Annotated in this window: 47 protein-coding genes and 11 pseudogenes (1 of these 58 cut by a window edge); 32 read left to right on the forward strand and 26 right to left on the reverse strand. The window is 70.5% G+C overall.

Going from position 1 to position 56,368, the window contains the following annotated elements; translation table 11 throughout:
* Positions 1-93 precede the first annotated feature (93 nt).
* The 7 genes and pseudogenes from ACFV9M_RS34515 to ACFV9M_RS34545 form a co-directional block, all read left to right on the forward strand.
* Positions 94-706, forward strand: a pseudogene (locus tag ACFV9M_RS34515) (IS5 family transposase); the annotation flags it as partial.
* Positions 707-1,032: 326 nt separating this feature from the next.
* A complete protein-coding gene (locus ACFV9M_RS34520) occupies positions 1,033-1,599 on the forward strand; it encodes a Chromate resistance protein ChrB (RefSeq protein ID WP_385072066.1) in 567 nt (188 codons plus the stop codon).
* A gap of 38 nt (positions 1,600-1,637) precedes the next feature.
* Positions 1,638-2,804, forward strand: a complete 1,167-nt coding sequence (locus tag ACFV9M_RS34525; RefSeq protein ID WP_385072183.1) for an MFS transporter — start codon at positions 1,638-1,640, stop codon at positions 2,802-2,804.
* A gap of 44 nt (positions 2,805-2,848) precedes the next feature.
* Entirely contained in the window at positions 2,849-3,265 is a 417-nt protein-coding gene (locus tag ACFV9M_RS34530) for a MerR family transcriptional regulator (RefSeq protein ID WP_385072185.1), read from the forward strand.
* Positions 3,266-3,533: 268 nt separating this feature from the next.
* On the forward strand, positions 3,534-4,265 hold the full coding sequence (locus ACFV9M_RS34535; protein WP_385072069.1) for an SDR family oxidoreductase: 732 nt from the start codon (positions 3,534-3,536) through the stop codon (positions 4,263-4,265).
* Between the two features lie 33 nt (positions 4,266-4,298).
* Positions 4,299-4,760, forward strand: coding sequence for a cupin domain-containing protein (locus ACFV9M_RS34540; protein ID WP_385072072.1), 462 nt, complete (start codon positions 4,299-4,301; stop codon positions 4,758-4,760).
* 13 nt (positions 4,761-4,773) lie between these two features.
* A pseudogene (locus tag ACFV9M_RS34545) lies at positions 4,774-4,986 on the forward strand (helix-turn-helix domain-containing protein); the annotation flags it as partial.
* 20 nt (positions 4,987-5,006) lie between these two features.
* Here ACFV9M_RS34545 and ACFV9M_RS34550 read toward each other — a convergent pair.
* Positions 5,007-5,462, reverse strand: a pseudogene (locus ACFV9M_RS34550) (GPP34 family phosphoprotein); the annotation flags it as partial.
* Between the two features lie 469 nt (positions 5,463-5,931).
* The gene (locus ACFV9M_RS34555; RefSeq protein ID WP_385072074.1) at positions 5,932-6,354 is read right to left on the reverse strand and encodes a hypothetical protein; all 423 of its coding nucleotides are present in this window, start codon (positions 6,352-6,354) and stop codon (positions 5,932-5,934) included.
* 318 nt (positions 6,355-6,672) lie between these two features.
* Here ACFV9M_RS34555 and ACFV9M_RS34560 point away from each other — a divergent pair, with 318 nt between their 5' ends.
* Positions 6,673-7,314, forward strand: coding sequence for a hypothetical protein (locus tag ACFV9M_RS34560; protein ID WP_385072076.1), 642 nt, complete (start codon positions 6,673-6,675; stop codon positions 7,312-7,314).
* Positions 7,314-7,781 carry a hypothetical protein gene (locus ACFV9M_RS34565; protein WP_385072079.1) on the forward strand — a complete coding sequence of 156 codons (468 nt, stop codon included), beginning with the start codon at positions 7,314-7,316 and terminating at the stop codon, positions 7,779-7,781. The genes ACFV9M_RS34560 and ACFV9M_RS34565 overlap by 1 nt, the downstream gene beginning before the upstream one ends.
* Before the next feature lie 368 nt (positions 7,782-8,149).
* On the opposite strand, the gene ACFV9M_RS34570 is transcribed toward ACFV9M_RS34565, so the two are convergent.
* Positions 8,150-8,671 (reverse strand): DUF6328 family protein, encoded by a 522-nt coding sequence (locus ACFV9M_RS34570; RefSeq protein WP_385072082.1) that lies wholly within the window; start codon positions 8,669-8,671, stop codon positions 8,150-8,152.
* A 327-nt stretch (positions 8,672-8,998) separates the two neighbouring features.
* Here ACFV9M_RS34570 and ACFV9M_RS34575 point away from each other — a divergent pair, with 327 nt between their 5' ends.
* Positions 8,999-9,526 (forward strand): transposase, encoded by a 528-nt coding sequence (locus tag ACFV9M_RS34575; protein ID WP_385072085.1) that lies wholly within the window; start codon positions 8,999-9,001, stop codon positions 9,524-9,526.
* A 13-nt stretch (positions 9,527-9,539) separates the two neighbouring features.
* Here ACFV9M_RS34575 and ACFV9M_RS34580 read toward each other — a convergent pair whose 3' ends face one another.
* From ACFV9M_RS34580 to ACFV9M_RS34605, 6 genes are all read right to left on the reverse strand, one after another.
* The gene (locus ACFV9M_RS34580; RefSeq protein WP_385072088.1) at positions 9,540-10,046 is read right to left on the reverse strand and encodes a GNAT family N-acetyltransferase; all 507 of its coding nucleotides are present in this window, start codon (positions 10,044-10,046) and stop codon (positions 9,540-9,542) included.
* A gap of 740 nt (positions 10,047-10,786) precedes the next feature.
* Complete coding sequence (locus tag ACFV9M_RS34585; protein WP_385072188.1) at positions 10,787-11,092, reverse strand: YybH family protein; 306 nt, start codon at positions 11,090-11,092, stop codon at positions 10,787-10,789.
* A 117-nt stretch (positions 11,093-11,209) separates the two neighbouring features.
* Entirely contained in the window at positions 11,210-12,460 is a 1,251-nt protein-coding gene (locus ACFV9M_RS34590; protein WP_385072090.1) for an IS256 family transposase, read from the reverse strand.
* Between the two features lie 471 nt (positions 12,461-12,931).
* Positions 12,932-14,641 (reverse strand): thiamine pyrophosphate-binding protein, encoded by a 1,710-nt coding sequence (locus tag ACFV9M_RS34595; protein WP_385072093.1) that lies wholly within the window; start codon positions 14,639-14,641, stop codon positions 12,932-12,934.
* A gap of 47 nt (positions 14,642-14,688) precedes the next feature.
* Positions 14,689-16,062, reverse strand: coding sequence for a hypothetical protein (locus ACFV9M_RS34600; RefSeq protein WP_385072096.1), 1,374 nt, complete (start codon positions 16,060-16,062; stop codon positions 14,689-14,691).
* Between the two features lie 13 nt (positions 16,063-16,075).
* Positions 16,076-18,934 carry a peroxidase family protein gene (locus ACFV9M_RS34605; protein WP_385072099.1) on the reverse strand — a complete coding sequence of 953 codons (2,859 nt, stop codon included), beginning with the start codon at positions 18,932-18,934 and terminating at the stop codon, positions 16,076-16,078.
* A gap of 543 nt (positions 18,935-19,477) precedes the next feature.
* Between ACFV9M_RS34605 and ACFV9M_RS34610 the strand changes: the two genes are divergently transcribed.
* Entirely contained in the window at positions 19,478-20,608 is a 1,131-nt protein-coding gene (locus tag ACFV9M_RS34610; RefSeq protein WP_385072101.1) for a sulfite oxidase, read from the forward strand.
* Between the two features lie 567 nt (positions 20,609-21,175).
* On the opposite strand, the pseudogene ACFV9M_RS34615 reads toward ACFV9M_RS34610, so the two are convergent.
* A pseudogene (locus ACFV9M_RS34615) lies at positions 21,176-21,648 on the reverse strand (GNAT family N-acetyltransferase).
* Positions 21,649-21,678: 30 nt separating this feature from the next.
* Here ACFV9M_RS34615 and ACFV9M_RS34620 point away from each other — a divergent pair.
* The 4 genes and pseudogenes from ACFV9M_RS34620 to ACFV9M_RS34635 all read left to right on the forward strand — a co-directional run.
* A pseudogene (locus tag ACFV9M_RS34620) lies at positions 21,679-21,836 on the forward strand (AraC family transcriptional regulator); the annotation flags it as partial.
* Between the two features lie 10 nt (positions 21,837-21,846).
* Entirely contained in the window at positions 21,847-22,098 is a 252-nt protein-coding gene (locus ACFV9M_RS34625) for a hypothetical protein (RefSeq protein WP_385072194.1), read from the forward strand.
* Complete coding sequence (locus ACFV9M_RS34630; protein ID WP_385072191.1) at positions 21,986-22,228, forward strand: relaxase domain-containing protein; 243 nt, start codon at positions 21,986-21,988, stop codon at positions 22,226-22,228. The genes ACFV9M_RS34625 and ACFV9M_RS34630 overlap by 113 nt, the downstream gene beginning before the upstream one ends.
* Positions 22,229-22,506: 278 nt before the next feature.
* The gene (locus ACFV9M_RS34635) at positions 22,507-23,925 is read left to right on the forward strand and encodes an erythromycin esterase family protein (protein WP_385072104.1); all 1,419 of its coding nucleotides are present in this window, start codon (positions 22,507-22,509) and stop codon (positions 23,923-23,925) included.
* A gap of 245 nt (positions 23,926-24,170) precedes the next feature.
* On the opposite strand, the pseudogene ACFV9M_RS34640 reads toward ACFV9M_RS34635, so the two are convergent.
* Positions 24,171-25,085: pseudogene (locus tag ACFV9M_RS34640) on the reverse strand (IS982 family transposase).
* A gap of 70 nt (positions 25,086-25,155) precedes the next feature.
* Between ACFV9M_RS34640 and ACFV9M_RS34645 the strand changes: the two are divergent.
* Positions 25,156-25,545 (forward strand): hypothetical protein, encoded by a 390-nt coding sequence (locus ACFV9M_RS34645; RefSeq protein ID WP_385072107.1) that lies wholly within the window; start codon positions 25,156-25,158, stop codon positions 25,543-25,545.
* A gap of 111 nt (positions 25,546-25,656) precedes the next feature.
* On the opposite strand, the gene ACFV9M_RS34650 is transcribed toward ACFV9M_RS34645, so the two are convergent.
* A complete protein-coding gene (locus ACFV9M_RS34650; protein ID WP_385072110.1) occupies positions 25,657-26,253 on the reverse strand; it encodes a S8 family serine peptidase in 597 nt (198 codons plus the stop codon).
* Between the two features lie 736 nt (positions 26,254-26,989).
* Between ACFV9M_RS34650 and ACFV9M_RS34655 the strand changes: the two genes are divergently transcribed.
* From ACFV9M_RS34655 to ACFV9M_RS34665, 3 genes and pseudogenes are all read left to right on the forward strand, one after another.
* Positions 26,990-27,418 carry an organic hydroperoxide resistance protein gene (locus ACFV9M_RS34655; RefSeq protein WP_385072113.1) on the forward strand — a complete coding sequence of 143 codons (429 nt, stop codon included), beginning with the start codon at positions 26,990-26,992 and terminating at the stop codon, positions 27,416-27,418.
* Between the two features lie 89 nt (positions 27,419-27,507).
* Positions 27,508-27,708, forward strand: coding sequence for a hypothetical protein (locus ACFV9M_RS34660; RefSeq protein WP_385072116.1), 201 nt, complete (start codon positions 27,508-27,510; stop codon positions 27,706-27,708).
* Between the two features lie 112 nt (positions 27,709-27,820).
* Positions 27,821-28,356 (forward strand): annotated as a pseudogene (locus tag ACFV9M_RS34665) (pyridine nucleotide-disulfide oxidoreductase); the annotation flags it as partial.
* Positions 28,357-28,719: 363 nt separating this feature from the next.
* Here ACFV9M_RS34665 and ACFV9M_RS34670 read toward each other — a convergent pair.
* Positions 28,720-29,286, reverse strand: coding sequence for a hypothetical protein (locus tag ACFV9M_RS34670; protein ID WP_385072119.1), 567 nt, complete (start codon positions 29,284-29,286; stop codon positions 28,720-28,722).
* 413 nt (positions 29,287-29,699) lie between these two features.
* Between ACFV9M_RS34670 and ACFV9M_RS34675 the strand changes: the two genes are divergently transcribed.
* Positions 29,700-30,095 carry a 6-pyruvoyl tetrahydropterin synthase family protein gene (locus ACFV9M_RS34675; protein ID WP_385072122.1) on the forward strand — a complete coding sequence of 132 codons (396 nt, stop codon included), beginning with the start codon at positions 29,700-29,702 and terminating at the stop codon, positions 30,093-30,095.
* A 13-nt stretch (positions 30,096-30,108) separates the two neighbouring features.
* Here ACFV9M_RS34675 and ACFV9M_RS34680 read toward each other — a convergent pair.
* Positions 30,109-30,614 (reverse strand): annotated as a pseudogene (locus ACFV9M_RS34680) (discoidin domain-containing protein); the annotation flags it as partial.
* Between the two features lie 590 nt (positions 30,615-31,204).
* Between ACFV9M_RS34680 and ACFV9M_RS34685 the strand changes: the two are divergent.
* Positions 31,205-31,633 (forward strand): hypothetical protein, encoded by a 429-nt coding sequence (locus ACFV9M_RS34685; RefSeq protein WP_385072125.1) that lies wholly within the window; start codon positions 31,205-31,207, stop codon positions 31,631-31,633.
* A 114-nt stretch (positions 31,634-31,747) separates the two neighbouring features.
* On the opposite strand, the gene ACFV9M_RS34690 is transcribed toward ACFV9M_RS34685, so the two are convergent.
* The 3 genes from ACFV9M_RS34690 to ACFV9M_RS34700 all read right to left on the reverse strand — a co-directional run bounded on the left by ACFV9M_RS34690 (position 31,748) and on the right by ACFV9M_RS34700 (position 35,732).
* Positions 31,748-32,311 carry a CGNR zinc finger domain-containing protein gene (locus ACFV9M_RS34690; protein ID WP_385072128.1) on the reverse strand — a complete coding sequence of 188 codons (564 nt, stop codon included), beginning with the start codon at positions 32,309-32,311 and terminating at the stop codon, positions 31,748-31,750.
* A 42-nt stretch (positions 32,312-32,353) separates the two neighbouring features.
* A complete protein-coding gene (locus ACFV9M_RS34695) occupies positions 32,354-34,018 on the reverse strand; it encodes an ABC-F family ATP-binding cassette domain-containing protein (RefSeq protein ID WP_385072131.1) in 1,665 nt (554 codons plus the stop codon).
* Between the two features lie 79 nt (positions 34,019-34,097).
* Positions 34,098-35,732 (reverse strand): ABC-F family ATP-binding cassette domain-containing protein, encoded by a 1,635-nt coding sequence (locus ACFV9M_RS34700; RefSeq protein ID WP_385072134.1) that lies wholly within the window; start codon positions 35,730-35,732, stop codon positions 34,098-34,100.
* A gap of 388 nt (positions 35,733-36,120) precedes the next feature.
* On the opposite strand from ACFV9M_RS34700, the gene ACFV9M_RS34705 reads away from it, so the two are divergent.
* From ACFV9M_RS34705 to ACFV9M_RS34720, 4 genes and pseudogenes are all read left to right on the forward strand, one after another.
* Entirely contained in the window at positions 36,121-36,843 is a 723-nt protein-coding gene (locus ACFV9M_RS34705; protein WP_385072137.1) for a molybdopterin-dependent oxidoreductase, read from the forward strand.
* Positions 36,791-37,156 (forward strand): hypothetical protein, encoded by a 366-nt coding sequence (locus tag ACFV9M_RS34710; RefSeq protein ID WP_385072139.1) that lies wholly within the window; start codon positions 36,791-36,793, stop codon positions 37,154-37,156. The genes ACFV9M_RS34705 and ACFV9M_RS34710 overlap by 53 nt, the downstream gene beginning before the upstream one ends.
* 204 nt (positions 37,157-37,360) lie before the next feature.
* A complete protein-coding gene (locus ACFV9M_RS34715; RefSeq protein WP_385072141.1) occupies positions 37,361-38,962 on the forward strand; it encodes a tannase/feruloyl esterase family alpha/beta hydrolase in 1,602 nt (533 codons plus the stop codon).
* Between the two features lie 8 nt (positions 38,963-38,970).
* Positions 38,971-39,307, forward strand: a pseudogene (locus tag ACFV9M_RS34720) (DUF308 domain-containing protein); the annotation flags it as partial.
* A 94-nt stretch (positions 39,308-39,401) separates the two neighbouring features.
* Here the strand turns inward: ACFV9M_RS34720 and ACFV9M_RS34725 are convergent.
* The 3 genes from ACFV9M_RS34725 to ACFV9M_RS34735 form a co-directional block, all read right to left on the reverse strand.
* On the reverse strand, positions 39,402-40,634 hold the full coding sequence (locus ACFV9M_RS34725; RefSeq protein ID WP_385072144.1) for a cytochrome P450: 1,233 nt from the start codon (positions 40,632-40,634) through the stop codon (positions 39,402-39,404).
* A gap of 149 nt (positions 40,635-40,783) precedes the next feature.
* Positions 40,784-41,656 (reverse strand): Bax inhibitor-1/YccA family protein, encoded by an 873-nt coding sequence (locus ACFV9M_RS34730; protein WP_385072147.1) that lies wholly within the window; start codon positions 41,654-41,656, stop codon positions 40,784-40,786.
* A 181-nt stretch (positions 41,657-41,837) separates the two neighbouring features.
* Positions 41,838-42,305 (reverse strand): SsgA family sporulation/cell division regulator, encoded by a 468-nt coding sequence (locus ACFV9M_RS34735; protein WP_385072150.1) that lies wholly within the window; start codon positions 42,303-42,305, stop codon positions 41,838-41,840.
* 365 nt (positions 42,306-42,670) lie between these two features.
* Between ACFV9M_RS34735 and ACFV9M_RS34740 the strand changes: the two genes are divergently transcribed.
* From ACFV9M_RS34740 to ACFV9M_RS34750, 3 genes are all read left to right on the forward strand, one after another.
* The gene (locus ACFV9M_RS34740) at positions 42,671-44,080 is read left to right on the forward strand and encodes a hypothetical protein (protein WP_385072152.1); all 1,410 of its coding nucleotides are present in this window, start codon (positions 42,671-42,673) and stop codon (positions 44,078-44,080) included.
* Positions 44,081-44,338: 258 nt separating this feature from the next.
* Positions 44,339-44,494 carry a hypothetical protein gene (locus ACFV9M_RS34745; protein ID WP_385072154.1) on the forward strand — a complete coding sequence of 52 codons (156 nt, stop codon included), beginning with the start codon at positions 44,339-44,341 and terminating at the stop codon, positions 44,492-44,494.
* A 64-nt stretch (positions 44,495-44,558) separates the two neighbouring features.
* Positions 44,559-44,987, forward strand: coding sequence for a hypothetical protein (locus ACFV9M_RS34750; protein ID WP_385072157.1), 429 nt, complete (start codon positions 44,559-44,561; stop codon positions 44,985-44,987).
* 22 nt (positions 44,988-45,009) lie between these two features.
* Here ACFV9M_RS34750 and ACFV9M_RS34755 read toward each other — a convergent pair.
* A pseudogene (locus ACFV9M_RS34755) lies at positions 45,010-45,114 on the reverse strand (alpha/beta hydrolase); the annotation flags it as partial.
* 266 nt (positions 45,115-45,380) lie between these two features.
* On the reverse strand, positions 45,381-45,716 hold the full coding sequence (locus tag ACFV9M_RS34760) for a hypothetical protein (RefSeq protein WP_385072160.1): 336 nt from the start codon (positions 45,714-45,716) through the stop codon (positions 45,381-45,383).
* 790 nt (positions 45,717-46,506) lie between these two features.
* On the opposite strand from ACFV9M_RS34760, the pseudogene ACFV9M_RS34765 reads away from it, so the two are divergent.
* The 3 genes and pseudogenes from ACFV9M_RS34765 to ACFV9M_RS34775 all read left to right on the forward strand — a co-directional run.
* Positions 46,507-46,869, forward strand: a pseudogene (locus ACFV9M_RS34765) (right-handed parallel beta-helix repeat-containing protein); the annotation flags it as partial.
* Positions 46,870-47,090: 221 nt separating this feature from the next.
* The gene (locus tag ACFV9M_RS34770; protein ID WP_385072163.1) at positions 47,091-47,798 is read left to right on the forward strand and encodes a right-handed parallel beta-helix repeat-containing protein; all 708 of its coding nucleotides are present in this window, start codon (positions 47,091-47,093) and stop codon (positions 47,796-47,798) included.
* Positions 47,687-48,502, forward strand: a complete 816-nt coding sequence (locus ACFV9M_RS34775) for an AAA family ATPase (protein ID WP_385072165.1) — start codon at positions 47,687-47,689, stop codon at positions 48,500-48,502. The genes ACFV9M_RS34770 and ACFV9M_RS34775 overlap by 112 nt, the downstream gene beginning before the upstream one ends.
* A 58-nt stretch (positions 48,503-48,560) precedes the next feature.
* Here ACFV9M_RS34775 and ACFV9M_RS34780 read toward each other — a convergent pair whose 3' ends face one another.
* From ACFV9M_RS34780 to ACFV9M_RS34795, 4 genes are all read right to left on the reverse strand, one after another.
* A complete protein-coding gene (locus tag ACFV9M_RS34780) occupies positions 48,561-51,350 on the reverse strand; it encodes an AAA family ATPase (protein WP_385072168.1) in 2,790 nt (929 codons plus the stop codon).
* 154 nt (positions 51,351-51,504) lie between these two features.
* On the reverse strand, positions 51,505-52,431 hold the full coding sequence (locus tag ACFV9M_RS34785) for a ricin-type beta-trefoil lectin domain protein (RefSeq protein WP_385072170.1): 927 nt from the start codon (positions 52,429-52,431) through the stop codon (positions 51,505-51,507).
* A gap of 1,147 nt (positions 52,432-53,578) precedes the next feature.
* A complete protein-coding gene (locus ACFV9M_RS34790) occupies positions 53,579-54,481 on the reverse strand; it encodes an alpha/beta fold hydrolase (RefSeq protein WP_385072173.1) in 903 nt (300 codons plus the stop codon).
* An 88-nt stretch (positions 54,482-54,569) separates the two neighbouring features.
* Positions 54,570-55,577 carry an RNA polymerase sigma factor gene (locus tag ACFV9M_RS34795; RefSeq protein WP_385072176.1) on the reverse strand — a complete coding sequence of 336 codons (1,008 nt, stop codon included), beginning with the start codon at positions 55,575-55,577 and terminating at the stop codon, positions 54,570-54,572.
* Between the two features lie 310 nt (positions 55,578-55,887).
* Between ACFV9M_RS34795 and ACFV9M_RS34800 the strand changes: the two genes are divergently transcribed.
* Positions 55,888-56,368: the 5' portion of a hypothetical protein gene (locus ACFV9M_RS34800; RefSeq protein ID WP_385072177.1), read on the forward strand. The gene runs 92 nt beyond the window's last position; 481 of the gene's 573 nt are visible here — the first part of the coding sequence; its start codon is at positions 55,888-55,890; its stop codon lies off the right edge, out of view.

Below are 56,368 nucleotides of genomic sequence, written 5' to 3' on the forward strand. Positions count from 1 at the left end.
GCACCAACCCCCTACGGCCGGGGCAGACAGAACGACCGCACCAACGATCATGCCGGGCCACCCCGCACCCCTGCAGGCAATTCAGCAACAGAGTCTTGGCGGGCCGAGCGGAGAGGTAAGGGCCTGGACATCGGGCGGCCACCGGGGCATAACCTGCGCCAGATCATGGACGCGGTCCTCCATGTCGACCGCACGGGGATCCCCTGGCGATATCTGCCGCACGACTTCGCGCCGTGGGAGACGGTCTACGGGTACTTCGCCGCCTGGCAGAGAGGCGGCGTGTTCGACCAGCTCAACGGCCTCCTCCGCCGGCTCGTGAGAGAGGCGGATGGCCGGGATGCCAAACCGAGTGCCTGGGTGCTCGACGCACAAGGCGTCAAGACCTCCGCCAACGTTCCGGCAGATGGCCAGGGCATCGACGCGGGCAAGAAGATCGCCGGCCTCGAGCGCCACATCGGCGTTGACACCCTCGCTTCTGGCCGTCTGGGTCACCGCGGCCAGCGTCTCCGACAACGTCGGCGGCATCCGACTGCTCTCGAACATCGCCGCCGCCCACCCTCGCGTCACGAAGGCCTGGGCCGACACCGGCTACCGCACCAAGGCCATCGACCACGGCGCCCGCCTGGGCATCGACGTCGAGATCGCCCGGCGTGACCCTGGGCGGTGCGGAATGCGGAGGGGACTCCGCCGGGGTGACGTCGCTCGGCCGGCAGTGATCCCGACACCCAGCGCCAGACTGCCAGTAGCAGGAGCAGGCCGAAGAGGGCCAGAACCACGAAGACGGCACGTCAGGAGGCGTAGTTGAGCGGCGACGGATTCCGGCGCCTGTGAGTCTTCGGCCCCTATCCGCTGGGCAGTACGACTGTGCGGAGCGGGCCCGTGATCTTGACTCCCGAGCTGCGCGACACGGTGGAACGTCAACTGCACGCCTCATTCAGCAGAAACGCCGGTGGATGAAGGCCGCGCGCTGCTGCGACGCCAACTTAACCGTGCAAACTCGGGCGGGATGTAACGCCTGCTACATTTTTTGCCGTGACGAATGAAGAGCAGGCTTTCCGGTGGCTGATCCTGGTGATCAAGCTGCCCGCCGACCCGTCCCGGCACCGTGTGGCGGTGTGGCGGGAGCTGCGCAAGATCGGCGCCCTCTCCTTGGGACAGGGCATCTGGGCGGTGCCGGAGGTGCCGGTCTTCGCCGACGGGGTCCGGCGCGCCCTCGAGCTCACCGACAGTGCCGGCGGCCAGGGCGTGACGCTCCAGGCGTCCGGCCGCTCCGACCAGGACGCGGTCCGCTTCCGGGAGATGTTCACCGCCGCCCGCTCCGCGGACTGGGCGGAGTTCCTTGCCGACTGCGCCAAGTTCGAAGAGGAGATCGCCAAGGAGATCCGGATCGCCAAGTTCACCCTGGCCGAGCTGGAGGAAGAGGAGCAGAGCCTGGAGCGGCTGCGCCGCTGGCACCGCGACCTGACCGCCCGGGACGTATTCGGCGCCCCCGAGGCAGCCGAGGCCGGCCGCCGGCTCAAGCAGTGTGCCGCCGTCTGCGAGGACTACTCCGAGCGCGTCTTCGACGCGCTGCACACCACCGACGAGGAGCCGTCGTGACCGCCGAGCCCATAGCCCCGGCCACCCCGAGACGGGCCATGCGGCCCCTGTACGCGGCAGGGTTCACGACCGCCTTCGGAGCCCACGGCATCGCCGCCAACCTCGGCGGCCTCTCCAAGGACGCTGTCACCTCCCTGCTCGTCCTGGGCGGCCTGCTCGCCCTCTACGACGGCGCCGAGGTCCTCCTGAAACCCGTCTTCGGCTCGCTCGCCGACCGTGTCGGCGGCAAGCCGGTGCTCCTCGGTGGCCTCATCGCTTTCGCCGGTGCCTCCGCGCTGTACGCGATTGCCGACAGCCCCGGCTGGCTGTGGGCCGCCCGCCTCGGCCAGGGCGCCGCCGCCTCCGCCTTCTCCCCCTCGGCCTCCGCGATGGTCGCTCGCCTCAACCCGGCCGCCAAGCGCGGGCGCGCCTTTGGCTCTTACGGCTTCTACAAGTCCATCGGCTACACCCTCGGCCCGCTCCTCGGCGGGCTCCTGGTCTGGGCCGGCGGCCTGCGCCTGCTGTTCACGGTCATGGCCCTGTGCGCGGCCGCCGTCGCCCTGTGGGCCGCTCTCGCCGTACCCGCCGTGCCACCGCTGCCCCGCAAGCGGCAGACCGTCGCCGACCTCGCGCGCCGCCTGGCCGACCGCTCCTTCCTCGCACCCACCGCTGCTCTCGCCGCCGCCACCGCCGCGCTCTCCGTCGGCGTGGGCTTCCTGCCTGTCTCCGGAGCCGCGGCCGGACTCGGCACGGTCGCCACCGGCGCTGCCGTCTCCGTCCTCGCCGCCACAGCCGCCGTCGTCCAGCCGAAGGCCGGCCGCGCCCTGGACGCCGGACGCCTGACCACCCGAACCGGGCTGCTCAGCGGACTGCTCATCACCGCCGCCGGCCTCGCAGCCGCCATGCTGCCCGGCCTGGCCGGCGTCCTGCTCGCCGCCGCTCTCATCGGAACCGGCACCGGGCTGATCACCCCGCTCGGCTTCGCCGCCCTGGCCGCCTCCACCCCCGAGGAGCGCATGGGCCAGACCATGGGATCAGCCGAACTCGGCCGCGAACTCGGCGACGCCGGCGGCCCCCTGCTCGTCGCTGGTGTCGCCACCGTCTCGACACTCACCACCGGCTACGCGGCCCTCGCCGCCCTGCTGGCGGTCGGTCCGCTGCTCGCCCTGGCACGTCGCCAGGGCCCGCCACACGCCCCGGGCGGGCGGCTGAAGCCATCGTCTTGACCTTCAAGTCGGGTCGAAGGTGCACCCTCGGTGAGGTGAGCACCATGCGGATCTCCCAGCTGGCCGAACGCTCCGGCGTTCCGGCCACCACGCTGCGGTTCTACGAGAGCGCCGGGCTTCTGCCCGCCGACCGGTCACCCGCCGGCTACCGCCTGCACGACGAGGACGCCGTCGAACGCCTCGCGTTCATCGGCGCGGCCAAGCACCTCGGGCTGCCGCTGGAGGAGGTTGCGGAGCTGCTGGCGGTGTGGGAGCCCGGCGCGTGCACGGAGGTGAAAGCCGATCTGCGGCCGCGGACCACCGCGAGAATCGCGGACGCCCAGGCTCGCGCCGCCGAGCTGCCGGCGTTCATCGCCACCCTGCACCAGGCGCTGGAGCAACTCGACATGCTGCCAGACCGGCCCGGCGGCTGCGACCCGGAGTATCGAGGTCACCCTGGCCCGCTGACCCGGGTGCCGTAGTCCAGGCGGGCCTCGGGCCGGCAGTGTGTACAGGCGCGCAGTCCGCCGGCCAGGAGGCGGCGCGGCCGGGGTCGTAGGCAGGGCGTGGACCTTGAAGGTGCCGTCGAGGCTCCCGGTGTTTCGGGCTCAGTCGGAAGCCGGGGAAGGAACGGGAGCAGGTGTGCTGGATGCAGCCCGAATCGTGTTCGAATCCCTCTGGGAGTGCCAGCGGCACGGTGACCGCGCAAGCTGGACGCATGACCTATCGGTGTGCGACGAGAGGTGGCCCATGACATTCGCAGTCGTCGGTGGTACCGGCCTGATCGGGTCGAAGGTCGTGAAAAAGCTCAAGGCGGACGGGCACGAGGCCGTGCCGCACTCGCAGTCCACAGGTGTCGACGTGATCACAGGGCAGGGCCTGGCGGAGGCGGTGGCCGACGCCGACGTCCTCGTCAACCTGACGAATTCTCCGACCTTCGACGACGCCTCACCGGCTTTCTTCCAGACCTCGATGGACAACCTTCTGGCCGCCGCCCATAAGGGCGGGGTGGGCCACGTCGTCATTCTCTCGATCGTCGGCGCGGACCAGGTACCCGGCCTCGACTACTACCGAGCCAAGGTCCTGCAGGAAGACATTCTCAAGGCCGGGCCGGTCCCCTACTCGATCGTCCGCGCCACCCAGTTCATGGAGTTCATGGACGCCATCCTGTCCTGGACGACCGAGGGCGACACCGTCCGCCTGCCCACCACCCCGCTCCAGCTGATCGCCGCCCAGGACGTCTCCGACACGGTCGCCGAAGTCGCTGTCGGCGCCCCTTTGAACGGCACCCTCGACATCGCCGGGCCCGACGTCCTCCCCCTCGACGAACTCGGCCGCATCACCCTCAGTACCCATCCCGACGGCCGCACGGTCGTCACCGACGACACCGCCGGCATGTTCGCCGCCGTTCAGGGCGATGCTCTGATCGCCAAGGGTGACGCCCGCATCGCCCCCACTCATTACAGCGACTGGCTCTCCTGAGCCAACCGGCCCACCACTGGAGGAGGCCTCACCATGTCGACGAACGACGAGCCGGCAGCAGACAGTACTGAGAGCCAGACTGAGAGCCAACCGCGCTCGGAAGCATGGAAGACGGCGCTCACTGTGCTGCAGTCGGTGAGACCGCCGTCCGTTCCGGAGGGGGCAGAGGCGATGACGGTGCTCATCGAGTTCCCTCCCGGCGACCCCGGCACCCCTCCGCACCGGCACTCGGGACCCGCTTTCGGCTGCATGCTGGAGGGGGAGATGCTCTTCGAGCTGGAAGGCGAGCCTGAGCGTGTGATCAAGGTCGGGGAGACGTTCTGGGAGCCGGGCGGCGATGTCATCCACTACCAGGACGGGAACAACCGGACGGACTCTTGGAGCCGCTTCCTCGTCACCATGATGTGTGCGCCGGGTCAGCCCATGCTCACCCTGGTCGACGACGAAGAGCTGGCAGAGCGTCAGCACCTGCGAGCTCCCCGTCCAGGCGCCTGATCCGCCACTGATGGTGCGCCGCTGGCGGGCTGAGGGCGAGGCCGGCCTCGCCGACCGCTCCAGCCGCTCCGGCACGACACCACACCGCGCTCCGGCGACCCTGGAGGCCCAGGTCTGCCGAGTGCGGCAGGCCCGCAAACTCGGCCCGGCCCGCATCGGCCCGGTCCTGGGGCTGCCCGCCTCCACCGTCCACCGGATCCTGACCCGCCACGGTCTGAACCGCCTTGCGGTCTGAACCGCCTTGCCTCGCTCGTCGTCGATGCCCACGACCGAGGCGAGGGCGGTCAGGACGGGTTCCTTCTCTTTCCAGCGGTCGGCTGCGTGGCGGCGCGCGAACGTATCGACCGGTTCCACGCGTTCCGAGCCGAAGGACAACCGGCCGCTTCGCTGCGGCTTCAGCTCACCGTTCTCCTCCAGGGCGGCCTGGTACGCGGCCGAGAGGTCTCGGCCCCGGCGCCACAGCCAGTCCTCGATCCGCTCGTAGGGCGCCTGCCGGGTGAGGCCTGCCGCGGCCTCGCCCAGGAATCGGTCATCCAGCGGCGGCGGTCCGCCCGGCACGATGCGGTCGCCGTCCACGGCGACCGCCCCCGCACCGATGAGATCGATCAGCTCGGCTCCCGCGAGCGCGAGGGACAGGTCACCCTGTCCCACGGAATGCTTCAGGTCCATGGCGATGATGAACAGGTCTTTCGCCGTGGTCATGAACGGCTCCTCTCGGAGACATCGACAAACGGTGCGTCCCCCGCCGACCACGCACGCGTCCGAGGCAGCCCGGCGGCGGGGCGACTGTCACGATCAGTATCGCCCCGGCCGCGCGGCCGAAGCCCTCTCGCAGGGCGGCGGGCGTTTCTGCCGGCGAGGTTCGCGTCGCCCAAGGCGACGTCGTGGTGGCGCTCGGCCCAATGCCATATCACCCGGCTCGCCCCCGACGGAATCCGTCTCGGCAGGTCAACCTCAGCGTCCGAGGTGCATGCCCAGGTGGTGCCGCGCTGGTCGACTGCATGCTGGGCAGGGGATTCGAGGGCTCGGCTTCGCCACACCTGGCGAATGCGGCCGTCCGGTCGTGCGGTTGGGGTTCGGCAGGCAGGCGTCGCCTGGTCTCAGCTCCTCCCGCTGTCGGACGCGGCACCTGCGCCTCTTGCTGACGTGGCCTTGTGCATGAGTGGCGCGACTACGTGGTGTGCAGGGGTTCCTTGAAGGACTTGCGGAACACCGGCCCGGCGAAGGGAATGATCGAGGACATTATCTTTGACTTGAACGAGGTGGGGTGCCGTTCGAGTCTGACGTCGACGCGGGTGCCGTTGTCCGTGGGAGTCATCTGGAACTGCCAGCCCCCCGAGCCGAAGGGAACCGAGTCACGAGTGGTGACGGTGACCCTGTTCGTCGCGGGGTCCCATTCGTAGCGTGCACGCTCCCACGACTTGTCGTTCCCCTCGGTCACCTCCGCCCAGGTATCGCCCCGCTCGTGGACCTGGAAGTGCTCGGCATCGATGGATGACCACTCCTCGACACGAGAGGGGCTGAAGTTCGTCAGCACACCCATCACCTCCTCTGGGCTCATCGAGGAGTTCACGTGGAAGTGCAGGGATGGCATGACCTGCTCCCTGGTCGAGATAACCGTTGTCTGTCGGCGGCCTTCGGTGCGTATCTCTCGGGTGCCTGGCTCGCGTCGCCGACGCTGGTCCGCAGACCCAGCCCTGGTGAGGTGCAGCGCCTTGTCCTCGTAACAGACCTCAGACCAGAACCTCCCACAACCAGAATGCGCCTCCGCCCAGCACTGTGCACCAGCAGGTTCCTGGCCCGCACCTGTGATCGTGTCCGGGACCGGAGGTGTTCTCGCGGAGTGAAGAAGGGTGGCATCGCCGCAGGTGAACTGATTACCGCAGACTGGCAGCGAAGCCCGGTCGGGATCGTGGAAGTCGGCATCGTCTCGGACAGCCACCGCGCCGGCCGCCAGGCCGCCGACCGGGCCCACGGCATCGACCCCCGCCCCGTCGTCCCCCGCGCCCTGCCCGCCACCGCAACCGTCCGGCACACCTTCGGCCGGTACGTCCTGGACGGCGCCGGCGTCCGCGCCGCTCTCCTCGAGCTCGTGGTCCAGCTCGCCCTGCTGCTGCGCCGGCGCGGCCAGGCGGCCCGCGTGCTGACACTGACGGTGGACTTCGCCGGCACCGGCAGCTGGGAGAAGACCCGCCGCCTGAAGGAGCCGTCCGCGTACGACGAGACCTTGCACATCCTGGCGCACCAGCTGATGGACGCCGTCGGCCTGCAGCGCGGCCGCCTCACACGGATCACCCCGAAGGCCGAGGACCTCATGGGCGCCGGCCAGGTCGCCCAGCAGATCAGCCTCGACGACGCCCGCGAGGCGCGACTGGTCGCCGAAGCGGCCGTCGACCGCGTCCGCGACAAGTTCGGCCCGCACGTCATCGGCCCGGCGACCGTCTTCCGGCACGCCTCCCGACGTCGGCAAGCAGTGGGCTGCCAGGCCGGTAGCCGTAGCAGCCCCTGTCATCTGCCGAGTCCCGGAACGGGCGGTCCCCACCATCGGGAATGATGACCGATCAGTCCGGAAAAATGCCTTCGGTCTGGCTTGCCCGTGTCGCCCGCGCACCATGGGACAGCGGTGGCCCGGGGACGGGACTGATCATCTGGCAGCAAAAGATCATGATGCGGCTGGTATCCGACCACGGTCCGGGCACCCGGGAGCACCGCGCACCGTCCCATGGCCCCGATCCCGCCGACGCGCTCCACAGCTACCTGCTGAAAAAGGTCCGTGGCGTTGCTGCCGGGGCATATATGGGCATCAGAGCCGTCACAAAAATCCTCAGTGAACGTGAGAACCGATCTGGCAACGATTGCGTGGTTATCGGCGCCGATATCCGCCTGCCGCCCAAGAATTTCCTGTTCTTCGAAGCCGTGATCAACGCCGTTCACCGGTCCGCACCACACAGCGCCATCGGGTTCAACACCCGCCCCGAGGAGACCGCCGAAGCCGCAGCACGACTGCTCAACCTCGGGTGACACCCACCACGCCGATACGCCCCCGGCGACCACCAGCGATGAAGCGCGGTACTCAGGCTGGGTCCGCTGAACCTCGTCTGTCCTCAACGTGGACGACGTGGAGCTCGGTGCCGTCCCGGTGGCGCTTGGAACGTCCGAACAGCCCGACAGCGATCTCCGTCTGATCCTGAGGCTGAGGCTCATCAGGGCCGACATAGGTAAGAACGTCGTTGTGATGCCCGGTGACGACCCATCCCTCGACGTCCTTGAGGCTCGGGGTTCACGCCGGTCATCATGCCGCAGAGCACCGGCACAGGGGGACGATCGACCGACGCTACGGCGAATACGCGACTGCTGAACATGCGGGGCTACCAGTCGCAGGCCCGGGCTTAGGTGCGGCTGGTGTAGTGGTGCCGGGCCCAGGCCGGGAGAACGAGCCAGACCGTGATCAGCCAGGCGCTGATGGCAGCGGTCAGCCAGGCGGCGAGCGTGTCGTCGACAGCCACCCGCAGCAACAGGAGCAGGGCCAGGACGGTAGTCACGGCGAGCAACGCCAGGCCGGTCTTGGCCATCCGGGCGGCGAGGGTCACGGCCTGAGGCTTTATGCGGTGGCCGGCGACGATCCGGTGTAGGGACACCGGGCCGATGAGGGCCCCGGCGGCGGCCGCCCCCAGGGCGACCGCGGCGACGTAGAGGGCGAGGTCGGTGCCGCCGAGGTCGGTGAAAGCAGGCTGGAACGCGGCGATGATCAAGACACCGAGAAGGATCTGCACCCCGGTCTGGGCCACGCGCAACTCTTGCAGGAGGTCGGCCCACATGCGGTCCGCGCGCTCTTCGGCGCTCTCGTCACGACCCCGCCGATGGCCGAGAAGATCGCGGGTGGCGTCCCAGGGGCCTTCGGACTTCCTCACCAGGGATCACTTCCTCGCCGGAGATCCCCCTGTACCGGTACTTCCCACGATTTCGAAGAATAGCCGGTTCCAGTCGATACGAGCCCCACCCTTTCGTGAATTCCCTTCCGCTTCTGAGCTGCGAATCAAGCTCAGAAACATGACTGACGAGGCCCGGCAGGACATCCTGAGCGGCGAGGTGCGGGTCTGGCTGTGTCGGCTTCTTCGGGCTCTGGTCCACTTCATGTGGTCGCGTACGCAGGGTGACTGTTGATCTTCGCGTGATGGCGGTTGAGTTCGCCCTAAAATCGCTCGGCTGGATGGTGGTGTGGTCGACAGTCCTTCGCCGTGAACGAAGTGCTGCCGCAGTTGGACGAGCTGCTGTTCTCCTCGGCCGAGGGCGTGTTGGTGGAATCGGTCGAGGTGACCGACTACGTCAGCAGGACTCTTCGCGGCAAGCCCCAGCCGGTCGGCCCCCGCCCGCCGTCGGCCCGCGCCGTCACGCGCTGGATCCTCACCCACCCCGACGCTCTGCCCGAAGGCGACCGGCTCCAGCTCAAAGCCGTCCTGGTCAACTGCCCCGAACTGACGGAACTCTCCAAGCACGTGCGCTCCTTCGGGCACATGGTCGCTCACCTCCAGGGCGACCAGCTGTCGGCCTGGATCGAAGCGGCCACCTCGACTACGGATCTGCCCAGCCTCCGGAGCTTCGCCCAGCACCTCGAACGCGACCTCGATGCCGTCACCGCTGGCCTCACACTGCCCTGGAACTCCGGTGTCGTCGAAGGCCACGTAAATCGGATCAAGATGCTCAAGCGTCAGATGTTCGGCCGCGCCGGCTTCGCCCTGTTGAGGAAGAGAGTTCTGCTGTCGTGACTCATGTGGAACATCAGCAAGCGGGCAGGGTAGTCGGACGGTCCACGGCATAGACCGTGACTGGGCGGCCCTGCAGATGGTCCTCTCGACGCGGCGTGAATCCCAGGCGCTCGGCAACCCTCACTGATGCCTCGTTGCCCGGCCGCATGAGAGCCGTGAAGTAGTCGTCGTCGAGGGTGGCAAAGCCCCAGTCCAGACATGCTTGAGCGGCCTCGGTCGCATAGCCGTGCCCCCAGTGATCTGCTCGAAGGGTCCACCCCAGTTCCACCTCGTCGAACTGTTCCCAGTACTGCAGACCGCTTCGACCGATGAACTCTCCACTCGACTTCAGTTCGATCGCGCACAGGCCGTGGCCTCGATCAGCCCACTGCCGCTCGATCGAAGTGAGGCGTTCCAGTGCTTGTTGACGCGAGTAGGACCCGACGAAGCGGTTGACCTGCGGGTCGGCATGGAGCTCGACGAAAACGTCGACGTCGGACACATGCAGAGGTCGCAGGAGTAGCCGCTCAGTCTCGATCATGTGTCCGAGCATAGATCTCGCCGCCTACCGAGCTTAGGTAGTCGCCGCGACATCACTCAGCGTTGCGCACACCACAAGAAGTGGACCAGAGCCCTTCTTCGGGAGTCGTTTCGAGGTGACTTCGGGAGCCGCTTCCTAGCAAGCGACAAGATCAGTGTCAGTGACTTTTGAGGATGAACGAAGCCACGCCTCGACGTCGACCACTTCGTTCCGCTCGTCGAGTTCTACGACTCCGAGCGAACCCCGTGGGGCGCCGCCCAGCGCGAGGCGTATGCGAACGACCAGCACAGCCCGGACACGCTGATCGCCGCCACTGCCGCTTTCAACCGCTCCAAGAGCGACGAAGGCCCGGCCGAGTGGCTGCCCTCGGACGGCTCCTGCCACTACGCCTACGCCGCGACCTGGGTCGGCACGAAACTGCACTGGGACCTCGCCGCCGACGACGCTGAGCGCCAGGCCCTCCTCGGACTCGCCGAGGACTGCCCCATGACCACCGTCACCTATGCACCGGCCCAGTAGGCCCGGCGACACTGCTGGTCACCTGGCGGGCGAGCGCGCTCCAGGCCGTGGTCGACGCCATCGCCGCGCCGCGCCGCCGAGGAGGATGAGGCCAGGAACTGCGGGGCGCGCACGTGATTACGGCTGTGTGCCCGTGAGGCACACCAGGGCACTGACGGTCGGGTCAGCGTCTCCGGTCTTTGAGTAATTGTCAATTCCTGTGGATCGGTGCTGCCGCCTGGTTATGCGCTGAGGTGTTCGTGGAGCATCTGCCAGGTTCCGGCGTTGTTGATGAGCACGTTGGTGCCGCGGCCGCTTCCTGACCGCGGCTGGCCGTCGACGGTTCCGGTCCAGGTGAACCGGTAGCGGCATACCGCGTGGTCATCGCTGTGGGCGATCCACTCCAGGTCGTCGATCTGGTAGATCTCGTCGTGGATGGTGGCGAAGGTCTTGGCGATGGCGGCGAGGACGGCTTCGCGGCCGCGATGCGATCCGTCGGAGAACCAGTAGACGGCATCGAGAGCGATCAGCGGGACGAGCTGGGTGATGTCGTGGCTGTTGCTGGCCTGCTCCTAGGAGCGGATGAACTCGGTGGGCGGGGCAGTGAGTTCGGACATGGGCTGGTCCCTTTCTCCCTTTTGCGGTGCGACAAGTGACAGGGGCTGTCAGGCCGCCGTGGCCTGCTCCCGCTCGACGAGGACACCGTTTTCGAACGTGGCACCGGCTCGGACGAGGGCGACGAGGTGTGGTGCGGTGACCGCTCGCCAGCGGGCCTGGGCGGACTCAACGAGTTTGAAGACCATCGCGAGGGCCGCGGCGGGGCTGCCGGCGCCGCGGGTGACCTTGGTCCGAAGCTTCACGGTGGAGAAGGTCGACTCGATCGGATTCGTCGTCCTGAGATGGACCCAGTGCTCGGCGGGGAAGGCGTAGAACGCCAGCAGCTCGTCGACCTCGCCGGTGATCTTCTTGACGGCCTTGGGGAACTTCGCCCCGTACGCCTTCTCGAACGCGGTGACCGCCTTCTCGGCGTGCGCCCGGTCCTCGGCGTTGTAGATCTCCTGCAGAGCCTTCTTCGCGCCGGGCTGCGCGGACTTCGGCAGCGCGTTCGAGACGTTCCTTGTTTTGTGAACCCAGCACCTCTGGTGCCTGGCCTGCGGAAACACCTCCGCCAGCGCCCTCCACAGGCCCATCGCACCGTCGCCGACCACGAGCATCGGGTCGCGCATCCCGCGCCGCCGACAGTCGCGCAACAGGTCCGCCCAGGACTCGGTGGACTCGCGCATACCCTCGGTGATCGCGATGAGTTCCTTGGTGCCGTCGACGCGGACGCCCATCAGGACCAGGAGGCAGGAGTGCGTCTGGGACAAGCGGATCTTGGGATGGACGCCGTCGGCCCAGACGTAGACGTAGTCGGATCCGGCCAGGTCACGGCGCTGGAACTCGGCGTGGTCGGCGGTCCACTGCTGCGTCAGCCGGGTCACGGTGGCCGGCGACAGCCCGGCCGGGGAGCCCAGGAACTGTTCCATCGCGGGCACGAAGTCGCCCGACGACAGGCCGTGGAGATAGAGCAGTGGCAGTACCTCGCTGATCTTCGGGGACTTCCGGCACCACGGCGCCAGGATCTTCGAGGAGAACCGCTGACGTTCACCCGTCGCCTCGTCGACCCGCTTGTCGTTCACGCGCGGAACGGCCACCTCGACCGGCCCGGCAGCCGTGGTCACGGTCCGCGGCCGGTGCCGGCCGTTGCGGACCACCAGTCGGCGACCGGCCTCGTCACGCTGCCCGGCGAGTTCGGCTATGTACTGGTCCACCTCCGCCTCCAGAGCGGCGGCCAGCATCCGCCGAGCACCCTCACGGACGATCTCGTCGATCAGGGAAACCTCGGTGGTGCCGTCTTCATTGACTACGCTGAGCACGGGCGTGCCTTCCCGACCCGCGTTCGCAGCGCGGGCCTACTCGGTGACTTGACGATCACTCACTCGGGAAGGTACGCCCTTCGCGCGTCCTCCAGAGGAGCTGATCCACAAGTCCTGAGCATTGCTCCCGGTCTCTTTGACGCGCAGGTCTTTGGCGATCAGCGAGCTCGCCTCGCCCCGGGCGCGAACCTCTCAGCCGCCCTCAGGCGTAACTCCTCGCGGAACCAATGACGTTCGGCGGTCAGCCCGCCACCCTGTGGATACCGCATGCCCCGGTGATACCGCACGGGACCGCGGCCCATCAGCCCCACGCATCCAGGCAACCCTTCGCTCTGCCTTCAGTGGCCCGAACCTACTGATCGCCGGCCCTCGGTGACAACGCTCGGCCTGGTCGAGCAGGACGGACGGCGGCCGCCCCGGCCGCGGCTCGTCGGCCGGGGCGGCCGGCCGCCGTTTTGGGGATCCGGTCGATCAGTCGCGGAAGCGTTTCTCGACAGCTTCCACGAGGGCGTCGATCACGCCGTCGGGTGAGGGGCTGTAGTGGGGGACCGCCCAGCGGGTGATCTTCGCATCGATGATGGTGGGCCGGCCGGAGGCGAGAGCCGCGCGGAACGCTTCCTCGAACTCGTCGAGCGTCTCCACGCGGTAGCCGTCGGCGCCGCACGCACGCGCGTACGCCGCGAAGTCGGGGTTCCGGAACTCGACCAGGGCGCTCTCCCGGTAGGTCACGAGCTGGAAGAGTTTGATCAGCTTGAACTCCTCGTCGTCGAAGATGACCCAGATGACGGGGATGTCGTTCTCGACGGCGGTCATCAGCTCGAAACCGGACAGCGAGTAGCACCCGTCGCCGCAGCCGACGACGACGGTCCGTTCCGGATGCGCGACCTTCAGGCCGATGGCCCCGTTGACGTGCCCGGCCATCGGCCCGAAGGAACCGGCCTTGCGGAAGTTCTGTCCCTCCTCCAGCTCCACGTAGTAGCCGAGCCAGGCCAGGTGGGCGCCCGCGTCCGCGAGCAGGACGGCGTCCGGCGGCAGCATCCGGCCGATCGTCTGCGCGAGCCGGCCCGGGTGGATCTTCCCGGTCAGGTGGGTGATGTGCCGGGCCTCGTAGTCCCGGCCGTCGACGTCGGCCGCCGGCACGTCGCCGACCACCTTCCTCTCCAGCGCGTCGACCAGGGCCTCCACCGCCGGGCGGGCGTCGCCGAGGAGCTCGTGGTCGGGCCGGTACGCCTTGCGGAACTCCGTCTCGGAGATGTTCACGTGGATGAGCAGCTTGTCCTTGAAGAGGTCTTCGCGGTAGTTGAACGTCGCGTGCTGGTTGAGGGAGTTCCCGATGCACAGCACGATGTCGGCCTCGCGGAACGCCTTCCAGGCACTGGAGTGGCCGCTGTCCGCGAAGACGCCCACGGCGAGCGGGTGCCCCTCGGACACGATGCCCTTGCCGTCCAGCGTGGTGAGCAAAGGGATCTGGAACCGCTCGATCAATCGCTTGACCTGCGGTCCCGCTCCGCTGCGGACCGCGCCGAAGCCGACGAGGGCCACGATCCGTTTCCGTTCCGCCAGGGCGTCGGCCAGCGCCGACGCGATCTCCTCCACGCGCTCCGGATCGGGCAGGACCGGTGCGACGTCGAGCCGGACGGGCCGGAAGTTCGTGACCTCGACACCGTGGTGGGTGAGGTCCTCGGGGACATGGATGTGCACGGGACCGGGTCTGCCCTCGAAGGCGATGTTGACCGCTTCCTCGAGGACGTCGCACGTGTCGTCGATGTCGGTGAGCAGGAAGGACTTCTTGGTGGTGGCCGCGAACATCGCCTGGGAGTCGGGCGTGCGGTTGAGGCCCGAGGTCTCGTTGAGCGATCCCCATCCCTGCCATGTCCGCGACGCGTATCCGGAGACGGCGAGGACCGGGTAGGAGTCGGACATCGCCACGGCCAGCCCGGAGAACAGGTTGAACGCACCGGGGCCGGCGGTCGCGAAGCAGAATCCCAGCCGGTTGGTGTACATGGCGTAGCCACAGGCCATGAAGGACGCGGCCTGCTCGTGTCGCGTGATGATCGGCCGGATCTGCCCGGAATGCTTCAGGGCCAGCATCAGGCCGGCGGCGTTCTCCCCGGCGCCGCCGAAGGCGGCCCGCACGCCGATACCTTCCAGCCCTTTGACGATGGCTTCGTAGACCTGCATGGCGCTTCCTTCGGTGTGTGCTTGCGGGGTTCGCGGGGGGAGGGGGGCTACCGGTCCCATCGCGCGGCGTGGCCGCGGTGGGCGTCGGTCAGGCCGCTGCGGAAGAACCGCTCGTAGTACTCGGATTCCAGGTGGTGCGTCTGCAGCCAGATGCCGGGTACGTGGATGGCGTCGGTGTGTGCCGGGAAGCGCCCGTGGGTGGCGTGGACGTACACGCAGACGTCCCGCGCGCAGTCGATCACTCGTTGGTCGTACTCGCCTGCCTCTTCGAGGTAACGGGGTGCGTACCCGTCCTTGTAGATGCGGCTGAAGACCTCCTTGTCCTCGTAGATGCCGCCCTTGCCGAACTTGCTCTGCACCACCGCGTCGACGGCGGCCTCCATCGACGGGTAGTTGGGGGGACAGGCGCCTTTGATGAGGTGTTCGCCGCCGGCCCGCAGTCCCACCGGGTGGGCGCGCAGGGTCGCGTACTTCGGCAGCGGCACCTGCCAGCGCAGGATGTCGGCGGGCCGGAAGCGCGGGGTGACGAAGTCGAAGCCCAGCATGCGTCCGTAGGCGCGGGAGAACTTCGGGTCGCCCAGCATGATCTGAGGGTTGATCGACGCGTGGATCCAGGCGCCGAGGCCCATGGCGTCCGCGACCAGCATCATGTTCTGCAGCAGCAGATCGGCTTCCACCTGGGTGCGCATCGGCCCCAGAGCGCCGAGCGGCAGCTTGAGGTCGGGGTTGAGGAAACCGTTGCGCACCCACTTCCGCACCCCGGCCGGGCGGTAGAAGTTGCGGTCGTCGACGAACGTGGGCCGGGCTCCCTCGGGCTGGGTCAGCAGGTACATCAGCGCGTTGATGTACTGGTGGGAGAGGTCGACGACCGGCAGGAAGACCGTGGTGCCCTGGAGGTTGGACAGGAAGCGGTTGGAGTCGAGGTAGGCGGGAAAGTCGCGCATGCCCTCGGAGACGTCCAGGCGGTGGTCCAATACCCGTACCTTCGCCTGGCCGGCCCGCTCGATCAGCGTGTCGGGGTCGAATCCCGACCGGGGAGAGGGGGGCAGCTTTCTCAGGTAGTACGTCCCACTGTCGTTGATCATGAAGAAGTGGGTGGCCTGCGCGTTGTCGGGGCTGCCTGCCGTACGCCCCACCATGTTGAGGTTCGGCTTGGCCATGATGGGCGTGTGATCGCGCGGGTCCTCGAAGGGCCGGTCGGGCATGCTGAGTCCGGAGCAGCCGGTGAGGGCGATGAGCACAGCCTCTTCCAGCTCTCCCAGGGGCTGCGGCCGGTGGGGGGAGTCGTAGCTCATCGACCGGGCGGGGACGGACGCGCCCTTGCTGACTCGGTGGGTGCGTCGTTCGAAGACGGTCTCCCAGAGCGGCCGGGCCAGGAGGTCTTCGAGGCCGGCGTGCCCGGCTCTCTGCTGTACCGACATGTCCTTCTCCCGATCAGTCGTGGTCCGCGTCGCCGTGGTTGCGCACGGGCTGGACAGCGCGCCAGGGCGCGAAGGCGCTGGCCGTACGCGGGAGGAGGCTCGCCAGCTCGGGGCAGTGCCGCTGGATGACGCTCGTCATGCCGCCCCGTTCGATCCAGTCGATGCCCAGCGGTGTGTAGACCTCGGGCCTGAAGTCGACGGTGAGGAAGCGGTCGCTCTGCAGCCGACGGCTGGCCATCAGGATGAAGACGCGGAAGGCGGTGTCGCTGAATCCGAAACCAGTGGGGGGATTCTCGGCGAAGAGTCCCACCATGGTGTCGATGTCGTCGACGGAGCGGTACACGTCCTTCAGGCGGGCGACCGTCTCCGGGTCGTGGGAGAGGTCTTCGAACCGCCGGATGCGCGGCTTGTGCAGGCCTGTCAGGAAGTCGTTGTAGCGCGGGACGCCGCGGCGCCGGGTGCGCACCAGGTCGACCACCGACAGGTCGATCACCTCTCCGTCGCGCTCGAACGCTTGGAGGGCGCGGGGGAAGTTGTTCAGGGTGATCGCCCCGGGATGGGCGATGCCCAAGGAGTAGAGCGTGTCCGCCAGACCGGTCTTGCGGATGAGTGGCTCCGCGGCGGCACCCTGAAGACCGTTGAACGCCAGGGTGTCGAGCCGGTGGCCGAACCGGTGGTCGACGATCTCGAAGTCGTCCGGGACGAGCGGGTGCAGCCGGTAGACGGTGGTGAACTCCTCCGTGAGGGAGTAGGGCGCACCGTGGTGATCGGGCAGGGTGCGGGGAATCCCGCCGAGGTCGTGCGCCTCGAAGAGCCATGTGCCCAGTTGGTCGAGCCAGGTCTTGGGCGGGCCCTGCCAGTTGGTCTTCAGGGCGATGTCGATCGCCTTGGTGGCGAGGATCGCCGGTGTCCACTCGACTGTGTGGATCTTGGCGATCAGCGCGGCGACGACAAGTCGTGCCGTGTGGTGGATGCGGTCCTCGTCCATGTGCGGGTACTCGTCACGCAGTGCCCGGCAGACGGCGTTGTGCTCGCGGGCGAACAGCGTTGTCATCGCGCTGAGGCCGAGCCACCAGCTGTCGCGGAAGCCCGTGACCGGGAGGCCGTTGCCGAGCGGGAGGTGTCCCTCCTCCAGCCGCAGTTCGGCGCGGCCGTCGGGCTCACGCAGGGACTTCGCGACCGACTCGGTGCTGCCGTAGATCTCCGAGCCGTCCCACCAGTGCGAGACGGCGCTTGCGAACGTCGGCGGCTGCCCGCCGGGCTGGTACAGGGCCTTGTTCTCGGCGAAGCGCATCACCTTCTCCGGCGCTCCGCCGGGGGTGTTGCGCCAGGTCATGCCGGGGGGCAGCGGCACCTCCACCGACTTCTCGCCGACGGGGTGACGCTGATGGTCGACCCAGTCGTGCACCTGGAACTGGATCCACGCGGCGGCGATGACGTTCAGCGACGTCGCTGGAATGAACCCGTCGCGGTGCAGCAGCTGCCTGCTGACGGTGACCGGGTTGGGCGTGTCGAACAGGTCCGGTCGATGGACCGGCGGCATGTTGCGGCCGAAGGTGGCGCCGACGGCGCCCATCGCAGGTGCCGAGAGGTCGTTCCAGGAACCGTCGTAGCTGCGCCGGGTCCGCAGGTCCTCGTCGATCGCAACCGGTGCGGGCCGGGCCGCGGGTGGGGCCTCGTGGAGATCGGTGTCGATGAGGTTGTGGCGTCGAAGCGTCTGCCGGAACGCCATGAGGTTGAGCAGGCCGGGCCGGGTGGGCAGCCGGTGCCACGGGACGAAGCGGTTGACGGCGCGGAAGAAGGCCCGCAGCGGGACTCCGAGCAATGTGTTGCGCCGCGGTTCGAGGGTGACGAAGCGGTGGCCCAGCCGGTGAGCGCTGCTGGCCTCGTAGGCGACCTTGCGTGCCCGGTTGAGGTTGCCCAGGGGCCGGAAGGCGTCGGTGGTGTTCCACGGATTGAACGCCAGCTGGTCGATCCGTGAGGCAACGGCACGCGCCACGGCGGTGTCCACGTCCTGGCGCGGGATCGTCAGGGTCGCCACCGGCAGGACGGGGGCGTCCTCCTCCTTCCACTCGGCGGCGCCGTCCTCGATGGGCGTGCGCCTGCCGTCCGCGTAGCGCTGCACGCACACGTCGAAGACGACGTCCGCCTGATGCAGCCGGCGCGCGAGCTCACGCCGCAGGTAGTCGGGGTCCGTGCGGGACGGATCCGGGGCCGCGGGGGCTCCGGCGGCGGGGCGCAGCTGGTACCGCACCGGTCCGGCGTCGCCCCACAGGATCGCGCCACGGCTCCAGTACGTCTCCAGTGCCAGGCTGCGGACCGGACGCCGGGCTGCCGTGGACACGTTGCGCCGCATGCGCGTGGCCGTGGACCAGCCGACGGCCAGGGGCAGCTTGACGAAGAACGCGAACGCCTTGCGGAGCCGGGAGTCCGCACCTGCCATGGCCTTCGCGAACACGACGAACTCACGCGCGTTGCGCGCATGGGAGACCGGGAAGTTCGTCATCAGCAGATCGTGGATCTCGTCGGGACCGACTTCGACGCGCAGCGCCGCACCCCGCAGGTCGGGCGCGTGGTCGGGCTGACGGACGCCGCCGGCGTTGGACAGCCGGACCGTGACCGGATACTCCGCTCCAGGCCTGGCGAAACCCGTGCGCAACTCTGCGGGAAGATCGTCGCGGAACCTCAGTCCGGCGTTCTCCACACCAAGGACCGACTTGGCGTGAAAGGTCCGCTGAAGGGTGGCCGAGCCGCTGCGCTTCATCGACTTGAGCTGCACTCGCAGCAGGTCGCGTGCGAGCCGCTCGAAGATCAGGCGCTCGGCCTCCGGAGTGCCACCGACGTACCGCTCGTACTGCTGGTTATCACGCATGCCTGAAACACTCACGGACGCCGGAGGCGCTGTCGCGTGGAGCAGGGCATACGGAGGATGCCGACCGGGTCGGCGGTCAGTGGTCGGCGGTCGGCCTGCTCCTTGCTCGGCGAAGCGGCCTTCGTGGACGAAGTCGTCGGCGTCGCCCGAGATGCCTCCGGCCGGTGGCGTAACCCCGCGCGCCGGCACCGCGCTCGCCCCGGCCGACGCGCAGCCGGCTGAGCGGCGCCCCGGTCCCCGGCTGTCATCGGTGTGAAAGCCCACGGTGCGGGTCTTTCCTCGCGATCCCCACGCTTCGAACGCGTTGGTCGCCGGCTCCCAGCACATCGCGCGGGTGCCGGGGAGGGTTCCTTGTGTCTCGGACAGCCGGAGACGCCTTTGCACCTCCCGCTCCTGCGACCGGCCCCTGCTGGGGCGGACGCGGCACTGCGCGCATTCGGCCGTCGTGGCCCCGGCCGGCCGGTGATGACCCGGGCCTCGCGGCGGGGCACGACTCTGCCGGCTGCCGATGCAGGGACGGCACGGGCAGGGGACAATCACCACATGGGGCGTCGACTCGGCGACGTGAGCGCTCCCGCGCGTTTGGCCACACCCGGCGAGGGCCTGGGGCAGGACGAGCTGGCGCTTGCCGCCCGGAACCATGGCATGCCCCTGGAGGCCATGCGCTACGACGTCACCCCGCCAGGCCTTCACTACCTCCTGACGCACTACGACATCCCCCACGTGCCGGACACGTCCGCCTGGCGGCTGACAGTGAACGGTCGCGTACGGCGCGCGCTCAGCCTCTCACCGTCGCAGCTGCGCACCTACCCCGCGGTCACCACGCGCGTGACGATGGAGTGCGCGGGCAACGGCAGGGCCTTGCTGAGGCCGAGGCCGGTGAGCCAGCCGTGGCTGGTCGAAGCCGTCGGCACGGCCGAATGGACGGGCGTGCCGCTGCGGCTGCTCCTCGACGAAGCCGGGGTCGCATCCGGCGTGGTCGACGTCGTGTTCACGGGGGCCGACCACGGCGTGGAGCGCGGTGTCGAACAGGACTACCAGCGCAGTCTTCCCCTCGACGTCGCCGGCGGCGACGAGCCGACGGTCCTGGTGGCCTACGCGATGAACGGCGAACCCCTGCCGCCCCAGCACGGCAGTCCGCTGCGCCTGGTGGTGCCCGGCTGGTACGGGATGGCCCAGGTGAAGTGGCTGCGGGACATCACGGTCGTCGACACACCGTTCACCGGCTTCCAGCAATCCGTGGCCTACCGGATCAGGCAGGTACCCGAGGAGGCGGGCGAGCCGGTCACCCGCATCGCTCCCCGGGCGCTGCTGATCCCGCCGGGCTTCCCCGACTTCATGTCCAGGACGCGGGTGGTCGCGCCCGGCCCGGTCCTCCTGGAAGGACGGGCCTGGTCGGGGCGCGCCCCGGTGACGTCGGTGGACGTGAGCACGGACGGCGGCGCGACGTGGAACCCGGCCGAGCTGGAACCGGATCACAGACACCGATGGGCCTGGCGCCGGTGGACCTTCCTGTGGTCCGCCGCACCCGGCGACCATGTCCTGAGCACCCGTGCCCGCGACGCGGCGGGGAGCACCCAGCCACTGGAACAGCCCTGGAACCGAGGCGGGTTCGCCGGCAACCTCGTCCAGCAGGTGCCGGTGCTCTGCCCCGACCCCGCTGACAGCGCATGACCGCACAGCCTGGCTGTGCAGCCCCGATCATCCGTAAGCACGACCGGTGCCCAGTCCAGGTCCAGGACGCCGGTCGACGGCGGATCCCAGCGGGGATCTCCTGCCGGCGATCGGCCGGCTGCCCGGCGGCAGGAAACGAGATACTCCGCCGGGATGCGGGCGCGCTGCTGAGTAGCGGCCACGACGGCAGTATCCCGACGCCGTCAGAAGGAGCCGGGCACGTCGGCCCGGCCAAGCGGCCGACTCGGTTCCCTCCCTCTCCCGCCGGGGCTTCCCCCGGTCGTGGCACCGAACAGCACACGGGCGTCTCCCGCGCTGCCGTCGAGCTTCTCGCGCAGGAACGCGAGCACCACGCCCATCGGCGCCAGCACCATCCGACGCCGAGCCTGCCTCGAAACCCGGACAGGAAATTCCCGCCCGGGCGTCGCCGTGTCCAGAGCGAACCCGGACTTCGCCGACGCCATCGCACCCTCATCCCGGAGAGCACCCCTATGCCACCACCGGTGCTGCCAGAACTCAGAGCTCAGGGCCCGAGGAGCGATTGCCGGCGAGGGGACGGCCGGTCACTCAGGGCTGCGCTGCGTCGAACGGCAGAACGCGATCGAAGACGACCATGGCTTGGCCCGGACCGTTGTAGTCGTCGACGGTCTTCGCGTCGAAGCCGAGGCGGCGATGGAATGCGATCGAGCCCGTGTTTCCGGGTGGCGTGATCGCCTTCAGTCGCAGCGCGCCGTGGTGGTGAGCGGCGTCAGCGAACGCCGCGTGCGGACGGCGCCCGAGACCGGTGCCGCGCGCGTCGTCCCGAGTAGCGATGAGGTGTACGTATCCGGTGCCGGTCGGGTGACGAACCCGATGACGTATCCGTGGATTTCGTCCTCGGCTCGGGCGACCAGACAGGTTTCACCGAGCTCCTGGACCAGCGCCGGAAGGTGCAGGGACCTGAGGTCGCGGTCTCCCCAGTACCGGTGGTGATCAGCGAGAACCTGACGGATGTCGGTCGTCCCGGCCCATGTGATCTGTGTGCGCATGACACAAATCATGGCAGGGCCTTGCCCCAGTAACCTCTTCCTGTGCCGGTGTCCTGCCTGCATCGCGTCGCCGTCCTTGTGCTCGAGGGGGCGAAGCCGCTCGATGTCGGGAATCCGCGCAGGTTTTCACGACCCGCGAGAGCATGCCGTACGAGGTGCGGGTGTGCGGGGTGACACCCGGTCCCGTGACGGGCGGCGACGTGCGGGGCCATGATCGACGACGGCTCCGAGCTGTATGCCGTCGTGCGGGACTCCGCTCTGTCCGACGACCGTGAGCGCGAACAGGTCGCCGTGGCCGACTACCGCACGCGGCATCGGCAGGACAGCCTGGACCTCCTGGTCAGCCACGATGGGCGGGCCGGCGGCGATCCGCCCGACGAGCGGGACCTGCGCGACGCCGACCTTGGTCGTCGCGGCGTTCCGGCACTTCGACAACCGGGACGGATTCCCGCTCCTGCATGACCACTGCCTGGTCCTCAACCGCGTGCAGCGCCTGGACGACGACGGTGAGCCGGTTGTAGGCCCGCATGTCCGGTGTCCCTTTCTCCTTGACGGTGGCCCTCTTCTGGCCCAAGGTGTCCCGTCTCGCTGAGCTTGGATGCGTCTCACTGTTCTGAGTGAGGCGGCCTCGAATCTCATGTCCAGTGGCGGTTGTCGAGGGTGCGGTCACCCGCTGGGGTGTCTCGCGTCCCGTTCCATGTGACATGTCCCACGGCATCAGTGAGGGGCGAGTCATGGGTGGGGGCGCCGCAGGCAGGCGGCAGGTCCCGGAGTGACATCTGCTCTACAGCGGACCTGTGGTTATCCCCAGGAGGAAGACTGAAGCTGGCAGGCTGCCCGGGCCCTGCCGCCCATCGGCAGCCTTGATCCATGCCTGTATTTCACAGATCACATCGATTGCATCGGTTGCTGCTGCTCCTGCTGGCGCTGACGCTCGGGGTCGGCACGCTGACGGTCGCCGCCCGGCCGGCGCACGCGAACGCGATGACCACCACCGATCCGGTGCGCGAACTGGCGCGCGTCGCGGAGCCGCTGCGCTCCACGGAGGCCGGCGCCCCCGGCAGCGATCTGCGCCCGCTCGGCCGCATGATCGGCTCGGCCAAGATCGTCGGCCTGGGTGAGGCTACGCACAGCTCTCGGCAGTTCTTCACGATGAAGCACCGCGTCTTCCGGTACCTCGTCGAGGAGCAGGGCTTCACCACCTTCGCGCTGGAGGCGCCCTGGTCCACCGGCCTGGTCCTCAACGAGTACGTGTTGTACGGGAAGGGCGACCCGGAGAAGCTCATGCGGGAGGAGTTCCAGAGCTCGTACCGGATATGGAACACCCGCGAGTATCTCAATCTGCTGAGGTGGATGCGCGCCTACAACGTTCGCCACCCCGACCGCCCCGTGCAGTTCATGGGTGAGGACAACGGCTACGCGGGACCTGAGCTCTTCGACGCGGTCACGGACTATGTGTCCGCGTACCACCCGGAGCTGCTGCCGGAGTTCCGCCGCCTTTACCGCGAGCTCCGGCCGACGGGGAGCGTGGAGGAGACCGTCACCGAGAACATGGCCAAGCCCATCGCCGAGCGCGAGCGGACGGCCGCGGATGTGTGGCGCGCCTACGAGCTGCTTCAGGCGCAGGGGCCGGACGGCGACCGGCAGGCGTACGAGTGGATCGTCCAGCACGCCAGGGCCATCTCCCAGACCGGCACCCTCTACGCGTACTACGACTTCTCCGACCCGGAGAAGATCGCTCGGGCCATGCTCTACCGCGACCAGATCATGGCGGAGAACACCGTGTGGTGGCAGCGGCACACCGGCCACCGGATGCTGTTGTCGGCCCACAACGGCCATGTCTCCTACGAGTCCGACAACCCTGAGCAGTACCCGAAGACCCAGGGGGAGTTCATACGCCAGACGGTCGGGGCCGAGTACGTGAACATCGGTTACACCTTCGGGCAGGGCTCGTTCAACGCGATGGATCTGACGGATCCGGAGGAGCCCTACCGTCGCTTCTCCGTGAAGCCGCTGGGCGCGGGCAGCAGTGAGGAGGTGCTGGAGCGAGTCTCGCGCCGGGACTACTACGTCGATCTGCGGGCCGTGCCCGAGCCGGCGCGAGACTGGCTGATGGCGAAGCGGCTGACCCGCTCCATCGGGAACGCCTGGCCGGAGGCCCCCTACCAAACCTCGCTCGGGCGCCAGTTCGACGTGCTGATACACCTCCATCGCGTCACGGCTGCGGATCTCATGTCAACGACCCGGGACGGAAAGTCGAGTCATTGTCAAGAGTTGTGGATGGTGTGACTCGTGATTAGGGCCTGTCCGGCGGATCACGCGCATAGCCTGATGGGGCCGCCGTGGCGATCTCGGACAGCGGATGGCAACGCAGCAGGCCGGCCGCTAGCCTGCCGGTGTGATCTCCGCATTTCTCGACACGGCCGAGGTCGCGTCCCGGCTGCTGCGTTCGCCGGTGTTGGCCGAACGTCGGGAGCAGCCGAGCGCACTGGCCGAGTTCCGGGTCAGCGGTCTGGACGATCTGGTCCAAGGGGTCAGTTATCGTAGGCGATCAGTGAGCGTAGGACGGTTTGTCCGGTGGCGTCGTTGTGCCAGATCGCGGCGGTCAGCGCGAGGATACGTTGCATGACGCGGGCCATGACACCGCCGGGTGTGCGCTCTCGGTGCCGTTCGAGGCCAAGCTGTCCCTTGAAGGTCTCGTTGATCGATTCGATGACCTGTCGCAGCGGCTTGAACAGGGCTGCGCCAGGCCGTTCCCGTTCACCTTTACGGGCAGGCCGCAGCAACTGGAGTCCATGTTCGGACAGTTCGCGTTCGAAACCACGGCCGAAGTAGTTCTTGTCGCCGATGAGAGTCTGTCGGGGGCGCTCTCGCAGAATCTCACGTTCGGCTGCCAGGAGGTCAAGGAGGGTCTCGCGTTCGTCGGCCTTGGCCCCGGTCAGGGCGAAGGCGATGGGCAGGCCCTGAAGGGTGCAGACCAGGTGCAGGCGCAGGCCCCAGAAGAAGCGGTTGTGGTTGGCGTAGTAGCCGTATTCGGCCCAATCTGCCAGGTCGGAGCGTTTGACGGTCTCGCGGGAGCGGTCGCATTCCACCGGGGTGGAGTCCACGACCCATACGTCGTCGCTCCACACCGAGGTGGTGGTGGCCAGGATCCGGCTGACGCTTCGTATCAGAGCGGCGGCCTTGCGCAGCCGCTTGTGTAGCCGGGCTGCTGGGGCAGGTAGGGGAAGAGGTGGCGCAGGTGGGTACGGGCATGGCGGAGCCATCTGGCCTCGGAGGTGTAGCCGAGTATGGCCTGCATCGTGGCGAGGGGTGACCAGTTCGGCATCGCTCAGGCGGGGCGTAATGCCGACCGGCGGGCGCCACGGCGCCAGGTCGGGATGCTCCTTCAGCATGTCGTCGGTCGTCGCATAGAGTGCTGTCGCGAGGGTGTCCACGTCGTTCGTCACAGAACGAACTTGGACACCCTCGTTCTCGTCTCCGCAGGCACCCCTTGGACCACACCACCAGGAGGAACCAGTGTCATACCCGCAACTGCTCACCCCCGAGGAGAAGCTCGCCGACGCGAAGAAGCTGTTGAGCCTCCCGCGTATCGTCGTGATCTGCGGCTCCACCCGCTTCATGACCGAGATGAACGAGGCCGATCTGCGGGAGACCAAAGCCGGAAAGATTGTCGTCAAACCGGGCTGTGACATGAAGTCGCCGCACGAACTGTGGTCCGATCCTGTCGAGGCCGAGGCGCTGAAGGTTCGACTCGACGATCTGCACCGGGCGAAGATCCGGCTCGCTGATGACGTGCTCGTAGTCGGCGACTACATCGGAGACAGCACCCGAGCCGAAATCGCCTACGCCCGGTCGCTGGGCAAGCCCGTGCGGTTCACGCACCCCGAAGTCGACCCTGACGCCTGACCGCCCGCTGCCACCTCGACAACCAGGGCCGGCAGCCCGCCGCCTGACCGTCTCGCGGTGGCTTCGGCCGCCGCCCACCCCACACCCTCCGCAGGCGTCCCTTGGAATTGATCACCTAGCCGGGCATCTGGCGCGGGCGGTCTTCAACGTCGAGCGCTGGCTGGCCGAGCTGCCACCGGCGGGTGGGACGCCCATCGATGCTGTCACGTACTTTCCGTCTGGCACCGGCCCGGCGCCGCATCTGAAGGGACCGCGGCTGGAGAAGTCGGCCGGTGAGTCGTCACGGTCGACCGCCCCGACGGCCAGGGCCGATTCGGCGGCGCCGGGGGAGGCGACGGTGGACGTACAGTCCCGGCCGTTGTTCCCGGCGGCGATCACGTACAGCGTGGAGGCGGTGCGGGAGAACTCGTCGACGGCCAGGCTCATCGCGTCCGAGCCGTCGCTGGGCTGGTTCGAGCTGAGGCTCATGCTGACGACCCTGGCGCCTTGGCCGGCGGCCCACTCCATGCCCGCGATCACCGCGGACTCGGAGCCGCTGCCGTCGTCGCCGAGGATCTTGCCGACGAGGAGGTCCGCGCCGGGTGCGACGCCCTTGCGGGCGCCGTCGGAGGCCGCGCCGCTGCCGCCGACGATGGAGGCGACATGGTGCCGTGCCCGAACGGGTCTTCGCTGGTGGGCTGTTCGAGAAGTTGGCCGTCTCGGTGACACGTCCGGCCAGGTCGGGGTTGGGTCCGGTCGACCCCGGTGTCCAGGACCGCGACCTTGACCCCCTCGCCGTGCCGGAGTTGCCGGTGATCAGGGGCAGTCCGTCGTCGTATCCCTGGGCGACGAGGGCGGTGACGTCGAACAGGGCTCGGTTCAGGCAGCCTTGGGAGACCAGGGGGCGAGGAGTCGGAGGGCAGGACCGTGAGGTGGCCGTCCTGCTCGGAGGTGTGGAAGACGACGCCGTCACGGCCGGGGCCGGGCCGTGCCGAGGCCGCCTGTGTGCCGTCCGGGTTTGTCACCGTCACGCTGTCGCCGGTGATCAGACGCACGGTCGACACGGCGTTCCGGGGCGCCGCCGTCGGCCGTGGTGCGGGCGCCGAGGCCTCCGGAGGGCCGGTGAGGCACGGGGTCACCGCTGTGGCGGCCAGTGCGACGCCGGCGGTGAACGTCGCCAGCAGGCGTATGTGTCTCATCGGTTCCGTGCCTCTCCCGGCGCGCTGTGTGCCGTCCATCTGCGCGACAGAATCCGACGGCCGTGCGGCACGTGTCACTCGATCCGGGTGGCACAGCGGAGACATGTCACAAGGGCGACAGCGGCCCCATGGGACTCTCGTCACCGTCTTGACTGGTGACGCACGCGACTGTCATGATTTCATCACCTCCTCAACCGGTGACACAAGAAAAGTGGTCCGGTCAGCGGTGACGGAGAGCCTTTCGATCCAGATGGGGAGCACCAGCCATGGCAGTCAGCTACACCGCCGTTGTCGACGTTGACGGAGAGGGCCGGAACGGCGGTCGCGTCCGCTCCTCCGACGGTCTGCTGGAGACCAGCCTCGCCCTCCCCAAGGAGCTCGGCGGCCCCGGTACCGCGACCAACCCCGAGCAGCTCCTGGCCGCCGGCTGGGCCGCCTGCTTCCTCGGCGCCCTCCGCCGCGCCGCCAGCCAGCGCAGGATACGGATGACCAGCACCGACATCACGGCCGAAATCACCCTCACGCACGGCGACGACGGGGAGTTCTCCCTCTCCGCGGTCCTCAACCCCGTCCTCGGCGGCGTCGACCAGGCCACCGCCCAGGAACTCGCCGACGCCGCGCACCAGATCTGCCCGTACTCCAAGGCCCTGCGCGGCAACATCCCGATGACCATCAACGCCGTCGCCGCCGCCTGACCAGGCCTTCCCCTGACTGGCGGGTCCCGTGCCCCCTTCCCCCCGGCACGGGACCCGCCGCCCCGCCGACCGGACAGCGAGAGCAGGACATGTCTTCTCTGAGGAACTCAGCCGTACGGATCGCGTGGCAGCGTCGTCCGACGACCGCCGAACGGGTCTCGGACGAGCGGCCGTCTGCCAAGGAGACCGGCCTCGTGGAGCGAGGCCTGCTCACGGACACGCAGGTGTGGAACTGGACGGAGAGCGTGACGCTGTCCGGTAACGGCCCTGGGGCTTCGAGCTTCCTCTGACCCGTCTGACCCGTCTGACCCGTCTGACCCGTCTGACCCGTCTGATGCGTCTGACCCGTCGGTGTGGGACGACCGGCCCGGCACCGTGGAGCATGCCCGGGCCGGTCACCACGAGATCCTGTTCGCCACCGGACGCACCCCGCGCTCGCAGGACGTCGGGCTCGACACGGTGGGACTGGCACCCGGTGACTGCTCGCCACCGACGACAGCCTCACCGTGACCGCCGTCCCCGGGAACTGGCTGTACGCCGTCGGCGACGTCAACCGGCGGTCCCTCTTCACCCACCAGGGCAAGTACCAGGCCCGGGTGGCGGACGCCGTGATCGTCGCCCGCGCCCGCGGCGAGCGGTTGGACACCGGGCGCCGGACGCGGCACAGCAGCACGGCCGGCGTCGAGGCCGTCCCCGCCGTCGTCTTCACCGACCCCGAGGTCGCCACCGTGGGTTTGACCGTGAGGGAGGCCGGGCGCACCGGGCGAGCCGTCGAGGTCGTCGACTACGAGATCGGACGCCTGGCGGGCGCCCTGCAGTACCGCCCCGACTACCAGGGCACGGCCCGGATCCTGATCGACCCGGAACGCGATGTCGTTGTCGGCGGCACCTTCGTCGGACCGGGCGTCGGCGAGCTGCTGTACTCGGCCACCGTCGCCGCTCTGGTGGCCGCGGCGGGGATGGGGGGAGGACCCTTCGGACCTCGGGACCTCTCTGTCGGACCTCGGGACCTCTCTGGGGAACGCGGTCACGACGGTGGTGGCCGCCGTCGGCGACGCGGTGGCGCGGCTGGAGGCACCGCGGCTGCGGCGGGGCGTGGAACAGGCAGCGTTTCGACAACGTGTGGCGGGCGTAGGGCGCCACACGCAAGTGCACGGTTCGGGGTCCACGGAATTGCGGACACCTGTGAGCGCGGCGCCCACGTCTGTGGCTCCCCTCACCCGTCCCGCGTGGCCGGCTGCGGTGCTCGCGGAACGCATTGCGGTCCGGCTGGACCACACCCCGCGGGACGAGCGGAGGTGTCAGGAGGAACCAGCCGGGGCGTCCTGCCGCACCAGGGTGTACATCACGGAGCGCTGCTGCTTGTGCCGGCGGATGCGTCCCTTGGCGACCAGCGACTCCAAGGTGTTGCGCACCACCTGCGGGGTGGGGTTGCGGTCCGGGTGCTTCGTCAGCAGCTCGTCGCGCAACTCCTTGGCCAGACGCGGCTCTTCGTAGGCGCCGAGCAGCTCCGCCAGGAGATCACCGAGCAGGGGCTGGCGCGACTTCCCCTTCGCGCCGGCCTTCGCCGAGGTGGTCTCCGGAGCGGACTCGACCGATGCCGTACGCCGCGACGAGCCCTTGGCGCGGGTCCGCTCGGTCTTCACGGCGACGGGCTCGTCCTGCAACTGCTCGGGCAGACGGGACGCGTCCGCGAAACCCTCGTACCGCTCGGCGAGGTTGATGATGTCCGCCAGGAGGGCCTCCTCCTGCTTCAACACCGTGATCGCCTTTTCCAGCTCCTGCTGTCGTCGGCGGTTCTCCTCCAAGTCCGATGCGGCCTGTTCTACGTACCGCGATCGGAGCGTGGCGGCTGACTGGCTGGTCACAACCGTTCACTCCCTCGATATGGATGACGTTGCGCATGGTACCCACGCCCGCGGTCCCGTGCTGATAAGTGTCGACGCCGGACAGTACGTCCAGCATGTTCACTCTTCACGATAAGCGCTCATGTGCCCGCCCCCACACAAAGTGCCGGCCTTTCCCCGGCCCGCCGAGGCCCGAGGACATGAGCCGTATGAAGAGCCCACTGAAGATACTGCCCGGTAAGTGTCTCGCGGTACCGTCCGTCACACACCTTTCGCGGACGGCGCCCATGTGCGTTGCGCCGTCCGCCAGGACCGCTCACGGCGTCGCACACCGAGTCGCGCACCGGGTCCCGCAGCGCCACGGCCTCGTCCCAGCGGCGCACCGCGCCGCGCCCGCGGCGGTGACAGCGGGCCGCCCCCAGCTGGAGGACCTCTTGTTCGGCATCACCGTTCGGGACCACATGATGGTCGCCCACAGCTTCCGTGGTGAGGTCTTCGGCCCCGCTCAGCGGCTGCACGGGGCGACGTTCGTCGTGGGCGCGACCTTCCGGCGCCCGGAGCTGGACGACGACAACATCGTCGTCGACATCGGCCTGGCCACCACCGAACTCGGCAAGGTGATCGCCGAGTTCAACTACCGCAACCTCGACGACGTGGAGCAGTTCCGGCAGATCAACACCTCCACGGAGTACCTGGCCAAGGTCGTGGCCGACCGTCTCGTCGAGGCGATCCACGCCGGAAGGCTCGGGGAGGGCGCCCGGGGCATCCGCCAGGTGGCCGTCACGCTGCAGGAGTCGCACGTCGCGTGCCGTCGCGCGCCGCCTTCGTGAGGGAGGCGGTCAACCGGGCCATCGTGAAGTTCATCGCCCGGTGCATCCGTACGGCCGCGTCCATGCGGTCGGCGGGCATCCGCCGCAGCAGCTCGTCCCCCCAGTGGCCGCCGCGCACCAGCACCCGTACGCCGTTGACGCTGATCTTCAGCGGGTCGGGGATGTTGGAGACGGTCGTGACGTCGGTCCAGTGTCGCCGTCTTCGGAGACCTGGATCGTGTACGTCTTCGGGTACGCCTGGTCCCACAGCACCGCGACCTGGTCGAAGCTGTGGGCGGCGCCGAGGTCGTCCTGGATCCGCTGGTGGTACTCGTAGGCGGAGGACCAGCGGGTGCCGGGGTTGCCGTCGGTGGCGTGGTCGGCAGGGTGGCCGTCCTCGGCGCTGGAGGCGGTGGCCTGGCGGCGCAGCGCGAGGTCGGTGTCCGGACGGGCACTGTCGAACACGGACAGGGCCCACAGTGAACTGCCCCAGTCGGTGGCCCGGGTCAGGCAGCGGACGCGGACGTACCGGGCTTGCCGGTCACCCAACTCGACCGTCTGGGTGTACGCGTCCGAGGACGGCGTGAACTCACATGCCACATGTGCCAGAGGGCCGGCAAGGCGGCGCGACGCACATGACATACCCCTCACCTGAGGCGAACGTTTGGGTACTGTCAGCGGCGGGTATCTGCTGCCGGGATCTGAAAATTCCTGGGAATCCCTGGTGAGAAGGGGGTACCCGGAGCGGCCCGGGCGGTCCGGGTTCATATGTGTCGACTGCGCGCTCGACCGCGCGCGAGCACGGCACTTCGGCGGCACGAGCGCGGCATTCTTCTGGCACCTGCCGCTGCCTACAGTGCGGATACGGGGTTGCCCCCAGCCACCGGTCCCCATCCCTCAGCCCCTGGTCCCAGGGGCGCCGCACGAAGAGAACCAGGACGATTCAGCACACCATGGCCACGCCCCTCACGGACATGTCCCGATCTGATCTGCTCGAGTCTGGAGGAATCGCTTCTGCGGCGGCTGAACCGGTTCCACGTCGCGGGCCAGGAGTCCGATGACGAGCGGGTGATCTGCGACGCCTACGACAGCTGGGTGCAGATCCTGCTGCAGCTGCAGCTGCAGCTGTGGTGCCGCTGGCACGACACGGACCCCTCGCCGCCCCGCGGACGGCCGAGCTCCCGCGGTACGTCCTGTACGACACCCGCGGCCACCGGCTCACGAGCCTCCACCCCGTCGAGCTGACCGCCGCCGACCTCGGGCATCTGACGGCGTGTCTCGACCTGTTCGTCGAGGCCGAGCGGGCCCGGCGGCCGGGGGCGGACCGGGACGGTGGCCCCACCGACGTCTTCCGGCGTGTCATGGAGGTGCTGCTGCTGCCGCCCCCGGACGGCTTGCTGGGGACCCTGCGTGACGTCGCGTCCCAGGTGGCCGTCGTCGCGGTGACCCTGCCCGAGGAACAGGAGACGGAGTACCGGCGCTTCTGCGAGGAGATCGTCACCATCCTCGGTTCCGGCGACACCTTCGCGTACCGGCAGCACCGGGCCATGTATCTCTGAGACACCTGAGGCCCGCTGCCGTACACCAGGTACGAACCTTGCGGCGCCGGTGCGTACCACCTGTGAACCGGCCCCGGGGAGCCCGCCCGCGCCGACGCCGTCACCCCGAGTGGGTCAGTGTGCCGCCGCGGCCGGCGCGGTCTTCTTGCGGGCCCGGTACGCGGCGGCCTTGAACTTGTTGCCGCAGGACTCCATGCCGCACCACTGGCGCCGCATGCCCCGGGAGCGGTCGATGTAGACACGCGTGCACTCGGGGTTGCCGCACTCCTTCATCAGGGGCACGTCCTCGCCGCTGAGCAGCTCGACGGCGAGCCGGGCGACGGTCGCGAGCGCCTGCTCGGGCGTCGCCTCGGTGAGCCGTCCCGCCGGGGTGAGCTGGGGTGTCACAGGCGTCTTGCGCGCGGCGGCGTTGACCAGGCCGAGCGCCTCCGGGTCGAGGTCCGCACCGAGCCGGCGGTCGGTGACGAGCCGGTAGACGGCCTCGCGCACGGCGGTCGCCTCCCGGACGTCGTCCTCGTCGCCGGGGGTGATGGTGTCCACCAGCCCGGACTCCAGGTACCAGGCATTCAGCCGCTCCGGCGTCACGAACATCTCGAACCGGGTCGAGCGCCGGGCCCGGAGTGTGGCCGCGAAGTCGAGAGCCGGGTGGTCGCATACGAACACATGGTTAAGATTCACATCACCATTTTGGCAGGTGACTCCTGTCGAACGCAAGAATCGTCACCGTTCAAGGCGGTGCACGCGTGAGGGCTCCCCTCCGTCCGGTCCCGGTGCCAGCCGGAGCTCACGGCCCTGCCAGCGGCGGCGCAGCCAGCGGTCGTGGCTCGCCACGACGATCGCGCCCGGTCCGGACGCCAGCGCCGCCTCCAGCTCGTCGCACAGCGCGGGGGAGAGGTGGTTGGTGGGCTCGTCGAGCAGGAGCAGCTGGGGCGGACGGGCCACCAGCAGGGCCAGCGCCAGACGCCGCCGCTGGCCCACGGACAGCTGCCCGACGGGCCGGCCGAGCGCGGCGTCGGGCAGCAGACCGAGGGAACCCAGCGGCACCCTCCCGGCGCGTTCCGCTCCCAGTGCCAGCGCGTAGGTGTCCCGGACCGTGCGTTCGGGCCGGTCGAACACGGTGTCCTGGGTGAGCAGCCCCACCGTCAGCCTCCGCCGTCTGCGCACCTCGCCCTCGGCGGCGTGGCGTCCGGCGAGCACGGCGAGCAGGGTCGACTTGCCCGCCCCGTTGCCGCCCGTGACCAGCAGCCGGTCGGTGGGCGACACCTCCAGTGCGACCGGCGCGAGCCGCCCCGGCACATGGGAGTCGTGCAGCGACACCAGGGGCTGCGGGCTCTCCTCGGCGTGTGTGGCGAGTTCCCCGCCGGCGAAGCGCAGCAGCGGGGGCGGCTCGGCGACCCGGGTGCGCTCCAGCTCCTCCAGCCGCCGGGTGGCGTTGCGCACCCGACGGGAGATCTGGCTCTGCACCCGGCCCGCCCGGTGCCCGTAGCCCATCTTCTCGTTGTCGGTACGGCCCCGGTCGGGGGCGACCCGGTGCGCGGTCACCCCCGCAGCCTCCCGCAGACCGTCCAGCTCCTGCCGTTCCTCGGCGTGCCTGCGCTCCCAGCGCTCGCGTTCGGCGTGCTTCTCGGCCAGGTAGGCGCTGTAGCCGCCGCCGTAGCGGACCGGGCCGTCCACCGCCGGGTCGAGGTCGATCAGGTCGGTGCAGACGGCGTCGAGGAAGGCCCGGTCGTGGGCGGCGAGGACCACGGTTCCTGGCAGGGCGCGGACCTGCTCCTCCAGGAAGGCGGCGGCGCCGTCGTCGAGGTGGTTCGTCGGTTCGTCCAGCAGCAGCGCGGAGGGCCGTCGTACGAGCAGGGCGGCCAGGGCGAGCCGGCCGCGCTGGCCGCCGGAGAGGGAGCCGAGTGTGCGGTCGTGCCCGAAGGCGCCGAGGCCCAGTCCGTCGAGGACCAGGGCCGCGCGGCGGTCGGCGTCCCAGGACTGCCGGTGCCGGGCCAGCTCCAGGCGCCGGCCGTAGGTGTCGAGGAGGTCGTGGTGGGAGGGGTGGTCCTCGGGCAGGCGGGCGAGTTCCTCGCCGAGCCGGTCGAGTGCGGCGAGGTCCTCCCGGGCCTCGCGCAGCGCCTCGTCCAGCACGTCGGCGAGGGTGGAGGCGGCGTCGTAGGGCATCTCCTGGTGGAGGAAGCCCAGGTCGGCGGGGCGGGTGACGTTTCCCCCGTCGGGTTCGTCGACGCCCGCGAGCACCCGCAGCAGGGTGGACTTGCCGACGCCGTTCTCCCCGATCAGGCCGATGCGGCGGCCGGGGGAGGCGGTCAGGGAGATGCCGTCCAGGACACGTCGGCCGCCCAGGGTGCGGACGAGGTCGTGGGCGAGCAGGGCGGGCTGGGGCATGGGGGAGCCTTCCGACGGGTTCGGTGGTGGCCCGCGGGGCACATGGCCTCGGGCGCGGGCCGCTGCACACGTCGGCGGTTCACACCTCGGGGGCTCCCGTCTCCGTAAGGGTGCCGTCGGCCAGCCGCAGCCGGCGGGTCACACCGATCTCGGCGAGGAAGCGTTCGTCGTGGCTGATCACGATGAAGGCGCCCTGGTAGGAGTCGAGCGCACTCTCCAGCCGGCCCGCGCTGACGAGGTCGAGGTTGTTGGTCGGCTCGTCGAGCAGCAGCAGGTGCGGGGCTGGTTCGGCGCACAGTACGCAGGCGAGGGTGGCGCGCAGCCGTTCGCCGCCGGAGAGCACCCTGACCGGGAGATGGGCTCGGGCGCCCCGGAAGAGGAAGCGGGCGAGAAGGTTCATCCGTTCGGCCTCGGGGCGTTCGCGGGCGAACGCGGCGAAGTTCTCGGCCACGGTGCGGTCGAGGTCCAGCAGGTCCAGGCGCTGGGAGAGATAGGCGATCCGGCCGTCGTTGCGCCTGATCTCCCCTCCGTCCGGGAGGAGTTCGCCGGTGATGAGCCGCATCAGGGTGGTCTTACCCGCGCCGTTGGGGCCGGTCAGCGCGATGCGCTCGGGGCCGCGGACGGTCAGGTCGACGCCGCCGGGAGCGAACACGTCCCGGTCGCCGAGGCGCACCCGCAGGCCCTCGCCGAGGAAGAGGCCCCGCCCGGCGGGGACCTGGGTGTCGGGCAGTTCCAGGGTCAGCCGCTGCTCCTCGCGCAGGGCGCGGCCGGCCTCGTCGAGGCGGGCCCTGGCCTCGCCGACCCGGGAGGCGTGCAGCGTGCCGGAGCGGCCCGCGGCCTCCTGGGCGCCGCGCTTCATGTTGCCCGCGAAGATCTTGGGCAGACCGGCGTTCTTGAGGTTCTTGGCGGCGTTGCTCGCACGGCGTTCGGCGCGTTCGCGGGCCTGCCGCATCTCCCGTTTCTCGCGCCTGAGTTCCTGCTCGGCGTTGCGGACGTTCTTCTCCGCGACCTCCCGCTCGGCGCGCACGGCCTCCTCGTACTCGGTGAAGTTGCCGCCGTACAGGCGCAGTTCGTCGCTGCCGAGTTCGGCGATGCGGTCCACGCGGTCCAGCAGCGCGCGGTCGTGGCTGACCAGCAGCAGGGTGCCGCCGAAGTCGTCCAGCACGTCGTAGAGCTTGTGCCGGGCCGTCAGGTCGAGGTTGTTGGTGGGTTCGTCGAGGAGGAGGACATCGGGGCGCCTGAGCAGTTGGGCGGCGAGGCCGAGGGAGACGACCTGGCCGCCGCTGAGGGTGCCCAGGCCGCGGTCCAGGGTGAGGTCGGCGAGGCCCAGACGGTCGAGCTGGGCACGGGTGCGCTCCTCGATGTCCCAGTCGTCGCCGATGGTGGTGAAGTGCTCCTCGTCGACGTCGCCGGACTCCACGGCGTCGATGGCGCGGACGATCGCGGCGACGCCGAGCACCTCGGAGACGGTGAGGTCACCGGTCAGCGGGAGGCTCTGCGGGAGATGGCCGAGGGTGCCGCCGACGGACACCGAGCCGGTGGCGGGCTTCAGTTCACCGGCGATCAGCTTGAGCAGGGTGCTTTTGCCGGAGCCGTTGGGCGCGACCAGGCCGGTGCGGCCACCGCGCACGGTGAAGGACAGGTCCTGGAAGACGGGGGTGTCGTCGGGCCAGGCGAAGGACAGGTTCGAGCAGACGATGGACGCGTCGGACATGGAGGGACGACCTCGGGCGGATCGAGGGCAGACAGAGACCTCTGCCCTGGCAGACGGGGGGAAAGGGGTACGACGGGACGGGCCACCTCGGCAGCGCTCCTGAGCGCCGGCCGGTGGCCGTCAGAACCGGGTCTCACCCGGAGATGTCGTCCTCACCCGCCACGGCTGTGACTCCCCGATCCAAGGTCAACGTCCGTTCCAGCGTAGCAGCCACCGGTCTCGCGCATCGCCGGGCGGCGTGATCGGCGTGGTTCATACGTGTGCGTCATCGGGCGTACGGCGTTGACGCCCGGAGCGAGCCCATGCCACTATCGTCACCAGTTCAACCGGTGACGATGGGCGGGCGTGAGGGGCTCGCACGGCTCACACGTGTCCGAAGGAGCACACCATGGCAGAAGAGTCGAAGCCGAGAGCCGGAGGTGCGCCGGTCGGCCGGCGGGCGATACTCGGCATGCTCGGCGCGGGCGCGGCGGGGCTGGCCGCCGCCCCGTATCTCCAACGCGGCTGGGAGGGCTTTCTGGCCTCCGCCTCCCAGCTGGATCCCACGGGTCTGACGGGGCTGCTGCCCGACCCGGGCGGCTTCCGCTACTACAGCGTCGTCGGCTCGGTGCCGCGCAAGGACGCCACGGACTACGCGCTGCGGGTGGGCGGGCTGGTGGAGCGGCCGAGGACCTACACGCTCGACGAGTTGCGCGCGATGCCGCAGACCCGGGTCGTCCACGACGTGGTGTGCACCGACGGCTGGCGCGTGGAGAAGACACCCTTCGACGGGGTGTGGCTGGCCGACCTGCTCGACGACGCCGGGGTGCGCTCCCCGGGCGCCGCGATCCGGTTCACCTGCTTCGACGGCACCTACAGCGAGAGCCTCACCCTGGAGCAGGCCCGCCGCTCGGACGTCCTGGTGGCCCTGAACATGCAGGACAGGCCCATCACCCACGCCCACGGCGGCCCCGTCCGGCTCTACGTGGCGCCCATGTACTTCTACAAGTCGGCCAAGTGGCTGTCCGGTATCTCGGTCACCGACAAGGTCGTCCCCGGCTACTGGGAGGAGCGCGGTTATGCGGTCGACGGCTGGCTCGACGACGCCGACCGGCACAGCGACGCGGCCTGAACCCGCCGACCGGGTCCGCCGGTTCACCACCGCCGAGCGCTGGGTCCACCGGACCACCGGCCATCTGATGCTGGTGAGCCTGGTCAGCGCCGCCTGTCTGTACCTCGGGCCGCTGGCCCGACTCGTCGGACGACGGCACCTGATGGTCGGCCTCCACGAGTGGTCCGGCATCTCGCTGCCCCTACCCTTCCTGCTCGGGCTGTTCTCGCCGGTCTTCCGCTACGTCAGCCGGAGCTGGGCGCGGCGCCACCACGCGCGGTGGCTGGGGGAGGAGCGCCCGGAAGCCGGGTCCGACCGGGCGACCGAGCTGTGACGACACACGTGTGCGTCTGTCGCCCATGGGAATCCCACACACCCCTTCCGTCACCGGTTTGGCTGGTGATACGGTCTGGATCAGTCTTCGGCGACGCCCTCAGCGGCGCATCCGCCGGTCTCACCCACCGCCCGTCTCCTCCGACGCGCACATGATGCCGCCACAGACGCGCGCACACCTATTTCTTCCTGGATGGGAAAAGCAATGAAGAGAGTCCTGACCGTTCTGGCAGCCGGTGTGCCGCTGGCCGCGGCGGTGTACCTGCCGACCGCCTCGGCACAGCCGCAGACCGCCTCCGTCACCACGCCCACGGCCTGTACCACCCCGGCCCCGAAGGCCCCCGCCGGTACCGAGGTGGAGTCGGTGACAGCCGTCCGCCAGGCGGGCGGCACCATCCACGGCACCGGCATCCTCGGCGGCGACGTCTCCGGCGTCCCGGCGTTCTGCCAGGTGACGGTCACCCTCACCCACCCGGGCGACGGCGACCACGCCAAGGTGCAGACCTGGCTGCCCCTGGAGAAGTGGAACGGCCGTTTCCAGGCGATCGGCGGCAGCGCCTACGGCGCCGGCGACAACGCAGTCGGCCTGGGCACCGCCGTCAAGAACGGCTACGCGGCGACCACCACGGACGCCGGTATCGGCGACGTCCTCGACACCGGCTGGGTGCTCGACGGCGGGGGCAAGGTGAACACCGCGCTGCTGAAGAACTTCGCCTCCCGCTCCCAGCACGAGGCCGCGGTCGTCGGCAAGGCGGTCGTGGACGGCGTCTACGGCAAGCGTGCGGCCTACTCCTACTTCACCGGCTGCTCCACCGGCGGACGCGAGGGCTACATGGAGGCCCAGCGGTACCCGGACGACTACGACGGCATCCTCGCGGACGCGCCCGCCATCAACTGGGACGAGTTCGAGGTCGCCACCCTGTGGCCGCAGGTGGTCATGAACAACGAGAAGACCTATCCGACCGCCTGCGAGCTGAACGCCTTCACCGACGCCGCCGTCAAGGCCTGCGACAAGCTCGACGGGGTCCAGGACGGTCTGGTCGACGACTCCTCCCGCTGCGACTACGACCCGCGTCGGCTGATCGGCACCAAGGTCGTCTGCGAGGGCGAGGAGCGGACCATCACGGCGGCCGACGCGGCCGTGGTCCGCAAGATCTGGGACGGCCCCCGCACCACCTCGGGCAAGAAGCTGTGGGCCGGCGTCCCGGTCGGTGCCGACCTGACCGGTCTGGCGGCCACCGAGGACGGCAAGGGCGCGCCCTTCCCCGTCCCCGCCCTGTGGGTCCAGCTCTTCTTGAAGAAGGACCCGTCCTTCGACCTCACGAAGATCACCTACAGCGACTTCACCCAGCTGTTCCGGCAGTCCCAGGCCGAGTACGACAAGGTCATCGGCACCGACGACCCCGATCTGTCGGACTTCCGCAGGTCCGGCGGCAAGCTGATCACGTGGCAGGGTGACACCGACGAGTACATCCCCGCCCAGGGCACCGTGCGGTACCGCGACCAGGTCCAGCGGAAGCTGGGCAGCGCCAAGAGGACCGACGACTTCTACCGTCTCTTCCTCGCCCCGAACACCCGCCACTGCGGGCTCAACGGCCAGGACGGCTCGACCGACGGACTTGCCGCACTGACCGACTGGGTCGAGCACGGCAAGGCGCCCAGGACGCTGCCCGCGACGCTGATCGACACCAACGGCGAGACGGTCACCCGTGACCTGTGCGCCTACCCCCAGGTCCTCCGCTACCAGGGCCACGGCGACACGTCCGTCGCCGCCGGCTTCCACTGCGTCTTCCCCTCCCGGCACTGACCGGGCCGGCGCCCACGCTGGCCGCCCTCGCGCTCGGCCTCGCCGGTGCCGGCGGCGGGGCACCGGTGCTCCATGTGTTCGGCGCCTGGGCCCTCATCTCGGGTGCCGCCCAGGGTGCTGGTCGGCCGGCGGCGCCGCGGTCCCGAGTTCGGCAAGCAGTGGCCGACCCTGATCTCGGGCGGCCTGTCCTCCCTTGTTGGCATCACGTACAACATCCAGGCCGCGGGCGAGAACCCCTCGCTCGACGTGCTGTCGGTGTACGCGACCGGCGGCGGCCTGTGGTTCATCCTCCAGGCCCTGCTGCTGGGCAGGAAGTCCCGCCGGCTGCGCACCCGGACCGTCTGACGGTCCCACCTCTGCCGCAACGTCCCGGCCCGCGCTGTCCGAGCGCGGGCCGGGACGTTCGTCGTGCGGGCGGGGGATGCCCGTGCGGGGGCCGTCAGCCGACGCGGTAGCGCACCGGAAGAGACAGCACACCACGGATGATGCCGGAGCCGATCCACTCCAACGAGTCGACCGGCACGGCGAGTTCGAGCTCGGACACGCGCGCGAGCAGGACCCGCAGGGCGATCGTCGCCTCCAGACGCGCGAGCGGGGCGCCCAGGCAGTAGTGGATGCCGTGCCCGAAGGCCAGATGCCGGGCGCCCGGCCGTGTGACGTCGAGCGCGACGGGGTCACCCGCCTCTGCCTGCGGGGCGTCACGGCCGGCCGCGCCGAGCGCTACGACGACCATGCCGCCCCGGGGGATCCGCACCCCGCCCAACTCGACGTCCTCGGCCGCGTAGCGGTTGGTGGAGCGCTCGACGGAGGTGTCATGGCGCAGGAACTCCTCCACCGCCCCCTCCGTCAGCTCGGGCCGCTCGCGCAACAGACCGAGCTGCGCGGGGTGTCGCAACAGTGACAGCAGAGCGTTGCCCAGCAGGTTCACCGTGCTCTCGTGACCGGCGACGACCAGCATCAGGGCCGTGCCCACCAACTCCTCCTCGGAGAGCCGGCCGTCCTCCTCGTCGCGTACGGCGACCAGCGCGGACAGCAGGTCCTCCCGGGGCGTGCGTCGCTTGTCCGCGATCAGGCCGGCCAGCATCCCGTGCAGGCCGGACAGCGCCGCGCGGTGTCCGGGCGAGGCCACCTGGAGGGCCTTGGCCGACCAGCGGCGGAAATCCACCTGCGCCTCCCGCGGGATGCCGAGGAGTTCGGCGATGACCGTGGCCGGCAGCGGCGCGTTGAAGGCCTCGACGAGGTCGGTCTCGCCCGTCGGCGGCAGCGCGTCGATCAGGTCATGGGCGATCTGCTCGATACGCGGTGCCAGTTCGCCCGTACGACGCGGGGTGAAGGCCGCCGAGGCCAGCCGCCGCAGCCGGGTGTGCTCGGGCGGGTCGGCCTCCATCATCTGCGCACCGAGCCCGGTCGAAGGTTTGTGCAGGTCGTAGCCGGCGTCGGCCAGCGCCTCGGCGGCGGGTGTGGCGTCCTTGAGCAGCGCGGGATGGGTCAGCGCCTCCCGGGCCAGGTCGTAGCCGACCACCACCCAGCCCTTCAGGCCGAGATGGAACTCCGCCGGGTGGATGGGCCCGAGCCCGCGCAGTTCGGCGTACCGGGAGGGGGCGTCGGCCTTGAAGGCGGCATCGATGACCACCCTGCCGTCTCGGTACGGGCACTGTTCGAAGGGGCGCATGACACATGTCTCCCGTTCCGGCGGTCAGGTCGTCACCTGGACAACGAGCCAGGTCCCGGGAAAGTTCAGCGCGTGGACCAGCGTGCGGACACACCGGAGGGGCACGCGCGGTGCGCGTGCCCCTCCGGCGGTGGGGAACTGCGGGGGACTCAGTTGTCGCTGTTGAAGAGGGTCAGCACGCGCAGCACCTCCAGGTAGATCCACACCAGGGTCGTGGTGAGACCGAACGCGGCGAGCCAGGCCTCCTCGCGGGGCGCGCCGTAGGCGACCGCGTCCTCGACCTGTTTGAAGTCCAGCGCGAGGAAGGCCGCGCCGAGGAGGATGCCGACGATCCCGAAGGCGATGCCGAGGCCGCCGCTGTGGAAGCCGAGGCCGTTGCCCGCGCCGAAGGCGGCGAACAGGCTGTCGGCGACCAGGAGCAGGAGGAAGCCGGTCGCCGCGGCCCCGACGAACCCGGCGAACCGCCGGTCGACCCGGATCCAGCGCCTGCGGTACGCGAGGAGCACACCGGCGAAGGCCGCGAAGGTGCCGAGCACCGCCTGGACCACCACACCGGGCGAGACATAGGTCGAGACCGTGCTGGAGAGCACCCCGAGGACGACACCCTCGAACGCCGCGTAGCCGAGGATCAGTGCCGGGGACGGCGTCCGCCGGAACGTTTGGACCAGCGACAGGACGAAGGCGACGAGGGCCGCGCCCACGGCGAGACCGTAGGACCTGCCGAGGTTCGCCCCGTCGACCGGCAGCAGCAGCCAGGACAGTACGGCGGTCAGGACCACGGTGCCGAGGGCCGTGCCGGTACGGACGATGACGTCGTCCATCGTGACGGCGTTCGCGCCGGTCCACGCGGACGGGTCGGCCCCGGGGGCGTAGGGGTTGGCCTGGTAGCCGTCCGTCGAGCGGTGGTCGTCCGTCTGCCGCCCGCCGAGCGTGGCGCCCACCGGCCGGGGTGTGCGGGCGTCGGCCCGGGCCGTGGCACGGGCGGCGCCCCAGCGGGAAAAGACCGGGTTGCTGGTCCTCACGTCATTCCTCCTCGTCCGCCGCACGCGCGCGGCCTGCGGCACAGCGTTGGTCGTCGGGGTGCCCGGGCGGCATACGTGTGTCCGTGGCCATGCGTCGGGCCGACGACGGCAACCCTGTTCGTCACCACTCTGACAGGTGACGCCGTGAGGGGCAAGTCATCCCTCGACAGCCCCCGGACGGTCACCCGGCGGGTGCCTCCGGGCCGCTGAGCAGGTCCCGCAAAAAACCGTCCCAGTTCAGACCGGCGGTCTCCGCCTCGGCCGAGGTGATCCGGTAGGTCGCCTCCAGCCACTCGGCGAGCGGCGCGGTGGGCACCTCGAACAGGGCCTCCACCTCCCGCGATTCGAGAGGCAGCCACGACGAGGGCCGCTCCCCGGGCAGCGTCGGCCACATGCGGACGTCGCCGGTACCGCTCATCGTCGTCAGACCCAGATGAAGCAGCTCACGGCCGATGCCCCAGACCAGACTCGGCCCCCGCTCCGCCAGGAACTCCACCGTGATCACGGCGGGCGAGTCCGGGTCGAAGGTGAACTTCGCCCGCATCGGGAGACGGGTGAACTCATCCAGCATCTGGTCGAGTTCCAGGACCAGCGAAGGCACGAGCCCGGGCGCCGAACAGGCCCGCAGCGATGACTGATCGTGCTGCATGACAGGGTTCCCTTCCGTGGGACGAAGTCTGCGTGCACCACTCTTCGCCGGGAACCGGCGGCCCGCATCGGTCAGTTGACGCCGGATCGTGGACACCCGCCCCGGGCCGTGCGGGGAACGTGACGTAAGTCAGCTGTCAGACATGGCTGTCGCCGTACCCGACTGAGACACATGTGTGCGTGAAGCGGATGTGCGTCGGCCGGTGAGCCGCCGACAAGGTGTGAACCCGGCGCGGCTCCGATCCGTTGTCCGAGGGGGACGCCCGGCGCCCGGTCCAGGGGCGCCGGGTGCCTCGCGGCCGTCCCGACCTCCCCCGTCGGGACGGCCGGCCCCCCGCGCCCCCGCCCTGATGACCGGAGAGACCCATGACCACCGCCGACCCGACCGTGCTGAGGGCGGGGGAATTCCTGAGCCTCGGCTCCCTCGTCTCGCCCAACGGTGCCTACGCGCTGGAGCACCGCGGTGACGGCACGCTGGCGCTCCGCGACCGTTCCGGCGGCCGCGACGTATGGGCCGTCACCGTTTGGCAAGGGGAGCCCGGCCGGCTCGTCCCGCACCCCGACCAGGGGCGGCTGGTGCTGGAGGCCCGGTCCGGACTGCCGGTCTGGGTCTCGGGCCCCGTCGATCGCCGCGTGGTCGCCGCCTCGGTCACCGACCAGGGCCGAATGGTGCTGACGGACCCCGACGGCGGCCTGCGCTGGAGCCGCGATCCGCTCACCGAGGCCGATCCCGCCGCCCACCGGCCCGCGAGCGGCGACCGGTTGCTGCCCGGGCAGATCCTCACCGAGCCGCTGTTCTCCCCCGACGGCCGCTACCGTTTCAGCCACACCCCGGACGGCACCACCCGGCTCACCGCGCCTGAGAACGACCGGGAACGCGGGGTCTGGTCGCTCGACGCGCGGGCACCCGGGCCGCTCACCCTCGGCACCGACGGGATCCTGCGCTCCGGCACCGACTCCATGGTCCTGCTGCGCTGGACCGGCCGCTACCGGCTCGACCCCACGGGCTTCCTGGTGGCCGCGGTGGTGGTGCGCGATCAAGGGGACATCGTGGTCCTCGACGACAACGGCGACGAACTCTGCGACAGCCGGACCGCCCCGGAGGAGGCCCGGCTCGCCGGACTCCGGCGAGCGGAGGAGCGGCGGGCGGCCAGGGAGGCGGCCAGACCCAAACGGCCGGCAGGCAGCGGCCTTCCCCGCGACTGGTTCGACCTGCTGGACCTGTCCGGCCCCTGCACGCTCACGCTGGTGGAAACCTTGCCGCCGAGGAGGTGCTGCGACGCCTCGGCGCCGGACCCGGCACGATTGACGTACGCGGAACTGGTGGCCGCGGCGTTCTCCCGATCGCGCACCGACCCGCCCGAGTGCGCGCCGGCGGCGCGGGTCGGCGACCGGGTGGTGGTCGTCGAACCGTGCGGGCTCGAGGGTGTCGAGCGGGCCGCCAAGTTGTCGCGGGGCGGCGGCGCGATCGTCCGGCACCTCGACTTCGACGGCTGGGAGTCCCTCACCTGGTACCAGGACGGGACGCTGCTCGCGACGTACGGCGAGGACGACGTCACCCGGCTCGAACGCGGCAAGGCGGCGCCGAAGGGCACGCGGCGGGCGGGGTTCGCGCCGTTCATGGAGCGGATCGGCCTGGGCGTGTACCGGACCGAGGAGGAGGACGGCGAGTTCCTGCCGCCGACGGTCGAACTCGCCTGTCTGGCGGCGGGCGTCCGGCTCCGCCGCGAGGACTTCGAGGGTGCTCATCCTGCAGCGGTGTTCGGTAGGGGGTGAGGGGGGTGAATGGTGAGGGGTCTGAGCGGAGTCTTCCCCCATCCGTACGGCACTGCGCCGGCTGCTCATCACCATGGTCACGGCCGACCTGGCGGACCCCGAACGCGGCTGTCTGTTGGTCGGCGCGACCACCGAACGCGCGGCCCACGACGGCAGGGTGACCCAGGTGCGTACGACGATGACCGCCGCCGAGTCGGTGCTGACGGAGGCGCCGCGGCCGGCCAAGGACAGGGGGAACTGGGCAGTGAACACAGTCCGGTGGAGTCCGCCCGGTTCCTCACCACGATCAGCCAGGGCATCCATGTCATGGGCCGGGCCCGCGCCGACCGGGCGTTCCTGGAGTCGGCCGTCACCCGCGCCCTGAAGGCGCTGGACTGGAACACGCGCCCTCAAAGTAACCGCCTTGACGGGTGACGCGGAGTCGTGGGAGGGTTCCGTCACCGCTCAGAACAGTTACTTTTTTTGGTGAGGACATCCCATGGCAGTCGTTCGCTTCCACCTCGTCTCCCGGCTCAGCCCCAAGGACGTCCTGGGGGTGCTGACCGACTTCGGTCCCTCCCGTGCCGAGTCCTGGCCCACCATCGACGCCGACCACTTCGAGGTCCACGACCTCGGCGACACCTGGGCCGAGGTCACCGAGGGCACCGCCGCCGCCTGGGAGCGGGCGCGCTACCAGTGGGAGCCGGCCGGGGACAAGGTCACCATCACCACGCTCGACTCCAAGGTGTTCGGTCCCGGCGGTGGCTGGGTCTTCCGGATGACCCCCGAGGGCGACGGCACCCGCGTCGACGTCGAACTCACGCGGGAGCCGACCACGTTCAAGCGCAAGATGCTCGCCTCGCTGCTCCCCCTGGTCGCCCCGGGTTCCCTGCGCAAGTCGTTCGCGGGACCCCTGCAGGCCGAGTGACATGGCCGCGGCGCACCGCCTGTCACTTGGTGAGGTGGGCGGTGAAGTAGTCGGCGAGCTTGTCGACGGCCGGGTCGATGTACTCGCGCCTGTCGTAGAGGTCGACGTGGCTGGCGCCGGGAATGCGAGCGACGAACCGGCGGCCGTCGCCCTGCCCTTCCACCGGATCTGGAAGGTGGCCCTCACTTCCGCCGGGCCCGCGCCTCCATCTCCCGCACCTCCGTCTCCCGCGCCCGGGGCCTCGGACAGCGACCCCGCGAAGCTGCGCCGCGATCTCGGACCCTTGTGGGAACAGCACCGCCGCGCCGCCACGGACGTCGTGGCGCCCCTGTTCAGAGCGGCTCAACGGGAGCAGTCCGAGGCGACCGTCGCCGAACTGGTCGCGGTGCACGTCTACATGACGGCGGTGGACGACGTGGTCACGCGCCTCCGGTTGCTGTTGACGGACTCCCCCGCGCGCAGGGTGAAGGAGGAGGTGAAGACCTGGGTGGTCCACTGGGGACTGGGCTGGGGGGCGGGCTGGGCGGCCGCGCTCTGGGCGAGGTCGGTCGTCTTCGCCGGGTTCTTGGCCGGGGTGTCGTCCGTGGTGGTGCTGTTCTCGTCCGTCGCAGTGGGCTTCGTCGTGGTGTCGGTGTCGGTGTCGGTGTCGGTATCGGCGTCGGTGTCGGGCTTCGCGGTGGACTGCGCGCCGGCGCTGGTGGTGGCCGGGGCGGCGGTGCGGGTCGCCACCGTGTCCGCGGCCTTCGCCGGGGCCTCGTCGGCTGCCGTGTCCGTGGATTCGGCGGGCTCGGCCGACTTGGTGGGCGCGGCGGGCGTGGCGGCTCTGGTGCGCCCGGCCGTGGCGGCGGGGGGCTGGGCTCGGCCGAACCGCCCTCCTTCACGGGCGCGTTCTCGGCGGACCCGGTGTCCGCCGGGGTATGCGGCGTGTCCTTGGCCGCCGCGGACCGTGCCGCCGCGGTCTCCGTCCCATCAGAGGCGGGCGTGGAGGCGGCGGTATGGTCCGCGGCCAACACCCCGGGCACGACCGGCGCGTCCGTCTTCCGGTCGGTTCCGGAGGCGGAGGCGTCCCCCGACCCGTGCCAGGCGCCCGTGTCGGGGTCCAGCAGGTTGTCGGCGGTGGGGACCTGGCCGTCCGCGGCCGGTTGCCGCGCCTCCAACTGCCGGGCGTACGCGTCCGGATGCGCGGCGGTGCCGCCGCCCTCCACCGCCACCGGCTCTCCCTTGCCGAGACCCTCGTAGGTCGTCGTGTGGTCCTTGGCGTGGGACGTCAGGAAAGGAGTGCCCGCGACCACGGCCCCGGCTACGGCGGCCGCGACCGGAACGGCCGTCCGGAGTTCTTCGGCGCCGACGGTCCACCGCCCGGACGCCGCGAGGAAGGTCCGGCCGGGGCCGCCGCACTCTCGGCACCCGCGGTCGCGGACTCCGCGCCGGAGCGGTCCGCGCCCCCCGGACACCAGGCGGCCGGGTCGGGCTCCTAAGCACCTCCGGTGTGGTGATCAGCGAGCAGGGGCGCGCCGCTGTGCGCAACTGCCGTATCCGGGACGCGCGCGGCAACGGCGTGCTGGCCAACGGCCAGTCCCGCGGGGTCCTGGAGGACTGCGAGATCACCGCGGCGGAGAAGCCGGGCCTCGCTCTCGAAGGCGGCACGGCGCTGTGGGTGGTGCGCACGACGCTGCACGAGTGCTCGGTCGGTGTCCATCTCGCCAGCTCCGCCCGGACCGAGCTGTCCCATGTGCGGGTGCGCGGCGCGAGCAGCCACGGCTTTGTCGTCGCGGACCGGTCCGACCCGCAGCTGTCCTCCTGCGAGACCTCCGGCACCCGCGGCAGCGGGCTCTATGTCACCGGGCGCTCCCGCGGCTACTTCGTGAACTGCGCGTTCGACGCCGCCGAGGAGGCCGGGGTGTTCGTCGACGACTCCAGCACCCCCTCCTTCTCCGGCACCCGGGTGACCGACAGCAAGGGCGTGGGCGTCCGGCTGGAGCGCGAATCGGTCACGGAGTTCGCGACCAGTTGGACGTCGTACGCGCGGGGGCGAACGGTGTGTCGCTCGGCACGGGGGCCAATCCGCTGCTGCGCCGGGCGCGGGTCACGGAGGCGCGCGGGGTGGGCATCCTGGTCGCCGGGAACGGCCGGGGCCGGTTCGAGGACTGCGAGGTCGGCGACTGCGCGGGGCACGCCCTGCGCGTCGAGGGCGGAGGCAACCCCCATGTCGGGACGTCCGCGCTGCGCGGCGCGGGCCGGTCCGGGGTCTGCGTCGGCGGCGACGGACGGGTCACACTGCGGGACTGCGAGATCTCCGGCTGCTCCGCCTCCGGGGCCGCCGTGGAACAGGACGGCGATCTGACCCTGATCCGCACCCGGGTGCTGGGCAGCGGTGGCCACGGCGCCCTGATCGGCACCGGTGGCCGCTCGGTCCTGAAGGCGTCCGAGTTCAGCGGCAACGCCGGGGACGGCATCCGGATCGACACCGACCGCCCCGTCGAGGTCACCGACTGCACGGTGCGGTCCAACCGGGGAGCCGGCCTCAAGCGGCCCCGTCCCGCGTCGACTTCACCCTCTCCCATCTCACCAGCGTCGACAACAAGTCCCCCGACGAGGGCACCGACCCGGCCGCCGATCCGGCCGCCCCCGGCGACGGCACGGCGGACAGCGGCGGCGGCAAGGAGACCGGTCCGCCGGAGAACGCGCTGGTCGCGGAGTTGGACGCGCTCATCGGTCTCACCAACGTCAAAGAGCAGGTCAACATGCTCGTCAGCCTGGGCAAGCTCGCCCAGCGGCGGGCCCGACTGGGCATACCGGCCCCGCCGATGAGCCGGCACCTGGTCTTCGCGGGCCCGCCCGGCACCGGCAAGACCACCGTGGCCCGCCTCTACGGCGGCATCCTCGCGAGCCTGGGCATGCTGTCCTCGGGGCACATCGTCGAGGTGTCGCGGGCCGACCTGGTCGCCCAGGTGATCGGCGGCACCGCGATCAAGACCACCGAGGTGTTCGAACAGGCCCTGAGCGGCGTCCTGTTCATCGACGAGGCGTACACCCTGCTCTCCGACAGCAAGGGCTCCGGCGCCGACTTCGGTCAGGAGGCCATCGACACCCTGGTGAAGCTGATGGAGGACCGCCGCGACGAGGTGGCCGTGATCGTCGCGGGCTACTCCGCGGAGAGGGACCGCTTCCTCGCCTCCAACCCCGGGTTGGCCTCGCGCTTCTCCCGGCACGTCACCTTCGAGGACTACTCCACCGACGAACTGCTGTCGATCACGGAGAAGCAGGCGGCGACCGCGGGATACGTGTGCGCGCCCGCGACGGTGGCGGCGCTGCGTGCCCACATCGACGCCCTGCCCCGCACCCGGTCCTTCGGCAACGCGCGGCTGGCCCGCCAGATCCTGGAGACCATGATGACCCGTCAGGCGGGCCGGCTGTCCGCCCTGGCCACCCCGGACCTGGAGGTGCTCACCACACTCCTGCCGGACGACCTGCCGCAGGCGGCGCTCGCCGTGCCGCCGGGCGCGGTGGCGTGACGGCGGCGAACGGTGCGTGCCGCTCGCCGGTACTCACCGGGCACCGGCGAGCGGTACGTCAGTCCCGGTCCTCCCGGCGCAGCGCGTCCCGCAGCGCCACCCGTGAGGCGATGCCCAGCTTCGGATAGATCTGGTAGAGGTGCGCGCCGACGGTCCGGTGCGAGATGAACAGGCGCTCGGCGATCTGCTTGTTCGTCAGCCCGGACGCGGCGAGCTCCGCGATCTCGCGTTCCTGCGCGGTCAGGGCCGGCCCGGTCCCGCCGTCCGGGTGCGGCATGCTCCGTCCGGCTGCCCGCAGTTCCTTGCGCGCGCGTTCCGCCCAGGCCACGGATTCCAGCCGCTCGAACGCCTTCAGCGCGGCGGTCAGCGGGATCTTCGACTCCGACAACGCCCGTGAGCGGCGCAGCCGTTCGCCGTACGCGAGCCGCACCCGCGCCAGTTCGAACGGCCACCGCTCCGCGTCCCGGGTGGCCAGCGCCTTCTCGAACAGCCGGACCGCGTCCGCGTCGTCGTCCGCCACCAGAGCCTCGGCGCAGCCGGCCAGCAGTTCGAGGCGGGGTGAGAGTCCGGCGACGTTCGTCTCGCGCAGCGCCCGCACATGCGCGGTCGCCTGGGCCCGCCGTCCCGTGCGCACCGCGGCCTCCACCAGATCGAAGAACACCCACGAGGCGTGCGCGACGTACGGCGGGAAGCTGCCCGCGGGGCTGATGGAGGTGACGCGCCCGTACGCCGCGTCGAAGTCGCCGTCGGCGATGTCGGCGAGGGCGTGGACGTGCTGCGCGCAGTGGACGGCCTCCCGGATGCCGCGCGGTGACGCCCAGTTGATCATCGCGTCGGCGAGCGCGTGCGCGGTTACGGTGTCTCCGCGGGAGGCCGTCACCATCCCCTTGGTGTACTGGGAGAACCAGGTGCAGACGGTGTAGCCGGACCTCGCGCAGAGCGTCAGCCCCTCCTCCGACAGCTCCAGGACCTCGGCCCAGCGGCCCCGGTGGTAGCCGTCCAGGCACAGATGCAGCAGCGCGCCGATGTGCCGGCGCACCGGGCCGCCCTCACGGCCCTGCCGCACCAGCCGCCAGGCCGCCTCGCGCACCGCCGCCAGCCGGTCCGGGTAGAGCGCGGCGGTGCCCACCCGGACGATGCGCGCCGGGTCGGTCTCCTTCAGGGCGCCGTCGATGAACTCGTCGAGTTCCCGGAGCGTCGCCGCGTCCGCGTGCGCCGGGTCGCCCCAGGTGCGGGCGGCGACCAGCAGCAGCGGCGGGGGCGCGGGACGCAGCCGGGCGACGGCCCGGTAGTAGGGCTCCCACAGCTTCTCGTCGGCCCCGTAGTTGCAGAGCAGGAGCAGGAAGTGCAGGGCGTCGACGAGCCCGGGGTCCTCGGCGTCGTAGCCGTGGTCGCCCTCCTCGATGGCACCGACCAGGAGGCGATGGGCGGTGACCAGGTCGCCGTCGCTGTTCAGCACGAGCTGTACGGCGGCGTTCGCGGAGGTGCGGGAGGTGCCGTGGGCGGGATCCGCCCGCGAGGCGTCCTCCAGCAGCTCCGACGCGCTGTGCAGGGCGCCGATCGCCTCCGCGCCCACGTAGGCGGCCTCCGACAGGCGGCGGGCGCGGTCGGTGCCCCGCGGGCTGAGGTCGGCCGCGCGGGTGAGCGCCGCGATCGCGGCCACGGCGTCCCCGCGGTCCAGGATGCGCCGGGCCGCGCGTTCCAGCAGGAGGGCCACCTCCTCGTCGGGCTGGAGGGTGGCCTCGCCCAGATGCCAGGCGCGCTGTTCCGGCTGGTCGACGAGAACCCGCGCCAGCGCGCGGTGGGCGGCGCGCCGGGCGCTGCTGGTGGCCGCGTCGACCACCGCCGACATGATCAGCGGGTGCCGGAACACCAGCCGGCGCGGGGACTGCGTCACCCGGATGAGCCCGTCCGCCTCGGCGGTGTCCAGGTCGCGCAGGTCCGGTTCGCCGTCCGTCTCCCGTGCGGCCGCCGACAGCACACCGAGGTCGCCGCTGCCGTCGAGGGTGGCGAGCAGCAGCAGGGTGCGGGTCGGGGCGGGCAGGGAGCGGACGCGGGAGACGAAGAGGGACCGGAGACGTTCGCCGAGCGGCAGGACCGGCGGCAGGACCTCCCGGGCCCGGCGCTGGTCCGCGCGCAGCGCGCCGGGGAGTTCGAGGAGGGCCAGCGGGTTGCCCTGCGCGGTGTCCAGAAGGCGCTGCCGCACCGGGTGCGCGAGGTCGGGGAAGCGGAGGTCGACCAGCCGGGCGGCGGAGTCGCGGTCCAGGGCGGGCAGTTCGTACGCCGTGAGCCCGGCGCCGTCGAAGAAGCTGTCCACGCCGGTGCGGGAGGCGGCGAGGAACCGGATGCGCTCGCCGGAGATCCGGCGCGCGAGGAAGCCGAAGACGCCGGCGCTCGCCCGGTCCACCCAGGGCAGGTCGTCCACGATCAGCAGGACGGGACCGTCCTCGGCCGCCGACCGCAGCAGGGCCAGCGTGGCGTTGCAGACGACCAGCCGTTCGGGCGGCGGGCCGGCACCGAAGCCAAGGGCGACCGTCATGGCCTCCCGGCCCGGGGTGCCGAGCCGGTCGAGCGCGCCGTGCAGGGGCAGCAGGATCTGGTTCAGCGCCGAGTAGCCGATGTCCGCCTCGAACTCGGCACCGGCCGCGCGCAGCACCCGCGTGCCGTTGTGCGCGGCGGCCGTGGCCACGGCGTCGAGCACCGTGGACTTGCCGACTCCGGGGTCCCCGGACAGCAGCAGGGCACCCCCGGTGTGGCGTTCGAACACACCGAGGATGTGCTCCAGGTCGTGCTCGCGCCCCACCAGGCGGTTGGCGTCCGCGGCGCGCGGCGGATCGGCGAACACCACGGGCGACACCCTTTCCCCCGAAAACGCTCATTGTAGGAGCGTGCGGGTCCGCGCAGGTCACGGGAGCTGCCGTAGCCGCCGGGTGCTCAGGACACCCAAGGTCTCAGGCCACTCAGGGCCTCAAGACATTCAGGGCCTCAAGACATTCAGGGCCTCACGACGTGGACCATTTCTGGTTCTCCCCGCCGGAGCAGGACCACAGCTGGAGTCTGGTGCCGTTCGCCGTGCCGTTGTCGCGAACGTCCCCGCACTTGTCGCTGAAGCTGTTGGCGAGGTCGTTGCGAACGTTCAGCACGAAACGCTGGGCCGGGCTGCCGTCGCAGGAGGCGAGTTCGAGGTCCGTGCCGTCGGCGGTCGAGCCGCCCGCGAGCTGTACGCACATGCCCAGGGAGCGCATGGTCCCGTCGGTGAACGTCCAGTGCTGCGAGGCGGACTGGTTGCAGTCTGAGATCATCAGCTTCGCGCCCTGCACGGCCTTGCCGCCCACGACGTCGACGCAGCGCCGCGAGGCGTGACTGTAGACGCCGACACCCGGTACGGAGGCCGCCGCGCTCGTCTTCGTCTCGGCCTTCGCCTTCGGTGAGGCGGTCGTGTCCTTGCCCGGGGACGCGGAAGCGCTGGTCGACGCGTCGGCCGTGGACGAGGCGGACGCGGTGGGCTTCTCGGAGCCGTCGGGCTTCTTCCCGGCGTCGGCGCCCGACGTCTGTGCCGAGGGGGTCGACCCTTCGCCGAGCCCGTCGAAGGTGTCGGCGTCGAAGTCAACGGAGCCGGAGGACCCGGCGCGCTCGTCACCGTCGTCACCGCCGACCAGGCCCAGCGTGAGCACCGCGCTGCCCACCGCCAGCAGCCCCACGGCGCACACCACGCCGAGCGCGCCGCGCAGTCCCTCGCGCCGGGCCTTGGCGCCCTTGCCGGGGGTGGCGGCCGGGGCGGCGGGCACCGGCGGTTCGAGGCGGTCCGGGTGCCGGTCCCGGTGGGGTCCGCCGGTTCCCCGCGCGCCGAGCGAGGAGATCTGGGAGAGCCGCGGTACGGAGGCGCCGCGCCCTGCCGCATCGGGCGAACGGTCCTCGGTCCCGGGCACCGCCGGCGCCGGGTCCCCGGCCGTCGATCCGCCCTGTGCGGGTCCGGATCCGGGACTGACCTGCCTGGCGGTGCCCGGGACTCTCTTGGGGAGGTCCCCCGCGGACCGGGGCGTGGGTGGAGGGTTCATGGTGTCCTTTCCGGCGGAGCCGGGGCGTGCGTACGGGGAGTGCCGGGGTGGTGAACGGCCGGTCCCTGCGAGGTCCTGCCGTGCCACACGTACAGCGGATGCCGGTGTTCCGGTTCATCCCCGGGACGTGTGTCAGGTGATTCGTACCGGTCCGCGAGTGCGGGCTCAAATCGGCGCGTCGGACGGACCGTTGAAAATCGAGTTTATCCGCCGGGGCCCACGGTGATCACCATCGGGCGCCGCTCGCCGCGTCCCGCGCGGACGGCCCGGGCCTCCGTGTGACACCTGTTCACATGCGCACACATGTCATGAGAACCGCGGATCGCCCCAGGGCCGGTGCGGGGATCTCCTTCGCGTGAGCGATACACAAACCGTAGGGCTCCCCCTGTGGTCCCGCCGCGAGGCCGTTCGGCATGCTGGGACCATCTGCATCAACATCGTCGTCGTAGACGACGACCCCGGATTCCGCCGCATCGCCAGGGACGCCGCTGACGGCTCGGGGCCTGTGTGTCGTGGCGGAGTCCCAGGACGGCGCCTCGGCCCTGGCCGCGGTGCGGGCACATCGGCCGGGCTGACCACCTTCTCCTTCAGGAGGGAGCCGACCCCGCTCGGGGCGTCTTTCCTTGGCGGCCTCGACGAGGATGGCTCCGGGCGAGACCACGTTCGAGGTGACGCCGGTCCCCTTCAGGTCGCGGGCCAGGGAGACGGCGAGGTTGTGCCGCGCTGCCAGGGTCGCGTTGTACTGCGGGTGGGTGTTCATCGGGCTGGGAGGCTGGCCGGTGCATCCTCTGCCGCCGGGCCGGAAGGCCCCAGGGAGGAACTGTCCTGACTGCCCGCAGGCCGCCCCTGTCACGACTTCCACGCGGCCACCACGGATCAGTGACTGATCGACCGTTGGTGGGGCCGACCTGCCCGCCGCCGGGGTCGGTGTCGCCTGTGCCCCCGCAGGGCCCCGCGCCGGGTTCACGTGCGTCGGCCCGCGCCGGGCCGACGCACGGGGTGAGTCCCGTACGGTCCGCTACGCGTCCGTGTCCCGGGAAGCGGTGGTGCGCAGCACGAAGTCACGGACCGTGTCCGCGAACAGCTCGGGCTCCTCGATGTGCCCCATGTGCCCGCTGTTCTCCAGCACCAGCAGCTGCGAGTCGGGGATCAGCTCGTCCATCTCGTACGCCCAGCGGGGCCCGCAGATCACGTCATGGCGGCCCACCACCACCAGTGCCGGTACCTTCAGTCCCTTGAGCGCGGTCCGGTCGTCGATGACATCGGGCTCCAGGTTCTCGTCCAGGCCCGAGATGTACGTGGCCGTCACCGCGTCCCGGAGCGGGGCCAGTCGCTCCTCGTTGCCCCAGTAGTCGGCGAAGTAGGACGGCAGTACGCCGCGGGCGACCGCCACGGTCTGCTCGTCGCAGGAGATGTGGGACATCGCGCCGAACGCGGCCAGCACGTCGGGCAGTCCGGGATGGCCGGCGTGCTGTGCGGCGAAGGCCTCCACCATCCGGCCCGCCTCGGCGCCGTGCTCGGGCCCGGTGACGGGCGCGCCCTCGTACAGCACCACGCCCGCGAGCTGCTCCGCGCGGTGCAGGGCGTGATGGGCGGCGACGAACGCACCGTGCGAGTGCCCCAGCAGGTGCACCCGGGGGACGCCGAGCCGGTTGATCAGCGACTGGAGGAAGAGGCTGTAGCGCTCCCGGGTGTAGCCGTGCGGGTGCGAGGGCAGCCGGCTGTCCTCGGCGGTGCCGATGGGCTCGACGTAGACCATCGTCAGGTGCTCTTCGAGGGCGGGCATGCGCAGGTACTCCCAGTGGATGCCCGGCCCGCCGGAGTGCGCCAGACAGACCGGTCCGGTGCCGTGGACGTGATAGCGCTGGACGATTCCACCGATTGTGAAGGAGTGGGTGCCAGGGGAGAGGGGAGTGGTCATCGGGATCTCCATGAGGTCCGCAGGTGTCAGGAACACCGACAGGACGCTCCCGGAGCCGGGAAGTTCGATCGGGAGAGTGTGAACTGGATCACGCCGCGTCGGCGTTGGAGTCGGCGTTGGAGTCGGCGTTGGTGTCGGGGGTGGTGTCGGGGGTGGGCACGGTCCGCGGTGCGTGATAGAGCGAGACCCGGTCGAAGCGGCCGCCGTCGAGCGACATGATCCACGCGACACCGGGCGGACAGTGGTCCGGGTCGTCCGGCGGGCTGATCAGCTCCATCTCCCAGACCACCAGGGACCGCCCGGCCACCACGTGCACGGGCCGCTGGCGCACACCTGCCAACAGGTCGCTCTCCATCCCCGCCAGCAGAAGGCCCGCTCCGCCGAGCCGTTGCCCTCCGGTGAGCAGCGAGACGCCGGGGGAGTAGCGGTCCTTGACCACACGGTCGAACTCGCCGCGCTCGGCGGCTTCAAGGGTCGCGTGCGCCTCCAGCCAGCTGTTCTCGGTACGGCGCACCGCGTCCTCGTGTGCCGTGGCCGCAGTGGCGCCCAGGGACGCGGCGAGGACGACGCGGGCCTGGCTGAGGCGGCTGCGCACGGTACCGACCGGAATCGCGCAGGCGTCGGCGATCTGCTGGTACGAGGTGATGCCGGAGGAGAAGTAACGCAGGACCACCGGAAGCCGCAGCGCCGGTGACAGCGAGTCGACGGCATCCCAGATCCAGTTCCGCAGCGCGTGGCTCTGCAGGACCTGTTCAGGTGTCTCACCGTCCGGCGGCAGGGGCACCTCCTCCATGGGTTCGACCCGGCGCGCGCCCCGCAGCAGGGTCCGGCAGCCGTTGCGTACGACCATCCGCAGCCAAGGTCCGACGGCTTCCGGATCACGGACGTCCACGATCCGGCGCAGCGCCACCAGCGCCGCCTCCTGCAGGACGTCGTCGACGTCCGGACCGGGGCCCAGCACACTGAGCGCGACCGCGCGCATCCCGGGCCGGTGCCGTTCCAGGAGCAGGGCCAGGGCGGACACGTCGCCCGCCTGCGCGGCCAGGGTCAGCGCCGCGTCCTCCAGCGGACCGGCGTCCCCCGGTATCCCGCTCATACCTGTCCTCCCGGCGATGACACCTGTGCACGGTCGAGCGTAACCGAGCCGTCGTAGCCACGGTCGCCCTCATGTCGGGGAAGAGCACGAGGGCGACCGCTCCGTCCCGCGGCCGGGCCAGCCAGTCGACAGCCCGGCCGCAGGAGGTCTTCTCAGGGGCAACGGGAAGGGAACCACGGCAGGTTCACGCTTTCTGGCATGGCAATCGCGCACCGCGTCACCTCCCGCGGGTTCCTGCCCTTTTCTGCCCGTGGACCTCACGCCCGACTGTGGCAACATATGTGTGTGCAAGCGCGACACATATGTCGTAGTGGCGCTCCTCCGGAGGCTCTCCACGTCAGGATCGTCCGCACCCGCCGCTTCCTTCCCGCATCTCGCCCTGCCGCTCGGTGAGGACCCGGTGGCCGTGCTCGACGCCGCGGTGTGGGCCATGGCCGCGTGCGTGAGGGCCCAGCGGCAGGCGCTGTCGGAGCCCCTCGCGGACGTCCTCGCGAGTGATCCGGCCCGCACCGTGGTGCTGAAGAGCGTGGCCCTGGTCCGCCCGGGCCCCGACGGACTCGACGTGGGTACCGGAGTCGGCGCGCCGGCCCTGACGCCGGCGGAAAGCTTCGTACGGGCCCCGGTGGACGGCATCGACGTACTGGAGCGGGCGCTGGAGCTGGGGCGGGCCCAGCCGGCCGCCGCCGATCCGGACGTGGCCGCCCGGGCGTCGCCGCGCCTTCAGGACGCGGCGGACGCGTCGGAGCCCGGGGCCTATGAGCCGGTCCGGCTGCCGGCACCGTTCCTGTCGG

This window comes from Streptomyces sp. NPDC059895 (assembly GCF_042731035.1).
GTDB lineage: Bacteria > Actinomycetota > Actinomycetes > Streptomycetales > Streptomycetaceae > Streptomyces.

Excerpts from the sequence above, each read along its gene's own strand:
- ACFV9M_RS34525 (WP_385072183.1), top strand. The coding sequence starts at position 1,638 with ATGCGGCCCCTGTACGCGGCAGGGTTCACGACCGCCTTCGGAGCCCAC.
- ACFV9M_RS34530 (WP_385072185.1), top strand. The coding sequence starts at position 2,849 with ATGCGGATCTCCCAGCTGGCCGAACGCTCCGGCGTTCCGGCCACCACG.
- ACFV9M_RS34535 (WP_385072069.1), top strand. The coding sequence starts at position 3,534 with ATGACATTCGCAGTCGTCGGTGGTACCGGCCTGATCGGGTCGAAGGTC.
- ACFV9M_RS34540 (WP_385072072.1), top strand. The coding sequence starts at position 4,299 with ATGTCGACGAACGACGAGCCGGCAGCAGACAGTACTGAGAGCCAGACT.
- ACFV9M_RS34555 (WP_385072074.1), bottom strand. The coding sequence starts at position 6,354 with ATGCCATCCCTGCACTTCCACGTGAACTCCTCGATGAGCCCAGAGGAG.
- ACFV9M_RS34565 (WP_385072079.1), top strand. The coding sequence starts at position 7,314 with ATGACCGATCAGTCCGGAAAAATGCCTTCGGTCTGGCTTGCCCGTGTC.
- ACFV9M_RS34580 (WP_385072088.1), bottom strand. The coding sequence starts at position 10,046 with ATGATCGAGACTGAGCGGCTACTCCTGCGACCTCTGCATGTGTCCGAC.
- ACFV9M_RS34595 (WP_385072093.1), bottom strand. The coding sequence starts at position 14,641 with ATGCAGGTCTACGAAGCCATCGTCAAAGGGCTGGAAGGTATCGGCGTG.
- ACFV9M_RS34600 (WP_385072096.1), bottom strand. The coding sequence starts at position 16,062 with ATGTCGGTACAGCAGAGAGCCGGGCACGCCGGCCTCGAAGACCTCCTG.
- ACFV9M_RS34605 (WP_385072099.1), bottom strand. The coding sequence starts at position 18,934 with ATGCGTGATAACCAGCAGTACGAGCGGTACGTCGGTGGCACTCCGGAG.
- ACFV9M_RS34610 (WP_385072101.1), top strand. The coding sequence starts at position 19,478 with ATGGGGCGTCGACTCGGCGACGTGAGCGCTCCCGCGCGTTTGGCCACA.
- ACFV9M_RS34625 (WP_385072194.1), top strand. The coding sequence starts at position 21,847 with ATGATCGACGACGGCTCCGAGCTGTATGCCGTCGTGCGGGACTCCGCT.
- ACFV9M_RS34630 (WP_385072191.1), top strand. The coding sequence starts at position 21,986 with ATGGGCGGGCCGGCGGCGATCCGCCCGACGAGCGGGACCTGCGCGACG.
- ACFV9M_RS34635 (WP_385072104.1), top strand. The coding sequence starts at position 22,507 with ATGCCTGTATTTCACAGATCACATCGATTGCATCGGTTGCTGCTGCTC.
- ACFV9M_RS34655 (WP_385072113.1), top strand. The coding sequence starts at position 26,990 with ATGGCAGTCAGCTACACCGCCGTTGTCGACGTTGACGGAGAGGGCCGG.
- ACFV9M_RS34660 (WP_385072116.1), top strand. The coding sequence starts at position 27,508 with ATGTCTTCTCTGAGGAACTCAGCCGTACGGATCGCGTGGCAGCGTCGT.
- ACFV9M_RS34695 (WP_385072131.1), bottom strand. The coding sequence starts at position 34,018 with ATGCCCCAGCCCGCCCTGCTCGCCCACGACCTCGTCCGCACCCTGGGC.
- ACFV9M_RS34700 (WP_385072134.1), bottom strand. The coding sequence starts at position 35,732 with ATGTCCGACGCGTCCATCGTCTGCTCGAACCTGTCCTTCGCCTGGCCC.
- ACFV9M_RS34705 (WP_385072137.1), top strand. The coding sequence starts at position 36,121 with ATGGCAGAAGAGTCGAAGCCGAGAGCCGGAGGTGCGCCGGTCGGCCGG.
- ACFV9M_RS34710 (WP_385072139.1), top strand. The coding sequence starts at position 36,791 with ATGCGGTCGACGGCTGGCTCGACGACGCCGACCGGCACAGCGACGCGG.
- ACFV9M_RS34715 (WP_385072141.1), top strand. The coding sequence starts at position 37,361 with ATGAAGAGAGTCCTGACCGTTCTGGCAGCCGGTGTGCCGCTGGCCGCG.
- ACFV9M_RS34725 (WP_385072144.1), bottom strand. The coding sequence starts at position 40,634 with ATGCGCCCCTTCGAACAGTGCCCGTACCGAGACGGCAGGGTGGTCATC.
- ACFV9M_RS34735 (WP_385072150.1), bottom strand. The coding sequence starts at position 42,305 with ATGCAGCACGATCAGTCATCGCTGCGGGCCTGTTCGGCGCCCGGGCTC.
- ACFV9M_RS34740 (WP_385072152.1), top strand. The coding sequence starts at position 42,671 with ATGACCACCGCCGACCCGACCGTGCTGAGGGCGGGGGAATTCCTGAGC.
- ACFV9M_RS34750 (WP_385072157.1), top strand. The coding sequence starts at position 44,559 with ATGGCAGTCGTTCGCTTCCACCTCGTCTCCCGGCTCAGCCCCAAGGAC.
- ACFV9M_RS34790 (WP_385072173.1), bottom strand. The coding sequence starts at position 54,481 with ATGACCACTCCCCTCTCCCCTGGCACCCACTCCTTCACAATCGGTGGA.
- ACFV9M_RS34795 (WP_385072176.1), bottom strand. The coding sequence starts at position 55,577 with ATGAGCGGGATACCGGGGGACGCCGGTCCGCTGGAGGACGCGGCGCTG.